The 45,375-nt window shown below is 56.3% G+C and carries 40 protein-coding genes and 1 rRNA gene (1 of these 41 only partly in view); 17 read left to right on the top strand and 24 right to left on the bottom strand.

The window, feature by feature from the left end; translation table 11 throughout:
* Positions 1–79, top strand: a 5S ribosomal RNA gene (gene rrf / locus FAZ14_RS20520); the annotation flags it as partial.
* A 318-nt stretch (positions 80–397) separates the two neighbouring features.
* Entirely contained in the window at positions 398–1,696 is a 1,299-nt protein-coding gene (locus FAZ14_RS05245; RefSeq protein ID WP_016941668.1) for an MFS transporter, read from the top strand.
* Positions 1,697–1,857: 161 nt separating this feature from the next.
* Here FAZ14_RS05245 and pssA read toward each other — a convergent pair whose 3' ends face one another.
* From pssA to trxC, 4 genes are all read right to left on the bottom strand, one after another.
* On the bottom strand, positions 1,858–3,165 hold the full coding sequence (gene pssA, locus FAZ14_RS05240; RefSeq protein WP_420890243.1) for a CDP-diacylglycerol--serine O-phosphatidyltransferase: 1,308 nt from the start codon (positions 3,163–3,165) through the stop codon (positions 1,858–1,860).
* A gap of 201 nt (positions 3,166–3,366) precedes the next feature.
* A complete protein-coding gene (locus tag FAZ14_RS05235; protein ID WP_153508144.1) occupies positions 3,367–6,033 on the bottom strand; it encodes a bifunctional acetate--CoA ligase family protein/GNAT family N-acetyltransferase in 2,667 nt (888 codons plus the stop codon).
* A 33-nt stretch (positions 6,034–6,066) separates the two neighbouring features.
* Positions 6,067–6,783 carry a tRNA-uridine aminocarboxypropyltransferase gene (locus FAZ14_RS05230; protein ID WP_016941671.1) on the bottom strand — a complete coding sequence of 239 codons (717 nt, stop codon included), beginning with the start codon at positions 6,781–6,783 and terminating at the stop codon, positions 6,067–6,069.
* 103 nt (positions 6,784–6,886) lie between these two features.
* Positions 6,887–7,312: a thioredoxin TrxC gene (gene trxC, locus FAZ14_RS05225; protein ID WP_016941672.1), complete on the bottom strand. Its 426-nt coding sequence runs from the start codon at positions 7,310–7,312 to the stop codon at positions 6,887–6,889.
* 242 nt (positions 7,313–7,554) lie between these two features.
* Here trxC and FAZ14_RS05220 point away from each other — a divergent pair, with 242 nt between their 5' ends.
* Entirely contained in the window at positions 7,555–8,670 is a 1,116-nt protein-coding gene (locus FAZ14_RS05220; protein WP_016941673.1) for a tRNA/rRNA methyltransferase, read from the top strand.
* 93 nt (positions 8,671–8,763) lie between these two features.
* Here FAZ14_RS05220 and emrB read toward each other — a convergent pair whose 3' ends face one another.
* The 12 genes from emrB to FAZ14_RS05160 form a co-directional block, all read right to left on the bottom strand.
* A complete protein-coding gene (gene emrB, locus FAZ14_RS05215; RefSeq protein WP_016941674.1) occupies positions 8,764–10,296 on the bottom strand; it encodes a multidrug efflux MFS transporter permease subunit EmrB in 1,533 nt (510 codons plus the stop codon).
* Between the two features lie 18 nt (positions 10,297–10,314).
* A complete protein-coding gene (gene emrA / locus FAZ14_RS05210; protein ID WP_016941675.1) occupies positions 10,315–11,490 on the bottom strand; it encodes a multidrug efflux MFS transporter periplasmic adaptor subunit EmrA in 1,176 nt (391 codons plus the stop codon).
* Between the two features lie 171 nt (positions 11,491–11,661).
* Positions 11,662–12,174: a transcriptional repressor MprA gene (gene mprA, locus FAZ14_RS05205; protein WP_016941676.1), complete on the bottom strand. Its 513-nt coding sequence runs from the start codon at positions 12,172–12,174 to the stop codon at positions 11,662–11,664.
* Positions 12,175–12,348: 174 nt separating this feature from the next.
* The gene (ygaH, locus tag FAZ14_RS05200; RefSeq protein WP_016941677.1) at positions 12,349–12,690 is read right to left on the bottom strand and encodes an L-valine transporter subunit YgaH; all 342 of its coding nucleotides are present in this window, start codon (positions 12,688–12,690) and stop codon (positions 12,349–12,351) included.
* Positions 12,687–13,451, bottom strand: coding sequence for an AzlC family ABC transporter permease (locus FAZ14_RS05195; protein ID WP_016941678.1), 765 nt, complete (start codon positions 13,449–13,451; stop codon positions 12,687–12,689). Before FAZ14_RS05195 ends, ygaH begins: the two co-directional genes overlap by 4 nt.
* Positions 13,452–13,530: 79 nt before the next feature.
* Positions 13,531–14,733, bottom strand: coding sequence for an MFS transporter (locus FAZ14_RS05190; RefSeq protein WP_016941679.1), 1,203 nt, complete (start codon positions 14,731–14,733; stop codon positions 13,531–13,533).
* A gap of 310 nt (positions 14,734–15,043) precedes the next feature.
* Entirely contained in the window at positions 15,044–16,054 is a 1,011-nt protein-coding gene (gene proX / locus FAZ14_RS05185) for a glycine betaine/L-proline ABC transporter substrate-binding protein ProX (RefSeq protein WP_016941680.1), read from the bottom strand.
* A 161-nt stretch (positions 16,055–16,215) separates the two neighbouring features.
* Positions 16,216–17,406 carry a glycine betaine/L-proline ABC transporter permease ProW gene (gene proW, locus FAZ14_RS05180; protein ID WP_153508143.1) on the bottom strand — a complete coding sequence of 397 codons (1,191 nt, stop codon included), beginning with the start codon at positions 17,404–17,406 and terminating at the stop codon, positions 16,216–16,218.
* Positions 17,399–18,601 carry a glycine betaine/L-proline ABC transporter ATP-binding protein ProV gene (proV, locus tag FAZ14_RS05175; protein WP_016941683.1) on the bottom strand — a complete coding sequence of 401 codons (1,203 nt, stop codon included), beginning with the start codon at positions 18,599–18,601 and terminating at the stop codon, positions 17,399–17,401. Before proV ends, proW begins: the two co-directional genes overlap by 8 nt.
* Positions 18,602–19,254: 653 nt before the next feature.
* Positions 19,255–19,971, bottom strand: a complete 717-nt coding sequence (locus tag FAZ14_RS05170; RefSeq protein WP_016941684.1) for a GntR family transcriptional regulator — start codon at positions 19,969–19,971, stop codon at positions 19,255–19,257.
* Between the two features lie 17 nt (positions 19,972–19,988).
* Positions 19,989–21,788, bottom strand: a complete 1,800-nt coding sequence (gene atzF / locus FAZ14_RS05165) for an allophanate hydrolase (protein WP_153508142.1) — start codon at positions 21,786–21,788, stop codon at positions 19,989–19,991.
* Between the two features lie 221 nt (positions 21,789–22,009).
* Positions 22,010–23,494 (bottom strand): NCS1 family nucleobase:cation symporter-1, encoded by a 1,485-nt coding sequence (locus FAZ14_RS05160; RefSeq protein ID WP_016941686.1) that lies wholly within the window; start codon positions 23,492–23,494, stop codon positions 22,010–22,012.
* Between the two features lie 154 nt (positions 23,495–23,648).
* On the opposite strand from FAZ14_RS05160, the gene FAZ14_RS05155 reads away from it, so the two are divergent.
* The 3 genes from FAZ14_RS05155 (at position 23,649) to puuE (ending at position 26,165) form a co-directional block, all read left to right on the top strand.
* Positions 23,649–24,392 carry a GntR family transcriptional regulator gene (locus FAZ14_RS05155; protein WP_016941687.1) on the top strand — a complete coding sequence of 248 codons (744 nt, stop codon included), beginning with the start codon at positions 23,649–23,651 and terminating at the stop codon, positions 24,390–24,392.
* Positions 24,389–25,126, top strand: a complete 738-nt coding sequence (gene hpxA, locus FAZ14_RS05150; RefSeq protein ID WP_016941688.1) for an allantoin racemase — start codon at positions 24,389–24,391, stop codon at positions 25,124–25,126. The genes FAZ14_RS05155 and hpxA overlap by 4 nt, the downstream gene beginning before the upstream one ends.
* 91 nt (positions 25,127–25,217) lie before the next feature.
* Complete coding sequence (puuE, locus tag FAZ14_RS05145; protein WP_012885911.1) at positions 25,218–26,165, top strand: allantoinase PuuE; 948 nt, start codon at positions 25,218–25,220, stop codon at positions 26,163–26,165.
* 210 nt (positions 26,166–26,375) lie between these two features.
* Here the strand turns inward: puuE and hpxZ are convergent, their stop codons facing one another.
* The 4 genes from hpxZ to FAZ14_RS05125 are packed head-to-tail and all read right to left on the bottom strand — an operon-like array spanning position 26,376 to position 29,991.
* A complete protein-coding gene (hpxZ, locus tag FAZ14_RS05140) occupies positions 26,376–26,771 on the bottom strand; it encodes an oxalurate catabolism protein HpxZ (protein ID WP_016941690.1) in 396 nt (131 codons plus the stop codon).
* A complete protein-coding gene (locus tag FAZ14_RS05135; protein ID WP_016941691.1) occupies positions 26,768–28,180 on the bottom strand; it encodes an AtzE family amidohydrolase in 1,413 nt (470 codons plus the stop codon). The genes hpxZ and FAZ14_RS05135 overlap by 4 nt, the downstream gene beginning before the upstream one ends.
* Complete coding sequence (gene hpxX / locus FAZ14_RS05130) at positions 28,177–28,374, bottom strand: oxalurate catabolism protein HpxX (RefSeq protein ID WP_016941692.1); 198 nt, start codon at positions 28,372–28,374, stop codon at positions 28,177–28,179. Before hpxX ends, FAZ14_RS05135 begins: the two co-directional genes overlap by 4 nt.
* A 27-nt stretch (positions 28,375–28,401) precedes the next feature.
* The gene (locus tag FAZ14_RS05125) at positions 28,402–29,991 is read right to left on the bottom strand and encodes a gamma-glutamyltransferase family protein (RefSeq protein ID WP_153508141.1); all 1,590 of its coding nucleotides are present in this window, start codon (positions 29,989–29,991) and stop codon (positions 28,402–28,404) included.
* A gap of 226 nt (positions 29,992–30,217) precedes the next feature.
* Here FAZ14_RS05125 and FAZ14_RS05120 point away from each other — a divergent pair, with 226 nt between their 5' ends.
* From FAZ14_RS05120 to hpxK, 7 genes are all read left to right on the top strand, one after another.
* Complete coding sequence (locus FAZ14_RS05120) at positions 30,218–31,057, top strand: MurR/RpiR family transcriptional regulator (protein WP_153508140.1); 840 nt, start codon at positions 30,218–30,220, stop codon at positions 31,055–31,057.
* A 275-nt stretch (positions 31,058–31,332) separates the two neighbouring features.
* Complete coding sequence (locus FAZ14_RS05115) at positions 31,333–32,124, top strand: transporter substrate-binding domain-containing protein (RefSeq protein ID WP_016941695.1); 792 nt, start codon at positions 31,333–31,335, stop codon at positions 32,122–32,124.
* A 9-nt stretch (positions 32,125–32,133) separates the two neighbouring features.
* Entirely contained in the window at positions 32,134–32,799 is a 666-nt protein-coding gene (locus tag FAZ14_RS05110) for an amino acid ABC transporter permease (RefSeq protein WP_016941696.1), read from the top strand.
* A gap of 2 nt (positions 32,800–32,801) precedes the next feature.
* A complete protein-coding gene (locus tag FAZ14_RS05105) occupies positions 32,802–33,455 on the top strand; it encodes an amino acid ABC transporter permease (RefSeq protein WP_306763233.1) in 654 nt (217 codons plus the stop codon).
* Entirely contained in the window at positions 33,436–34,167 is a 732-nt protein-coding gene (locus tag FAZ14_RS05100) for an amino acid ABC transporter ATP-binding protein (protein ID WP_016941697.1), read from the top strand. The genes FAZ14_RS05105 and FAZ14_RS05100 overlap by 20 nt, the downstream gene beginning before the upstream one ends.
* A gap of 62 nt (positions 34,168–34,229) precedes the next feature.
* The gene (locus FAZ14_RS05095; protein WP_038905404.1) at positions 34,230–35,474 is read left to right on the top strand and encodes a pyridoxal-phosphate-dependent aminotransferase family protein; all 1,245 of its coding nucleotides are present in this window, start codon (positions 34,230–34,232) and stop codon (positions 35,472–35,474) included.
* Positions 35,471–36,736, top strand: coding sequence for an allantoate amidohydrolase (gene hpxK, locus FAZ14_RS05090; RefSeq protein WP_153508139.1), 1,266 nt, complete (start codon positions 35,471–35,473; stop codon positions 36,734–36,736). Before FAZ14_RS05095 ends, hpxK begins: the two co-directional genes overlap by 4 nt.
* 397 nt (positions 36,737–37,133) lie before the next feature.
* Here the strand turns inward: hpxK and FAZ14_RS05085 are convergent, their stop codons facing one another.
* Together FAZ14_RS05085 and FAZ14_RS05080 are read right to left on the bottom strand one after the other, a co-directional pair.
* Positions 37,134–37,901 (bottom strand): amidohydrolase, encoded by a 768-nt coding sequence (locus FAZ14_RS05085; protein ID WP_153508138.1) that lies wholly within the window; start codon positions 37,899–37,901, stop codon positions 37,134–37,136.
* The gene (locus FAZ14_RS05080) at positions 37,889–39,046 is read right to left on the bottom strand and encodes a pyridoxal phosphate-dependent aminotransferase (RefSeq protein WP_038905401.1); all 1,158 of its coding nucleotides are present in this window, start codon (positions 39,044–39,046) and stop codon (positions 37,889–37,891) included. Before FAZ14_RS05080 ends, FAZ14_RS05085 begins: the two co-directional genes overlap by 13 nt.
* A 201-nt stretch (positions 39,047–39,247) precedes the next feature.
* Here FAZ14_RS05080 and FAZ14_RS05075 point away from each other — a divergent pair, with 201 nt between their 5' ends.
* The 3 genes from FAZ14_RS05075 to FAZ14_RS05065 are packed head-to-tail and all read left to right on the top strand — an operon-like array spanning position 39,248 to position 41,108.
* Entirely contained in the window at positions 39,248–39,862 is a 615-nt protein-coding gene (locus FAZ14_RS05075) for a methylthioribulose 1-phosphate dehydratase (RefSeq protein ID WP_016941701.1), read from the top strand.
* Complete coding sequence (mtnC, locus tag FAZ14_RS05070; RefSeq protein WP_153508137.1) at positions 39,859–40,569, top strand: acireductone synthase; 711 nt, start codon at positions 39,859–39,861, stop codon at positions 40,567–40,569. Before FAZ14_RS05075 ends, mtnC begins: the two co-directional genes overlap by 4 nt.
* Entirely contained in the window at positions 40,566–41,108 is a 543-nt protein-coding gene (locus FAZ14_RS05065; RefSeq protein ID WP_153508136.1) for a 1,2-dihydroxy-3-keto-5-methylthiopentene dioxygenase, read from the top strand. Before mtnC ends, FAZ14_RS05065 begins: the two co-directional genes overlap by 4 nt.
* A gap of 81 nt (positions 41,109–41,189) precedes the next feature.
* Here the strand turns inward: FAZ14_RS05065 and mtnA are convergent, their stop codons facing one another.
* A complete protein-coding gene (mtnA, locus tag FAZ14_RS05060; protein ID WP_153508135.1) occupies positions 41,190–42,221 on the bottom strand; it encodes an S-methyl-5-thioribose-1-phosphate isomerase in 1,032 nt (343 codons plus the stop codon).
* 185 nt (positions 42,222–42,406) lie between these two features.
* On the opposite strand from mtnA, the gene mtnK reads away from it, so the two are divergent.
* Complete coding sequence (gene mtnK, locus FAZ14_RS05055; protein ID WP_153508134.1) at positions 42,407–43,609, top strand: S-methyl-5-thioribose kinase; 1,203 nt, start codon at positions 42,407–42,409, stop codon at positions 43,607–43,609.
* A 75-nt stretch (positions 43,610–43,684) separates the two neighbouring features.
* Here mtnK and fadE read toward each other — a convergent pair whose 3' ends face one another.
* On the bottom strand, positions 43,685–45,375 hold the 3' portion of the coding sequence (fadE, locus tag FAZ14_RS05050) for an acyl-CoA dehydrogenase FadE (protein ID WP_153508133.1). The gene runs 760 nt beyond the window's last position; 1,691 of the gene's 2,451 nt are visible here — the last part of the coding sequence; the start codon falls outside the window, past its right edge — the gene reads right to left on this strand; its stop codon occupies positions 43,685–43,687.

Genomic DNA, 45,375 nt, shown 5'->3' with positions numbered 1-45,375 from the left:
TGCCGAACTCAGAAGTGAAACGCCGTAGCGCCGATGGTAGTGTGGGGTCTCCCCATGCGAGAGTAGGGAACTGCCAGACATCAAACAAAGCAAAAGGCCCGTTCGAAAGAGCGGGCCTTTTGCTTTATTCGTTATTTGTCATCGGTTGTTTGTCGACTTTCGTTCCCGAAAGCAAGATCCATGGATCGGTATTTTGTGGATCCTTTTCGTTTACTCTCTGTGTATCACGTATTTAGCCTACTTCAGCCATGTAGTTGGATATAACGATCACATCCTTTTTCCGGCTTAAATAATTACATGAGCTGATTAGTCTTTGCCTGAATCCTCAAGCCTGTTTTATTGTGTCTGCTATATATAAAAGAATAATGAAATAACAGACAGAAAGGGTGAATCATATATGGTGAATACAATAAAGCCACAGGATGGAATAATGGTCAGTAGCACGCGTCAACGCATTTGGGCAATTGTCGGCGCATCCTCGGGTAATTTGGTTGAGTGGTTTGATTTTTACGTCTATTCGTTTTGTTCTCTTTATTTTGCCCATATCTTCTTCCCAACCGGTAATACGACTACGCAGCTGTTACAAACTGCTGGTGTCTTTGCTGCCGGATTTCTGATGCGCCCCATCGGTGGTTGGTTGTTTGGCTACATCGCTGATAAATACGGTCGTAAAAAGTCGATGCTGATATCGGTGTGCATGATGTGTCTGGGATCGTTGGTGATTGCCTGCTTACCCGGTTATGCCTCGATTGGGGTGTGGGCACCATTATTACTGCTGATAGCGCGTTTATTTCAAGGGCTATCAGTGGGGGGGGAATACGGGACCAGCGCGACTTACATGAGTGAAGTGGCGCTGGAAGGGCGTAAGGGATTTTATGCATCTTTCCAGTATGTTACGCTGATTGGTGGCCAATTGCTGGCGTTACTGGTGGTGGTTATCCTGCAACATCTGCTTTCTGACGTGGAGTTGCGCACATGGGGATGGCGTATCCCCTTTGCTCTGGGAGCGGCGTTGGCGGTGGTGGCACTGTTTTTGCGTCGTTCACTCAATGAAACATCAAATAGCGAAACCCGTGCACGTAAAGATGCCGGATCGCTGCGTGGACTGTGGCACAACCGCAAGGCGTTTATCATGGTGTTGGGGTTTACTGCGGGCGGCTCGCTGAGCTTTTATACCTACACGACTTACATGCAGAAATATCTGGTGAATACCGCCGGAATGAATGCCAAGTCGGCCAGCGGATTGATGACACTGGCACTGTTTGTCTTCATGTTACTGCAACCGTTGTTCGGTGCACTGTCTGATAAAATTGGTCGCCGTAGTTCCATGCTGCTTTTTGGGTCGCTATCGGCATTATTGACGGTACCGATTCTGTCTACTTTGCAGGGGGTGACCAACCCGGTTATTGCCTTCTCTCTGGTTATGCTGGCGTTGGTGATAGTGAGCTTTTATACCTCTATCAGTGGTATTTTGAAGGCAGAAATGTTTCCTCCAGAGGTCAGGGCGCTGGGGGTCGGGTTATCTTACGCTGTAGCGAATGCCCTGTTTGGCGGTTCTGCTGAGTATGTCGCTTTATCGCTGAAGTCGCTGGGGGCGGAGGAGTCCTTCTTTTGGTATGTATCATTAATGGGAGCATTGGCGTTTCTGGTATCGCTGGGGTTACACCATAAAGGGAAAGGCGAAAAGCTCTCATGATGTGCCAGTATCTACTATAAACAGTAGCCGACTGCAGTGTCGGCTACGCACCAGCCGCAATGTTTCCTGCTTTTAGTGAGTCTCAGTCAGACGAGGGTGAATTAAACGGATACATGAAGCGCCATTCCGGAGTGGTGAACGTCCCGGAATGGCGGGAAGTGCTACAGAATTCGACTAATCAGGCGGTCAATACGGATTCGGCGCAAGCGACGGATGAGTTTGCGTGCTTTTAGCGGATATTGTGCAATGCTCTGCAACTGCTGATAGTGCGTGATGACCTGGGTATGAGCACGAATGCATTCCAGCTCCTGCTGACGCTGTGCTTGCAACACCTGTTCCGGGTCATGAATCAGGATGGCGTTTTCCAGATCCAGCCGCCAGGCACGAGGATTGAGGTTATTGCCCGTCAGTAATTGCCAATGATCATCTACCCACATGCCTTTAAGGTGGAAACTGTTGTCTCCATCCTTCCACAGGCGAACCACTAACTGGTTGCTATCGATATATTTCTGCAGGCGGCTCAGGAAGCGACGTAGGTTGATTTCATACAGGTAAGGTAGCGCACCGATAATCCGAAACGGTTGGTCTTCCGGGATGAAAAAGTCGTTTGCCGTTTTATCGCCAATAATAATCTCAATCTGTTTGCCGTCACGTAGCAGGCGAATAATGTTGCGCACCAGCAAGGCGGGTAGATTGAAATACGGCGTACACATCACCAGATGCTGATCGGTGCAGTACATCAAATGGTGGATGGTCTGATTCAGTGGGCTTTGTTTACCCAGCCCAACCAGCGGTGTGACCGTCAACCGATTGTTGTTGTCGCCGACTCCCGGTAGCAGATACGTTGCCGAACGCAGCGACTGACGGAACTGACGGATATCATTTTTAATGTCGATGGTTTTGGGACGAGAAGAGGTGTCCAGCCGTTGTACGGCAGATGACACCAGCAGGTCTTGTACATAACGCGCCATGACATCAGCCAGTACCGGGTTATGAATTAACTGATAACGGTCATATCGGTACTTTTCATGCTGATGGAGATAGACATCATTCAGACTGGCACCGCTATAGAGTACGGTGTCATCGATAATAAACCCTTTCAGGTGCAAGACACCCAATGCCTCACGGGTATTGACCGGAATGCCATAAATCGGGAAAGCGGCGTCATCGTATCGCTGCGCCATCTCGTAGTACCAGTCGGCGTTTGTGCTATCTGCCGCGACACCGATACGACCGCGTTGAGCACGATGCCAGTCGACCAGTACATTGATCTCCAGTTCCGGGCATTGACGTTTGGCTTGATAGAGTGCAGACAAAATACCTTCGCCGCCATCATCGTGTTCCAGATACAAGGCCACCAGATAGATGCGTTTCCTGGCCTGCAGAATCAGCTCTGTCAGCGTAGCACGGAAATGCGCTGGGCTGTGAAGCGTCTGGACGTCATCGGCAGACTGGGGAATTTTAGGCAATTGTGCAAGGTGTTGTTGATATTTAGTCCGCTTTAATTTTGACAACATCACAGTGCGATTCTTCTCTCATCGTGGGACAACCACATGGTCATGAAATACATGTTAAGGCATAGCCGAATCGGGCGATGATACCACTACTTGGCAGGCGTGTGAGCAAGTTTTACTGCCGGTAGCGAGATCTCAGCCACATCTACGTACGGGTTATGGCTGCACAGGCGTACCCAACGGCAGTTCCAGTGTGACAATGCCGTCTTCCAGTTGTACGTCAACGTTAAAGCCCAGTTTCTTCGCCAGAGAGACCATTCCCTGATTATTCGGCATTGTAATCCCGCTAAGGCGATTGAGTCCGTGCAGGCTGGCGTAGTGGATCAATTTCTCCAGTAGCCTTCTGCCTAACCCCAGTCCTTTCAGATCAGAACGCACCAGTACCGCGAATTCTGCGCTGATGTTGTCAGGGTCGGCAATCGCGCGTGTGACCCCGATAATTTCCGGCTCACCGGTGATATCAGCCCGGACAGCAATAAACGCCATTTCACGATCGTAGTCAATCTGGGTCATATTGGCTAAATCTTCATGGGTAAATTCATTGATTTCACTGAAATAGCGGTAGTACAGATCTTCACGCGTCACTTTGCCGATAAAATGAGCCAGCAGCGGTTCGTCTTCAGGAAGAATAGGGCGGAACAGGCAGGATGAGCCATCCTTGAGCAAAACAGTCTCTTCCAGTTCCTGTGGATACGGACGAATCGATAAGCGCGATTGTGAGTCGCCGCTGAAGGGGGCCAAATGTAAGGTCACATCCAGCAACGTAAACTCCTCGCCGGAAGCCAGCAGTGGGTGAATATCCAGACGCACAATCTCTGGGCAATCCAGAATCAGGTTGGAAACCTGCACCAGTAACCGGCTGAAGGCGGCGATATCTAATGGCTTGAGGGCATTTTGGCTACGGATCTTACCGCTTTTTAATGCCTGAACGATCAGGTAGCGCGCCAGTGCCATGTTCAGCGGCGGCAAGGCTACTGCTGCTTGTGTTTCCCGGTTCCATTCCGTACCGCCTTCTCCCAGCATAATGATCGGGCCGAAGATAGCATCCTGCTCGACGGCGATGCGTAGCTCCAGCGCACCGGTGCGGTTGGCCATGCCCTGCACCAGCAAACCGTGAACGCGTGCCTGTGGGGTGGTATGCCTGACCCGTTCCAACATCGCTTCTGCCGCCAGTTGTACCTCCTGGGCATTTTGCAGATACAGCATAACGCCCTGAATTTCCGACTTGTGGGGAATATCTGGCGAGCGCAGTTTAAGCGCCACGGGATAGCCAATTTTTTCCGCGATGTACACCGCCTCAGTGCTATCGCTGGCAATCCAGGTCGGCAGCGTATTCAGGCCGTAGGCCTGCAGAATCGGCTGCACTTCATGGGTATCGAGCCGGGTGGCACCTTCCTGCAACGCCTGACTGATCAACTGGTGTGCCTGTGCGGTATTGGCGGTGAGGTCGGAAGGCAGCGCTGGGGTTTCTTTTAGCTGCTTCTGGTTGCGGCGGTATTCAACGATATGCATGAATGCTGTGACCGAACCTTCCGGCGTTCGATAGGTTGGGATTCCTGCCTCGTTGAACAGACGACGCGCTTCTTGCGAGGAGAACTCGCCGCACCAGTTGGTCAGCAATGTAATACGCTTGCCGCGTGGGTGTTGCTGCAACAACTGAATCAGGCTTTCCGCGCTTTCCGTCCCGGGAGCGGCGGCGCTGGGGGCATGAATGATCAGCAGAGCATCATAATCGTCGCTATCGAGTAGTGCCGACAGCGTAGCCTGATAGCGTTGTGGGGTCGCGTCATCGCGCAAATCGAGCGGATTGCCGATAGTGACATCGTCAGGCAATACGGCGCGTAACGCCTGTTGCGTTGCTTCACTTAATTTTGCCAGTTTGCCCTGGCGTGCAATCAACTGGTCCAGCGCCTGGGCGGCAGGGGAAGCGCCATTGCTGACAATCAGCAAGCGCTCACCACGCAACGGGCGCAAGTGACTGAGGGTTTCCACTGCCGAAAACAGTTCGTGGGTGTCTTGCACCCGTAGCAGCCCGGCACGCTGGATAGCGGCGTCATAGGCGGCATCCAGCCCATGCTGGCCGTCATACAGCAGTTGCTGCGCCTGTTGGCTGCGACCACTTTTGATAACCAGAATCGGTTTATTACGAGAAGCACTGCGTGCGGCAGAAAGAAAACGTCTGGCGTCGCTGATGTGCTCCAGATGCAGCAAAATGGCGCTGGTTTTACCGTCTCGCGCCAGAAAATCCAGCAGGTCATCAACGTCAATATCCAGGCTGTCACCCAGTGCGATAAAGTAAGAGAAGCCAATGCCGCGTTGTTGCGCCCAGTCCAGTATGGTATTGGAGACCGCCGCCGACTGGGAAATAAACGCCAGTTTGCCTTTTAAAATCGGTACTGGTGAAAAGCTGGCGTTAAGCCCCTGCCAGGGGGCTAACAGCCCGAGGCTATTCGGGCCTAACAGGCGCATCGCGTAGCGGGCGGCACAGCTTTTCAACTCGGTGAATTGCGATGGCGGAGCGGAAAGCACGATGACGGTTTTACAGCCTCGTTGTCCCAACGCCTCCAGCAGCGATAGATTACGATCAGCACGTGTGCAGATAACCGCAAGGTCAGGCGTCATTGGCAGGCTTGCGACGTCGCGGTACGCCAGAACACCGCACACTGCCTTGTATTTAGGCGTTACCGGCAGCACCGGCCCGTTGAATCCGCCATCAAGCAGATTGCGCATCATCAGAAAACCCGCCCGTCCCGGTTTTTCCGATGCCCCGAGCACCGCGATTGAACGCGGTCGCAGCAGTGCTTCTAATCCACGTTGGCTCATCAGTTACTCCTGTTGGAATACACCTGATTGATCTTAAACGTCAGTTGCTGATTTTGCTGTGACAGTAGATGAAATTTTCTTTTTCGCATGATGGGCTTTGCCTGCCAGATAGTGGCGGCGAAAACGATCAAAATGCGCGCCCAGCGCGTTGGCGGCATCGTGGTCACCGGCCTGACGCAACAAGGCGATGGCGATTTCCGCTGTGCAGTGTTGTCCGTCGCTACTGGCTTCCCGCAGTTGATAACAGGATAACGCGTCCACGCTGAGCGACAGGATCGGTAATGAATCGAGGTACGGGCTTTTGCGGAACATCTTGCGCGCTTCTGGCCAGGTGCCGTCGAGCATCACAAACAATGGTGGTTTGCCACTGTCGGGTAACTGATGACAAACCTGACGCCCTTCTTCGTCGGCGTCAGCCAGAAATACCAGCCAGGGTTGATAGTCTGGGGTTTGCAATGCATCAAGCAAGGCCGGGTCAGGTTCGGTGCGAGACCACAAGAAGGCATCTGTTTGCGGCAGAATGTCGGCAATCAGACGACCGGTATTACTGGGTTTTAGCGGTTCAGTATCGAACATGACCAGACAGAAACGACTGCGAGCGGTGCTGGGTGAGAGGGTATCGCACAGACAGTGAATTTCCGGCAGCAGACAACGCTGGCAGCGCGTCACGCGACAACCGCGGGCGCGAAATGGGCGTGTGGAGAGAGCAAGGCGTTGCTGGCGCAGACGCAGAACAGCGTTACCGGTCATGATTTTCCGTTAAAAGCGTCATTCTAAACGACCGGGCTGCTGACCAAAAGCCCCGTGTGGTAAACGGGGCGATTGTTGGTGATGATGCGGGGTCAGGGCGTACTTAGAGCGATTCGTTAAGCCAGCTCTCAAAAGGGGCTTTAGGCATCGCGCCGCTAAGCATATCGACCATTTTCCCTTGCTTGAAGAGCATGATAGTCGGGATACTGCGGATACGAAAACGGGCGCTCAGAGCCGGTTCTGCCTCAGTGTTCACTTTCACAAAGCGGATCTTGTCGGCATTTTCGTCGGCGACGCTTTCAAATACGGGTGCAAAGTTGACGCACGGGCCGCACCAGGGGGCCCAGAAGTCCACCACCACCGGCAGATCGTCCTGTAGTAATTTATCCAGTGTCTTTTCCGTGGCGTTGATCACCTCCCCATTAAACAAGGGATGACCGCAACGACCGCATTTGGCGCTCTGGTTTTCATTAATACGTTCTTCTGGCAGTCGATTTGTGGCGTTGCAGAATGCACATACCGTATTCATAAACGGGCCTCTGATAGAAAAAGGGCTGTAATCAAGTGTATTGTTGATGAAGATGCGTCCATCTGGCGCAAAAGGCTCAACAACTGTGGTGCGAAAACAGGATAAGTATGGATAGCCTGTGGAACACCAACAAGGCGTTTTACCCAATAGTTACAATAGTTAGTGACTTTTATGATCGGGCTGGTGGCTAACCTGGTGTACATAGGGTAATCTTCGCGCCCAGCGCGTAGGTGGAGAAGATCATGAGCGATACATTGAGTGGAAAGGGCGGCAAAGTCCGTGTCATGTACGTCCGTAGCGAGGATGGCGACGAGAAAAGCAAGCCAAAACGGACATCGGATAAGCGTCGTGGTGACGGAGATAGCCATCGTAGCGACAGCAACCGTGGTGCTCGTAAAGGGCGTGATGGTGCGCCGCGTGGTGGACGCGATCGGGATAATAAAGACAGCGCCGGGCGTGGCGGAAAATGGCGTGGTGAGTCAGCAGGGCGTGAGCGTCCGGTTCGAAGTGAATCGCCTGACTATGCTGATTCTCCATGGAAAACGGTATCGCGTGCGCCAGGAGAAACGCCGGATCACGGCGGAATTAGCGGTAAGAGCCAGGTCGACCCAGAGCAGATCCGCCGTCAGCGTGCGGAAGAAACCCGGGTTTACGGCGAAAATGCTTGTCAGGCTCTGTTCTTAAGCCGCCCGGAAGCCATTGTGCGTGGCTGGTTTTTACAAGAAGTTACACCGCGTTTTCGTGATGCATTGCGCTGGATGGCGGCTAACCGCAAGGCTTATCACGTGGTGGAAGACGAAGAACTTGTTCGTGCATCCGGTACGGAACATCACGGTGGCGTGTGTTTTCTGATCAAGAAACGCCGTGGTCTGGATGTTGCGGCTTACCTGCGTGAGGCGGGGGACACTGACTGTGTGCTGGCGCTGGAAGATGTGGGTAATCCACATAATCTGGGCGGGATCATGCGTAGTTGCGCGCACTTTGGTGTGAAAGGCGTGCTGGTCAATGATGCATCGCAGTTGGAGTCTGGTGCTGCGGTGCGTACTGCAGAAGGCGGTGCTGAGCACGTGAAAGCAATCAGTGCCGAGGGTCTGGTTGATGCGCTGGCGCAGTTCCGTGCTGCGGGTTACACCATCGTGACGACGTCCAGCCATAAGGGCACAACTTTATCGAAAGTCTCGCTGCCCGCGAAGACGGTGATCGTGCTGGGTCAGGAAGGCGATGGCTTGTCAGACAGTGCCTGGCAGCAGGGCGATGTCAAAGTGTCGATTAATGGCACCGGCAATGTGGAAAGCCTGAATATCTCGGTGGCTACCGGGATCCTGCTGGCAGAATGGTGGCGGCAGCATCACGGCTAAGTGATGTTTGGTTCGCCGATTGAGTGAATAAAAGAAGGTGGCTAAGCCACCTTCTTTTATTCCATTTTTGATTCAGTGTCGTGCGGCATCCGATCAGTGCGCACCACCTGCTGAGTGGCTGCCAAATGGGGGTTTAGCGAACCATACCAGTATAATCAGCACGACAAATACTCCCGCCGACAGCCAGAAGATTTCGTTGGCACCAATAATCAGCCCTTGTGCGGTAACTTGCTGTGCCAGATAGCTGGATACCTGCTGTTGGCTCATTCCCATGGCTTCCAGTTGTTGGTAGGTTTGCTGTGCCAGCGGATTGTAAGGATTGATCGCTTCAGCCAACTGTGCGTGATGCAACGCTTCCCGACGTCCCCACAGTGTTGTAGTGATTGACGTGCCGATAGAACCCGCCAGTGTACGGGTGAAGTTAAACAAGCTGGATGCGGCCGCCATTCGTTCCGGTGGTAGACCAGAGAGCGTGATAGTGGTTAACGGCATAAAAAAGCAAGCAACGGCAAATCCTTGTACGAACTGCGGCCAGGCGGAAGCACCGAAATCCATGGCAGGTTCGAAGGTGTAAGCCCGCCAGTAGAAACAGATCGCATACATGATGAAACTGAATGTCACCAGACGACGCATATCCAGCTTATGCATGAATTTGCCGATGATCGGCGAAAGGATGACTGGCATCAGCCCCACGGGGGCGGATGCCAGCCCAGCCCAGGTAGCGGTATAGCCAAATACCACCTGTAATAACTGCGGTAACAGTACAATAGCACCAAAATAGAGCATGAATGCCAGACTGGTACACAGGCACCCGATAGTGAAGTTCCGCATTTTAAACAACGACAGGTCAACCACTGGATGCTCGTCAGTGAGTTCCCACACCACCAGTATCGTTAGTGATACGACGGCAACGACCGTCAACGTCACGATCTCCGTCGAGTTAAACCAGTCCAGCTCTTTCCCGCGGTCCAGCATCATCTGCAGACTGCCGATACCGGCTGCCAGTAAAACCAACCCGACTGTATCAATTGGGCGGATCTCGGTTTTGGTCTCTCGCCCACGTAAGGTTTGCAGGGTAATCAACACGACGATAATACCCAGCGGTACGTTGATAAAGAAGATCCATCCCCAGTGGTAGTTATCACTGATCCAGCCGCCAAGGATCGGGCCAAAGATCGGGGCGACAACCACCGTCATTGACCACAGAGCTAGGGCGATACCGCGTTTGGCTGGCGGGTAGTTGTTCAGCAACAGGCTTTGGGACAATGGAATAATCGGGCCTGCGACCAGCCCTTGCAACATACGAGAAACGATCAACATTTCGAGGCTGGTGGATACGCCGCACAGCCACGACGTGAGGGTAAACAGGATCGTGGCCCAGATAAACAGGCGCACCTCACCGACACGTTTTGCCAGCCAGCCGGTGATGGGGATGGAGATGGCGTTCGCCACCCCGAAAGATGTGATGACCCAGGTACCCTGTGAGTTCGACGCCCCCAAATTCCCGGCGATAGTCGGGATAGCGACGTTGGCAATGGTTGAATCCAGCACCTGCATGAACGTTGCCAGCGATAGGGCTAACGTCATCAGAGCCAGCGGCATGCCCTCAAGCGGTTTTTTTGTCACGCTGCTCTCCTTCTGAGATTAGCCCGCGTTAGCGCTGATGATCTGATCGATCATCTGGTTGACTGGTGCCAGGTCGAGATCCAGTGCGTCACTCTGGTAGGCCGGTGTTGTGCGGCTTGCGTCGGAAAGCACTCTACCATCGGTATTCGCGGTATCCACACTCACCAACATCGACAAACCAATGCGCAACGGGTTATCAGCCAGCTGTTTCGGGTCTAACTCGATCCTGACTGGTAAACGCTGTACGACTTTGATCCAGTTACCGGTGGCATTCTGGGCAGGCAGCAGTGAGAACGCACTACCGGTTCCCATATCCAGACCGACCACTTTGCCTTTGTACACCACGTTATCGCCGTAAAGATCACTGGTGACGGTTGCAGGCTGGCCAATGCGCATATTGGCTAACTGGGTTTCCTTAAAGTTCGCGTCAACCCACAGCGGCGCTGCCGGTACGACTGCCATCAGGGACGATGACGGGGTAATGCGAGCACCCAACTGTACGCTGCGGCGAGACACGTAACCATCAACAGGGCTGACGATATGCGTGCGTTTCAGCGCCAGCCAGGCGTTACGCAGGTCAGTTGCGGCTTGTGCGATAGCTGGTTGCTGCTCCAACGGCGTGTTGAGTACCAGCGCCTGGGCGGCGGCATATTGCTGTTTAGTGGCTTCCAGCGAGGCTTTGGCGCTGGAGACCTGATCACGGGCATGTTGCAAATCTTCCCGTCCGATAGCATTCGCCCGCCCCAGCGCTTCACGGCGGTTCAAGTCACTGATGGCTTGAGCCAGCGTAATCTGTTGCAACTCGATATTAGCTTTATACTGACGGACGTTGATCATCTGCTGATGAACCTGACGCACGCTGTTCGCCAGCGTGGTCTGCGCCCGCTCAAAGGCCTGCTCGGAATCGGTTGGGTCAAGCTCAATCAGAACATCACCTTTTTTAACGAAGTCAGTGTTATCGACATTGACTCGTGTGACGCTACCGTTGACCTGCGACATAATTTGAACCTGGTTGCCGGCGACATAGGCGTCATCGGTTTCCTGATGGTGCCGTAATACCAGATACCAATAAGCGAACCACACACAGCCAATAAAGAAAAACAGGATCATCAGTAGGGTGAGAATTCCTTTACGCGTTTTTCTGGGTTTTGATGGCACGGTAGGTGGACTCTGCTTTTCCACGTTGGCACTCATAATGCTCTCCTGATTAAATTTCTTTTTTTCGGCCTTTCATGGCCTTTGATTGCCGTTCATGGCGGTATTATTGCGATGGTGATTTTTTTTGAAACGCACGACACCATCTGCAAACCCTGGGGTTTGCATAGCAACGATGATGATGGTCTCTGTCAGGAATAGAGACGGGGGTTAGAAACCGTCCTGCTCCATGTCGTCAAGACGCAGTAACAATTTACGCATCAGCACTTCCAACTGATCTCTCTCACTGTCTTCAAGGGCAGAGCAGAGCGTATGCAGGCTGCGGTGCTGAGGCGGCAGCAATTCGTCCAGAAAGGCTTTGCCTTTCTCGGTCATGTACAGGTACAGACACCGGCGATCACTGTCGCTTTCGCGGCGCTCGATCCAGCCACGTTTTTCCAGTTCATCCGCGATGCGGGTGGCATTGGTACGCGAAGAGCCTAGCGCAGCACTCAACTCAGAAGGCTGGATACAGTAGTTTTCCTGTGATTCCAGCGTAATCAGCGCCATGAACAGGGTCTCGTTGATGTCCTGCTCTTTCAGCATGTGATTGCGGTGTTCCAGTATTTTAGTTTGCATATGCATGAACAAACGCAGCAGCAAGACCTCCCGGTAAGGGAAATCCGGGCGGCGTGATGCCCGCATACGCAGCATGTCTTCGATTGGAGCGAACGAACTTTCCATAGATGTCAACCTCATTAATCACAACCTGCATAGTAACGAATGTTACTAATTAGGTAAATGCGAGAGACTTGTCGATTAGTGCTTATTTTATCACTGCTCGAACGGTGTGCAGGTGAGGCGGTCTGTCGCCGCCTGATTTTTGCTGATAAAGGGCACGATATGAGCCGGTGATACTCAGGCTATTGTCTGAACCCATTTAAATACGATGCCATAGCATAGCGCACCCAGCAGTGTCGACAGCACGATACTGCGGGTTTTGTAAAAACAAAGTGTTAGCAGGGCAAAACCGACCAGTGTCGGTAACTGTCTTTCCGGGTACTGCATGACGTCCGGCAGGGTAGAAACTACCAGCAGGGCGCAAATGGAGGCAATACCGATACTGTCGAGTAACAGGGCGGTTTTGCCTCGCCGCAAATGACCTGAAGCCCGGCCAGCTCCCAGTCGTAACGGCAGGTACCGGAATAGGAAATTAACGGTTCCCACCAGCAGACCAATCAATAATACTGATGTATTCATGGTGTCTCTTCTTTTAATTGTGCTGGTTGGTACAGTGATGCCAGGCATCCGCCGACAATACCGACCAGAATGGCGGCAGGAATAGACGATACCAGTAACCCCAGGCTGGCACCGCCTAGCGCGGTGGCGACCACCAGACTCTGACGACGCTTGAACGACGCAAGCAGGAAGCTCAAAAACAGGGCCGGTAGCATGAAGGATAACGCTGCCTCAACCGCAGGGTATTCGTTTAGCGGGCCGTTGCCGAAGAGGGCACCGAGTATTGTGCCTGCGACCCACGACAGCCAGGCGCTTATCGCCACGCCCAGCATCCATGATTCACTCCAGCGCCGGTTATCCCGTGACAATCGCACTGTGGCGGCCGCAAACACTTCGTCGGTGAGTCCAAATGCCCACCAGACGGTCTTGCCAGTGGGGAGGCGTTGCCGGATGCGGTGACGTAATGACGGGCCGTACAAGACATGGCGCACGTCCATCGCCATGACAGTCAGTGCTGCTACCCATATAGACGCCCCTGCACTCAGTAGCGCTGTGATGACAAACTGGCTTGCGCCAGCGTAGATGACGCAGGAAAGAAAAATGGCTTCCAGCGGCGTGAAACCCAGTTTGACCGCGTTCAGACCAAACGCAAACGCGACCGGCACGTAGCCGATGACAATCGGCAGGCTGTCAAACAGGCCTCTGACAAACGAGGCCTCGGTGGCGGTGTGTTCAGGCGAGTGTTCATCAGTCACAGTATTCACAGTATTGAGATTATCCACGGGTTGAAAGCATAGACTCATTGAAAAATAACATCATTGACGTAAAGCAGTGCCAGCAATGGTTCTGGCTGAGCTGTATCTAGCCTGCTTCGGGTAACGATGATTCGTGATGATGGCTGCGCCACCACACCAGTAATCCTAGTAAGCTCAGCACCCCTCCGGCGCCCGATACCCCCAACCAGCCGAAATGCTGGTAGGCGTAGGCAGAGATCAGCGAACCGAGTGCGCCACCGATAAAATAGCTGGTCATGTACCCGGCGGTGAGACGATTACGTGCCTCTGGGTGCATACGGTAAATCACACTCTGATTGGTGACGTGGGTTCCCTGAGCCGCCATATCCAGTACCACGATGCCGATGAGCAATGGCACTACGGCAGTGACGCCTGCGGCAATCGGCAACCATGACAGCACCAGCATCAACCAGCCGACAGTGGTGGTGAGCTTGGCTTTGCCTTTATCAGCCAGTCGGCCTGCCCGACTGGCGGACAGTGCGCCTGCGGCACCTGCCAGACCAAAAAGGCCGATAATACCTTCGCTATAGTGATAAGGACTAGCCGCCAGCAGAAATGCCATAGACGTCCACATGATGCTGAAGTTGGAAAATGAAATCGCACCCAGTATCGCGCGGGTACGCAGTACACGGGAACGACCGAACAGCTGGAAGATGGATGCCAGCAGTTGCAGGTAATTCAGAGCGGTGGCGGAGTGATACTGTGGCAGTAACCGCCACATCAGTAGCGCCATCCCGGTCATTAACGCGCTGGCGACCCAATACACTGTACGCCAGTCCCCCAGCGAAGCCAGTGCGCCAGCCAGTGTTCTTGCCAGCAGGATCCCCAGCAACAGGCCGCTCATGATAGTCCCAACGACCTTACCCCGGTTTTCCGGTGAGGCCAGTGTCGCGGCCAGCGGCACCAGAATTTGTGCGACCACCGAAAACAGCCCGGTAATCGCGGTACCTGCCACCATCAGCCATAGCGAGGGTGCAGACGCTGTGATCAGCATTCCACCTGCGGCCAGCAGTGTCATGATGACAATTAAGCTGCGGCGTTCGAATCGGTCGCCCAACGGCACCAGAAACATCAGGCCGCAGGCATAGCCCAACTGGGCGGCGGTCACGATAAAACCGGCCTGATTGACCGATAAACGAAAGGCATGGGCGATAGCATCCAGCAAAGGTTGGGCATAATAGTTGCTGGCGACCGCCAGGCCGGTGGCGGCGGACATTAATAACGTCATTGCCGGACTCAGGCCGACGGGCTTGGTAGAAGATACAGACATGGGGAGTGTTAACTTGATGTTGCATGAAGTAATGGTTCAGTATTGAACAGTCACACCTGAGAATCCAGCAATTTGTCTTATAAATTTCCCTGAGAATAATAAGGTGTTTTATCAGCCTTTCTTGGAAGGTCCGATGATATTTGGCTACCTGGGATGTGAAAGGTAGCAGGATGGCGAGTGGGGAAAGTGGCGCGCATTGGGGGGGCGGTGAAAGAGCAGAGGATACCGGGGCGGGTATCCTCTGGGTGCCAGGTTCTCTGAGCACTAAGTTCTCTGAGCAATAAGTTCTCTGGGCGCTAAACGGGGTGACTTACTGCGCGGCAGCGCGGGCCGAATTAATCCAACCGTCAAACTGTGCCTGATGTGCGTTAATCCAGCCGTTGACGTGGCGCTCGATATCTTCCTGAGAGGCTTCACCCTGATGCATCCGCAGGTTTTGGGCGTTAATGTCGGCCAGTGGTAACGTCATGATGGCGAACAGTTTTGCCGCTGCCGGGTTTTTCTGCGCCCACGACTTATTGGCGACAATGCGCATATTATTGACGGGGAAGCCATAATTCGCGCCGTTAGGCAGTTTGGTATCGGTATCTTTTTGTTTGCCCGGCAACGATGAGAACGGTACCTGCAACCAGACAACGTCGCGCCCCGGCACCAGTACGTCACTCACCCAATACGGCGTCCAGGTGAAATACAGAATCGGTTTCCCCTGTTTGTAGCGGGCGATGGTGTCGGCGATCAGCGCTGCGTAGTTGCCCTGATTGTGATTGACGGTTCCACTCAGTCCATAGGCCTGAATCTGGTGATTAATCACGCGTTCGCAGCCCCAGCCGGGGTTACAGCCGGTCAGGTCCGCTTTGCCGTCGCCATTGGTGTCGAACAGTGTGGCCAGTTTCGGATCTTTTAGCTGATCAAGACGGGTAATGTGGTACTGGTCGGCAGTTTTTTTATCGATCAGATACCCTTGCGCCGCACCTGCAACGTAGGTTCCCTGACGGTAGAAGGCGGTGTCGCCTCCGGCGGCTTGATACATGCCGTCGTGCAGCGGTTGCCAGTTGACGGCGGTAAAGGTGGCGTCGCCGTTGGCGATCGAGGTGTAACCGACGTTGTAATCGACTTCACTGGGTTTATCGACGGTATAGCCCAGTTTTTCCAGTGCTTTACTGACCAACAGTGTCTGGAAGGTCTCTTCAGAGAGTGTGCTTTGCACCGGTTTAACGGTGATGCCTTTGCCGGGAAGGTTATCGGCGGCAAACAGGCTGGTACTGAGTACCGTCGTCACGGCAAGCGTTGCCATACCGGTGACGAAGCGACGTGTACGCATACGGATGGTCCTCATGTGGATATTCTTCATGTGGATAGTTTTCATGTGGATAGTCCTCATGTTGTCATTCAATACAGGGTCTGGTGCGCGCGGGCGCTGATAGCCGTGTGTGCGGCGGGCCGATGCCAGCCGCAATGTCAGACGTTATCGTCCGAATGGGGTCAGGCCCGAGGGGCGATGAAGGGGCGAAGCAATAGCCCTAGCGGCCCACGGTGGGACCAGTGGCGGTTGCCACGACTGCGGGCATCCTGCCCCAGTGATTGGGTCAGCCGGTCGAGTATGATGGCCAGTATTACGATGCCGACCCCGCCGATGGATGCTAACCCCATGTCGAGACGGCCAATGCCGCGCAGTACCATTTGCCCCAGCCCACCGACGGCGATCATCGATGCGATCACCACCATGGAGAGCGCCAGCATCAGTGTCTGGTTGATACCCGCCATAATGGTGGGCATCGCCAGCGGCAACTGGACTTTAAACAGCATTTGGCGCGGGCTGGCACCGAAGGATTGCGCTGCCTCGACCAAATCAGCCGGTACCTGACGGATACCAAGCAGGGTCAGACGGACAATCGGCGGCAGGGCGAAAATAATGGTGACCACAACGCCCGGCACATTACCAATGCCAAACAGCATCACTATCGGTACCAGATAAACGAACGCGGGTGTGGTCTGCATTGCATCCAGCAGGGGCCGAACAACACGAGCCGCCCTGTCGCTGTGCGCCAGCCAGATGCCCAGTGGTAACCCGATGATGATGCAGAAGAACAAGGCGGTCAGTACCAGTGCCAGCGTCACCATCGCCTGCGACCAGGCTCCAATAGCGCCTATGGCGATGAGCGACAGCAGTGTCGCTACCCCCATGCCGAAGCTGGCGATCTGCCAGGCCAGCAGTGAGAACACCAGAATGGCGATGGGCGCGGGCACACTGATCAGTAGTTGCTGGAAACCGGTCAGGATCACATCCACCGGTACCCGAATCCCCTGAAACAGCGGTCGAAAATGCAGTACCAGCCAGTTGATACCTTCTGTCACCCAGCGATCGAGCGGGATCCAGGTATGTTGGAACGGGTCCATCAGGTTAATGTGTTCCTGCGCCGGTGCTGGGGTGTTCAGCCAGTCGCTGGCATTCTGATGTACATCGCTGGCAGCAGGTGGCGGAGCCGTATTCCAGGGATCGGCGCTGGTATCCGGTGCGGTGGAATTACCCGCTGATGAAGCGTCTGCTGGCTGGGATGCCGCCACCCAAGGGTCGGTCGAGGCCGGGTGGCTCGGTGTATGTGGCGTGGCCGTATTGGCCACTGCATCGGGTGTTTGGGTTTCTTCCAGTGAATCGTGCGTGGTATCAGCCATTGAGCGTGTTCTCCTTATCCAGTGCCTGCAGCAACATCCCTTTCGAGATAATGCCAAGGTATTCATGGTGTTCACCGACAACCGGTACCGCGCAGGGGGCTTGTGCCACCTGAGATATCAGCTCGTTAAGCGGCATATCCGCCGGAACCGGTACTGGCGCCGACAGCAAGGCCTGCTCCAGTGACAACTGCTCACGCAGTGCCTGCTTGAGTGAATCAATGGAGACTACACCGATAAATTGGCGGCCCCGCTCCAGCACATAGCCATACTCACGATCCTCCTCTTGCAGAATCTTCAACGCTGATCGCGGGCCGACGCCCGGCGTTTTACGGATGATCGTCACCGGACGACGACGGGCGATATCTTTGGCGCTGAATACCTGACTGATATCCACGCCTCGAAAGAAGGTGCGTACATAGTCGTTCGCTGGGTTATTGAGAATTTCATCCGGTGTGCCAACCTGAATCACTTCGCCGCTGTGCATGATGGCGATGCGATCGCCGATGCGCATTGCCTCATCCAAATCGTGTGAGATGAACACGATCGTGCGTTGCTGACGAGCCTGTAACTTAATCAGCTCATCTTGCATCTCGGTACGGATCAACGGGTCGAGGGCAGAAAACGCTTCGTCCATCAGCAGGATATCGGGGTCATTCGCTAACGCTCGGGCCAGGCCGACACGCTGACGCATCCCGCCGGAGAGTTCGTCCGGATAGGCATTGGCGTAAGCCTCCAGACCGACCTGTTGCAGGGCGTTATGCGCTTTTTGCTCGCGCTCTTCACGCGGAACCCCGGCGAGATCCAGGCCGAATGCGGTGTTGTCGAGAATATTCAGATGTGGCATCAGTGCGAAAGACTGAAACACCATGCTGAGTTTCTTGCGACGTACTGCACGCAATGCGCTATCCGGCAGGCGGGAAATATCCTCGCCATCGATCAGCACCTGGCCACGAGTGGGTTCAATCAGGCGATTGAGAAGGCGTACCAGAGTGGATTTACCGGAACCGGATAATCCCATGATCACAAAAATCTCGCCTTCTTCAATGGCCAGACTGGCGTCTTTTACGCCAACCGTCAGACCGGTTTTCTCAAATATCTGGTCTTTGTTCATCCCTTGTTCCAGCAGTTTGAATGCCCGATTGGGATGCTCGCCAAATATTTTATACAGATGTTTTATTTCAATTTTAATTGCCATGTAATTAAGGGGTTCCTGTATGGTTTGATTTTCTTATTTCTGCCTCATGGTGAGCGACACTTTTTATACCCTAACCAGAAATGAATGGTATGACAACCCTTTGGTTATACGTTGTGTGATGCCATGGTTCACGATGTCGCTATTTTATCGTTAATGTCTTACTGATTTTTTAGGCTTTATTGCTTCACATGGATGTCTTTTTGTTAATTCAATTATCTTTTAAATTCAATTGATTGATTATATTTGTTGTTTTTTTATGCGGGTGTTTTTTTAAGGTGAGATTTTATGTTTATAACAATGATTTCTGTGAGGTTTTTAAGGCGATGAAATGTGTTGATTTAATCGCGATTTCATATTTTTGTGAGTGGTGTTAATTACGGTGAGTAGATTGTGGTTGTAGCCGATTACCCGCTGATAAGTAGAAGGTTGCAGGCGGGGGATCATCAGAAGTTTGATTGCCATTAATGCAGGGATAATAGTGTTCGGCATGACGGAATAGATGAGGGGGGTAATCAGATGATTCTGATTATTTATTTCATAAATAAGTCATTGGTGGTGGGAGAATTATCAACACAATCGTACTCATCAAATAGCGTCTACTGCCGGGTATTACCCGGCAGTAGACGCTCTCTATATAGATATCAAAAGAGATATCAAATCACCGTCTGATCCCTGGCCTGTTGTAGCAGATGCAACGTAATGTTGCGCACCTCCGCTTTGCTATCAGCAATATGCTGCGTAAGGCGCTGACAGGCCTGCTCTGTATTCTGAATGAAGATAGCTTGCAGGATGGCGCTATGCTCCTGATACGTTGCCTGAATTCGGTCCTGTCGGGAGAAATCCAGCCGACGGATAAGGCGGATTTTCTCCGTAACATCGCGATGGACGCGCGCCATTTCACGGTTGCCGATGGCAGCGACCAATGCCAGGTGAAAGGCTTCATCCTGCTGTGAAACCTGCTTGCCGTCTTCCTGTTGCGGTTCGTCTATCCAGTACTGACGCAGAGGCTGAAGCAGCGTGGTACACGCCTCTGACGGCAGTGCGCACAACCGTTGTACTGCTTCGCGCTCCAGTACGATGCGCAGGTCATATAGCTCTTCGAAGTACGCGAAGTCGAACGGCTTAACCTGCCAGCCACTGCGGTAGTAAACACGCACAAACCCTTCGGTTTCCAGCCGAAACAACGCCTGACGGATCGGTGTACGGCTGACTGACAGGCGTTCAACCAATTCGTGTTCCGTAAAGCGATCTCCCGGCAGTAACCGGAAATCGAAGATATCCTGTTTCAGCTGTAAATAAACCTGCTCTGCCAATACCAGTGGCTTACTTTGGCGACGCGTTGTCGGTGTGTCAGGCGCGGCGAATTGCATGGGGTTTCCTCCCAGAGTCAGGTCGATGAACGCTGAGCGACAAAGGCACGCCAGCCACCGAATGCGGTAATGTCCTCGGCACCGTCCAGCGCTGCGGGTTCACAGATGAACCCCTTGACCTGGCGTCCGTCTGCCAGTGTCAGCGTACCGATACCGAGCGGCGGCGGGATCTCGGCAACGAATTCACCGAAACGCGCCAGCGGAATATCCCACAGTTCTACCGCAATGGGTTGCCCTTGCCCGGTGTTGACCAGCCCCGGTTTGGGGGGATGGGTATTTGCCAGTGCGTACAGACGGTAGTCGGCGCTGGTGACGGTCTCTTCCACTTTGACGGCATCGCGGGTAGTCAATTGAAAGTTGAGCGGCATCCCTGTTAAGTGAGCGCCCACTACAGCCAGCCGTACATGGTGGGGCGACGGCACCTGTGGTGCAGGCATTGGCGGCAGAGAGTGACCGGTGGCACCCAACGGTAGTGCCGTGGCAGATTGCCAGCGTTGACCAAACGCCGCCAGAGCCGCGTCATGCCAGGCCGGTGCAATCAGCGTAATACCGGCGGGCAGGCCGTCTTCACGAAACGGTGCTGGTAATGCCAGCCCACACAAATCCGCCAGATTGGTGAAGTTGGTGTAGAAACCGAATTGTGAGTTGTAGAGCACGGGTTGCTGTTTCATCTCTTCTTGCGTGCGAATGGTGGGCGTGGTGGGGACCACCAGTGCATCAAACCCGTTCAGCGTGGCCGCAATGTGTCGGGCCAGTTCCGCACGCAGGTACTCTGCGGCAAACACCTCACCAGCACTGTAGTCGGAACCTTTAGCGATAATACCGCGTACCACTGGATCCATGGCTTCTGGCTGCTCATGCAGTAACGCGCCAACGGCCACGGTACGTTCTGCCACCCATGGCCCTTCATAGAGCTGGCGCGCCAGTTGTGTGAACGGGGTGAAGTCCACCGGCTCCAGCGTCGCGCCCATCGCCTGCAAACCGGATAGCGCTTGTTGAAACGCGTGCTCCGCGTGCTGGTCGCCAAAAAATTCCAGTGGATGCGGTACCGCCAGTCGCAACCGGGCGGAGACATTCGCTGGCGTGGTGCGTGGGTGGGGGCGCGAATACGCGTCATCCTCGTCATAACCGCCTGCCAGTGTGGTGACCTGCCAGGCATCCTGCACGGATAATGCAAACACTGACACACAATCGTTCAGGCGGCAGGCAGGGATGACCCCACGCGTTGACAGCCAGCCTTTGGTGGGTTTCAGCCCGACGATATTATTGAAACCGGCGGGAACGCGGCCGGAACCTGCGGTGTCGGTACCCAGCGCGAACGGTACCAGCCCGCGAGCGACCACCGAGGCGGAACCGGAACTGGAGCCACCGCTGACATACTCTGGCTTGATGCTGTTAGGCACCGCGCCAAACGGTGAGCGGGTGCCCACCAACCCGGTAGCGAACTGGTCAAGGTTGGTTTTGCCAACCACGATAGCACCGGCGGCCTTCAGGCGTGCCACCACGGTGGCGTCTTGTGTCGCGGTGTAGGTAAACGCCGGGCAGGCCGCGCTGGTGGGCCAGCCTGCAACATCGATATTGTCCTTGACCGCAAACGGAACGCCATACAGCGGCAGGTGTTTCGCGTCGGGTCGGCTGAGTAGGTCGGTGATTTGCTCGCGGACGCCAGCTTCGTCTGGCAGATAAATCCACGCCGGGTCTTCGGCGCGCAGTGAGCGCCAGACAGCCAGCAGCGTGTCAGTCACGTCAGAACCGTGCTGGTAGTGATGTTGCCACTGAGGGAGCGTCAGGCCGATATAAGGGGTGTGTGATGTCATCAATGCATTCCAGTTTGTATACAAGATGGCGTACAACATTCAAACCTTATGCCAGTTTTTTAACTGTCTGTTTCTTTGAGGTTTATTGCTAAAGGGCGAGAGGCTGTCTGTATGACACGCACCGTCGTGGCACAACCGAATGCAAAACGAGGGCGAAAGTAGGGCAAGCGGCAGGATAAAACGCCGGATCGCGATGATGCGTTGCGATCCGGCGCGGTGACTTATTCTTTACCCAGCACTAAGCCTGACAGGCTGGCCGCGGCTGGCGTACGGGCTTTCTCCCGACGAGCCAGATAACGGTAGCTGCCCGCGCCTAAGCCAACGCCGATAAACCAACTGAAATTGGCAACCTCATGCCAGGCGGGCACAAAACTGATCACCAGCCCGATCGCGACCGATGGCAGCAGTGCCAGCACCGCATTGGGGTTAATGCCGTTACGGTACCAGTAGCGACCGTTCGGGGTATCGTTGAACAGCGCGTCAACATCGATCTTACCGCCTTTGATCAGATAAAAGTCAGCCAGCAGAATGCCGAACAACGGGCCGATAAATGCCCCCAGTACGTCGAGCGTGTAGTGGATCAGTTCCGGTGAATTGAACAGGTTCCACGGCGTTAGCAGCACTGAGCCGACGGCGGCAATCATCCCACCGGTGCGGAAACTGATGCGTTGCGGCGAACAGTTGGAGAAGTCGAACGCCGGGGAAACGAAGTTGGCGACAATATTGATGCCGATGGTCGCGACAATCATGGTCAGCAGGCCCAACGCGACTGCCACGCTGTTGCCGACGCGGCTGACGGTTTCAATCGGGTCGGTAATCATTTGACCGAACAGGGACTGGGTGCCGGAGACAATCACCACGGTGACGATGGAGAACAGCAGGAAGTTGAACGGCAGCCCCCAGCGGTTACCGCGGTGGATCTCCTGCATGCTTTTACCGTAGCGGGAAAAGTCACCAAAGTTCAGTAACGGACCGGAGAAGTAGGACACCACCAACGCGGTCGCGGTGATCATCTGCCAGATCTGCTCGCCGCCGCTGAGCGATTTGCTGCTCAGGGTGAAAGAGATATTCTCCAGTCCGGTTTTGTATACAATCCACCCGGCCAGTGCCAGCATGACCACGTAAACCGCCGGGCCGGCGACATCGATAAAGCGCTTGATGGCGCTCATGCCGTGCCAGAACACCATGGCCTGCAACAGCCACATCACGCCAAAGCACAGCCAGCCCAGCGTCGACAAGCCCAGCCAGTGACTTGTGGTGAGCGAGGTAAGAGAAGGCGCGAATTTCAGCAACACCAGCATCAACGCATTGGCTGCCAGATAGGTCTGGATACCGTACCAGGCGAAGGCGATCAATCCACGGATGACCGCTGGAATGTTGGCACCGAACACCCCGAAGGACTGACGACAAATCACCGCATAGGGCACGCCACTGAGCTGACTGGGTTTAGCCACTAAATTGGCACACAACTGCACGATGCAAATACCGGCCAGCAAACACAGCAGCACCTGCCAACTGGCAAGGCCCAATGTAAAGAAGCTGGCTGCTACCACGTAGCCGCCCATACTGTGAACATCCGACATCCAGAAGGAAAATATGTTGTACCAGGACCAGTTCTGCTCGCGTGTCGGCGCCAGGTCTTCGTTGCACAGTCTCGGGCTGTAGTGTGCCGGAGCACTTCCGGCGGGCGTCATATTTTCTGGCATGGAATCTGCTCCTTTTTTGATGACGATGAAAAATAAAGGTGAATAACCTGTCCTGTGAGGTGTTGCAGGATTTGGGCCAGATCGGTGAATTTTGTATACAATAATTTTATTTTTTGTGTACGATCTGGTGGTGACGTGATGACGGAAGAAGCCAATGAACGATATTTATGGTCTCGGACAAGAGACATTTTTCGAGCAAAAAGATGACGTTATCTATCAGGCGCTGTTAAACGCGATTGTTGAGCATCAGTTATTGCCAGGGGCTCGTCTGCCGGAAGAAGCGTTGGCAGACGCGTTTGGGGTGAGCCGTACTGGGATCCGAAAGGTGTTACAGCGTCTGGCAACGGTGCAAATGATCACGCTGTTGCCCAAACGTGGTGCACAGGTAGCGACACCGACGGTAGAAGAAGCGCGTGAGATCTTTCAAACCCGTAGCCTGATGGAGTGCGCTAACCTGCCTGCTGTGCTGGCTCATTGCCAGCCGCCGCACCTGGCGGCGCTGGAGAAACTGATGGAGGCAGAAGAAAAAGCCCATCAGGATCGTAATGGGCCGGAGGCGATCCGCCTGTCGGCCGCTTTTCATATACAGCTGCAGGCGATTTCCGGTAACACTGTGCTGACCGGCATGGTGTCGCAATTAACGCTCCGATCGTCGCTGGTGATCGCCGCATATGGTGCGCCCTGGCAGCAAGGCTGCCGTTGTCATGATCATCAGGATTTACTGGCTCTGCTGCGTAAGGGGGATCTGCAGGCGCTGACTGCTGCCATGCAACAGCATTTCGACGACATCGTCGCCAGCCTGCGCTTTGGCGGCGACAGTGTGACCACACCGGATTTTTCACGGCTGTTTAGCCATTTCAACGCGTCCGAACACCCTAACAAGGAGCAGGCCGAATGAGCCGATGCGTGATTCAGGTAATCAACCCTAATACCAGCCTGGCGATGACGGAAACCATCGGTGAGGCGGCACGGCGAGTTGCCTCGGCCGGTACTGAGATTCTGGCGGTGTGCCCGTCGCAGGGCGTGCCGTCGATTGAAGGGCATTTTGATGAAGCCGTGGCGACGCTGGGTGTGCTCGAGCAGGTTCGGCTGGGGCGTGAGCACGGGGTCAGCGGTCATGTCATCGCCTGTTTCGGCGATCCCGGTCTGCTGGCGGCACGGGAGCTGGCAAGCGCACCGGTGGTGGGAATAGCGGAGGCGGCGATGCATCTGGCGACGCTGGTGGCGACGCGTTTTTCCATTGTCACCACGCTGCCGCGCACGCTCATCATCGCCCGTCATCTGTTGCAGCGTTACGGTTTCGAGCACCACTGCGCCGCACTGCACGCGATCGATTTGCCGGTGCTGGCACTGGAGGACGGGCAAGGTCTGGCACAACATAAAGTGCGGGAAATGTGTATACAAGCGAAACGGCAGGATGGATCCGGTGCGATTGTGCTGGGTTGTGGCGGCATGGCCGATCTGGCACAGGCACTGACGCAGGAGTTGGGGATCCCGGTGATCGATGGCGTCGGTGCGGCGGTGAAAATGGTGGAATCGCTGGTTGGGCTGGGACTGACCACCAGTAAACACGGCGATCTCGACTACCCACTCGACAAGCCGTTAACCGGCGCATGTGCGCCGTTGCGCTAAGTATTGATCATGATAAGTAATGATCATGATAAGCAATGATCGCGCTAAGTAATGAGCGCGCCGTTGCCGTCATCATTATAAGGAAGAGACCATGACACTTTCTCAGCTCTGGGGTACAGACCCGGACTACCCGCGCGATCTGATTGGTTATGCCGGAAAACCGCCGCATGCCCGCTGGCCTGGACAGGCACGTATCGCGGTGCAATTTGTTCTGAATTATGAAGAAGGGTCTGAAAATCACGTGCTGCACGGTGATGCCGGTTCCGAGCAATTTCTGTCTGATATTATCGGGGCAGCCAGTTACCCGGCGCGGCATATGTCGATGGATTCGCTCTATGAATATGGTTCTCGTGCCGGTTTCTGGCGTATTCATCAGGAGTTTCAACGCCGTGGTTTGCCGATGACGGTGTTTGGCGTGGCAATGGCGCTGGCGCGAAACCCGGCGGTGGTCGAGGCTATCAAGGCGGCGGACTACGACGTGGTCAGCCACGGCTGGCGCTGGATCCACTACCAGAATATGGATATCGATACCGAACGGGCGCATTTACAACAGGCCATCGCCGTGCACACCGATTTATTCGGTCAGCCGCCGTTGGGCTGGTATACCGGCCGCGACAGCCCCCACACCCGACAGCTGGTGCTGGAGCAGGGCGGCTTCCTGTACGACAGCGACTATTATGGTGATGACCTGCCGTTTTGGTTGCCGGTGCGGCGTGCCGACGGCGAGGTGAAACCGCATCTGATCGTTCCCTACACGCTGGATGCCAACGACATGCGCTTTGCCTCACCACAGGGTTTTAACAGTGGCGAGCAGTTTTTCAATTACCTGAAGGACAGTTTTGACGTGCTGTATGCCGAAGGGGATGACGCGCCGAAAATGCTGTCGATTGGTATGCACTGTCGTTTGCTGGGGCGACCGGGACGCTTTCGGGCGTTACAACGCTTCCTCGATTATATCCAACAGCATGAGCGGGTATGGGTCTGTCGCCGTCAGGATATCGCCGAGCATTGGTATCGGGTCCACCCTTATCAGGGCTGATGCGATAAGGCATTCATTGTACCGACGGGGTTACCGGTATGAGCCAGGCAATGTTACCTATGGGTTTCATTGCCTGGCTTTTTTGTCGGTGATAGCGCCTGGCTGTGTCACGACCGGGCTTGCTGGGGGCTGTGTTTCGGCTCCCACCTCTGAGGGAAGTCGGATAGCTGGTAACCGCTACCGTCGCTATCCGACACGGATGCGCAGGGGTTACACCATCAGGCTCACATGAGCCGCCACGATGCGCCAGCCTTGCACGGTACGCCGCCAGGTTTGCATTTGACGGCCGATTTTCTCGCTGCCTTCACGACGAAATTCGGTACTGGCGACCGCCGTATCACGGCCGTAGGTGGTGATCACGGTGTTTTGCAACTGCCTGTCCAACCCGGCGGAAGGGCGCGCGGCACGAAATTCGCGGATCTGCTCGATGCCGTACAGATTTTCAGACGCGCCGTAACGCACGGTGAGCTCATCGTGCCAGAACAGCTGGTCCAGCACCTCAACATCGTTACCGGTCAGCGCCTTTTCGTAACGGTAAAAGGCGTCGGTGACCTCAGCCAGTACCTCGGGAATATTAATGTCAGACGGTGTGTTCTCGGATGTCATGCGGAAAGTCCTTGTGGGTAAAACGTCATCGGTGGCAGCGCCTGTGCGATGCCCTGTTGTTCAAGATGCCAGGCGGCGCGTAGCGCCACGTCTTCCCGCCAGGGGGCGGCGATCAACTGCACACCGATCGGCAGCCCGCTGGCGGTTGCTAGCGGCACGGTGACGACCGGCAAGCCGACGAACGAAATGGGCTGGGTTAACATGCCCATGCTGGCGCGGATCGGTAAATCGGTGTGATTGATGCGCATGGTTTCCTGACCGATCGGGGTGGCCGGGCACGGGGTCGCTGGCGCAATCAGCAGATCGGTATCGTTGAATAACGCCAGCACTTCACGGCGGAAATGATCGCGAAAGCGCTGAGCCTGTACATACCAGGCCGCCGGGATCATCGCGCCAGCCAACAGCCGTTCGCGGGAAAGTGGCTCAAATTGCTCCGGTGTGGCCTGCAGCGCTGGCAGGTATTGATTACCCCCTTCGCTGGCGGAAAGAATAAATGCCGCAGTACGCGCCAGCGTGGCGTTATCCAGTGTCACATCGCTGTCGGCGTTTAAGGCGTCTGCGACTTGTCGCACAGCCGCGGCGGCTTGCTCATCGCACCATTGCGCGAAGTAGCCCCCCAATACCCGGCTGCGTAGCGGGGTGGTGTCAGACAATGACGGCACCGTGGATCGCAGCGGTTGATCTGCCTGAAAACGATCAGCCGGATCGCGGCCTTGCAGCACGTCATAGACCAGCGCCAGATCGTCTACGCTGCGTGCCAGCGGGCCGATGTGATCGAGGCTACCGACAAACGGCTGCGTTCCCTGACGTGATAACCGCCCGAACGTCGGCTTCAGCCCGAAAATACCGCACAACGAGGCCGGAACCCGGATCGAACCGTTGGTATCACTACCCAGAGAAAAATTCACCAGACCAGCGGCGACCGCGGCGGCGGAACCACCGGACGACCCCCCCGCGATACGGGTCAGGTCGTGCGGGTTGCCGGTCGCGCCATAGTGCGTGTTTTCGGTGGTAAAGCCGTAAGCGTAGGCATCCATATTCAGCAGGCCGGACAGCAGCGCGCCTTGTGCCTGTAGCTGGCGCACCGCGAATGCATCCTGAGTGGCAGGAGCACGCTGGCTAAATAACCTGGCCCCGGCCAGGGTGGTTTCACCGGCGACATCAAACAGATTCTTCACCGCATAGGGCACCCCGGCCAGTGCAGGCAGCGGCTCGCCTAAGCGGCGTTTCAGGTCCACGCCGTTGGCTTCTGTCAGCATACGCTGTGCTGTGACGGCGGTGTATGCGTTTACAGTCGGGTTATGTTGCTCGATGCGCGCCAGGGTATCGCGGGCAATGTCGGTGGCGGACAGGTGGCCTGCCACCAGTTCAGCCTGCAATGTGCGAATAGACAGTTGAGCAGGATTCATGGCTGATAGACCCCCGCCACTTCCTGACGCTCATCCAACGTAAACGCCATCAGCGGTTGCGCCATGGCGGCGATGCGGCTGAACTGGACGTGCAATTCCTGACGGCGGCTCTCATCCAGGTCCAGCCCCATCAGGGTTTCCATTTGTTGCAGGTACACGGCCAGCATGTCCTGATCGATATCCTTGTTTTTCATAATCAGCACCTTCATCGGGTTGAAAGATTAATAACCGGCTGCGCTGCCGTTGCTGCGCGGGTCGCTGGCACCTTCCAGCATGCCGTTGACGTGGCGGACAATCGCACCGGCGTGACCGACGGTTTCGCTAAATCCGGCAAGCAGTTCCACATCGTGACCGAGGGTACGCAGCGCATCAATGGTAGCGGGCATGAACCGATCCTCCAGCTTGAGCGTATCGGTCGACTGCCCCCAGGTGCGCCCCAGCAACCAGCGCGGTGCCGTAATCGCCTGTTGCAACGGCACTCCTTGCATCACATGACGAATAAACAACGCGGCTTGTGTCTGCGGCTGGCCGTCACCGCCCATCGAACCATAGACCATCGTGCGCCCGTCGGACAGGCGCGCCGCCGCCGGGTTCAGTGTGTGAAAGGGTTGTTTACCCGGTACCAGCGCCAGCAAGTGGTTCGGGTCCAGGCTGAAAGACGCCCCACGGTTTTGCCACAACACGCCAGTACCCGGCAGCACCATGCCGCTGCCGAATTCGTGATAAATACTCTGAATGAACGAGACCGACACCCCATGGCGATCGCACACGCCCATCCAGACGGTATCGCCCGGCCCTTTGCCCTCGCCCCAGGGCGCGGCGGCGCGGGTGTTGACGGTTTCCGCAAGCGTTTTCAGGTGGCTATCGGACAGCAGGGCCTGAATATCCTGGGTGATCAGTGTCGGATCGGTGATGTAGGTATCGCGTAGCCCAAACGCCAGTTTGGTGGCTTCCACTACCCGGTGAATGGTCTGGCTGTCGCTGAGATCGGCCATCCCCAGCCTGTCGGTAATGCCGAGAATCGCCAGTGAGACCAACCCTTGTGTGGGCGGTGCGAGGTTGAAGACCTCGCCGTGGCTGTGTTTCAACACCAATGGCACGGTACGGCGGGCGCGGTAATTCGCCAAATCTTCCTGCGTGACCGGCATGTCCAGCGCCGCCATCTGTTTTGTCATGCGTGCGGCCAGCGCGCCGCGATAAAAGCTGTCCAGCCCATCTTGTGCCAGTTGTTGCAGCGTATCGGCCAGATCCGGCTGGGTGAAACGGCTGCCGGTACGGGGGATCGCACCCTGAGGCATAAAGACCCGGCAGAATTCGGAGAAATCGCGCAGTTCGTGCTGGCGACTGGTGAGCGCATCTTCCTGAGACTGGGTAACCGGGATGCCGTGGCGCGCATAGTGGATGGCATCGTCCAGTAACTGTGTCAGTGGCAGGGGAGCACCCAGATCCAGTTCTGCTGCGTAATTTAGCGCTTCCTGCCAGCCGCCTACCGTCCCGGCGACGGTCAGCGCGGCGTTGGGGCCACGGTGCGGAATACGGCTTTCACCGGCGTAGCGTGCGCGGGTCGCCAGCGAACCGGCGGCACCACTGGCGTCAATGGCAACAGGCTGGCCTTGCGGCGGCACTATCAGCCAGAAACCATCGCCGCCTAAGCTGTTCATGTGGGGATACACCACGGCAATGGCCGCCGCCGCGGCGACCATCGCTTCGATGGCATTACCTCCGGCGCGTAACACACGCTGTGCGCTGGCGCTGGCAAGATGATGCGGTGTGACCGCCATGCCCGACGGGGCGATATTACTTTGCATCATGAGGGTAAGACTCTTGGTGGACAGTAGGGTGGTCGATGCTAAGCAAAAGCCGTTCCATCTTTTCTGCTTGCTGCCGACCGACGGTTGTATGCTATGTTCATCATAGCGTCGAAAAGATGAAACAAAAGTTACAGCGCTCAAACTTACCGCGCTCAAACTTAATGCGCTCAAACCCGACGCGATCAAACTTATAGCGTTTAGATGTTAGATAATGACAAGGGCAGGCATGAAGCAGATTGATGAACGGTTGCGCAGCCAGTACAGCGAACTGTCGCCGCAGGAGCAGCGTGTGGCGGAGTTTATCTTTGACCACCTGGATGACCTCATCAGCTATAACAGCGCTGAACTGGCGCGGCTGAGTGGCGTTTCCAAAGCGACGGTCAGCCGCCTGTTCCGCCGCCTCGGCTACCCCAGTTACCGCGAGATGCGCGATGAACTGCGCACCTTGCGCCAGAGCGGCATGCCGTTGACCGATAATCGGGACGCGGTGCAGGGCAATACGCTGCTGGCGCGCCATTACAAGCAGGAGATGGCTAACCTGACGCAATGGGTCAACCAGATAGACCCACAGCAGTTCGGTGCAGTAATCGGCGCGTTGCAGCAGGCCCGGCGCGTCTGCATTCTTGGGCTGCGCAACAGCTACCCGGTGGCATTACACCTGCGTCAGCAACTGCTGCAAATCCGTCCGCAGGTGCCGTTACTGGCGCAGCCCGGCCAGACGCTGGCGGAGGAACTGGCGGACCTCGACGAGCAGGACGTGGTGATTGTGGTGGCGTTCCGTCGCCGTCCACGCCTGATTCAGCCTTTGCTGCAGCACTTGCATACCCGACAGATTCCGGTGTTGCTGCTGTGTGAGCCGCAAGTCCACGCGTTGCCGCCGTTGGCTTGCTGGGTGTTGAGCGCACCGCTGGATAGCGTGTCGGCGTTTGACAGCTATGCTGGGGCCATGAGCCTGGTCAACCTCATCAGCAACGCGTTACTGCACCAGATGCTGGCGCAAGGGCGTCAACGTATCCACGATATTGCCGATCTTTACCTGCAACTCGACGAGCTGGAACAGCGGTAGTTGCGCGCTCCGCTGGTGCAAATGTTCTATTTTGGTGCAATCAATTCCCGTTTTAATGCCCTGTCATTGTGCGCTGCAGGTTGAAAGCCGGGCGCGCTTCCTGACGATGAAACTTGCCGTTATTCCCTGAATCTGCCTGTGCTGCTCTCTTCATATCGCCGTGTCATGCCGGTTGATTATCTGGCATGCATTTTGCTTTTTAATCTGCAACAAAGGTTTCAATATTTTTATTGAAGAATCTTTGGTTTCAAATTAACTTAACCGGGGGCACAGCAATGAAGATCGGAAAACGTGTTTTGGCAGTAGTCGGTGCAGCGCTGTTGATGGTTCAGGCTGGACAAGCGATGGCGGATCAACTGCAGGATATCCAGAAGCGCGGCGTATTGCGTGTCGCGGTGCCGCAGGATTTCCCGCCGTTTGGCTCGGTCGGTACTGATTTGCAGCCGCAGGGTTACGACATCGACATGGCCCGTTATCTGGCCAGCGAGATGAAACTAAAGTTGCAGCTGGTGCCGGTGAGCAGCGCCAACCGCGTGCCGTATTTGCAAACCGACAAGGTGGATCTGGTGATTTCCAGCCTGGGTAAAAATGCGGAACGTGAAAAAGTGATCGACTTCAGCAGCGCTTACGCACCGTTCTTCCTGGGCGTGTTCGGTCCGAAAGACACGACAGTCACGGCGCCTGACGCCTTGCAAGGCAAAACCGTCGGGGTAACCCGTGGTGCGGTGGAAGACATGGTGCTGACCGATATCGCGCCAAAAACTGCTGATATCAAGCGCTACGAAGACAACAACACCACGCTGTCGGCTTATATGTCCGGTCAGGTGCAGTATATCGCTACCGGTAACCTGGTAGTGGCGGCGATTGCCGAGAAGAACCCGGAGAAAGCGCCTGTCGCCAAATTCATGTTGAAAGACTCGCCCTGCTTTATCGGTCTGAAAAAGGACGAGCCTGCGCTGAAGGCGAAAGTCAACGAACTGATTGAAAAAGCGCTCAAGGACAACACGCTTAACGGCCTGTCCGAGAAATGGCTGAAAGCGCCGCTGCCAGCCAATCTGGGTGCCTAAGGATACGCCATGACTTATCAGCTTCATTTCGCGGCGCTGTGGCCATACTGGCCGGAGTTACTGGCCGGTTTATGGGTCACCGTGCAATTGACGGCGATGGCAACACTGGGCGGGATTGCCATCGGCATTTGCGGTGCGGCATTACGCAGCGGTAAGCCAACCTTCGTCAGCCGCCTGTGGGGCCTGTACGTCGAAGCGATCCGTAACACGCCGTTTGTGGTGCAACTGTTTTTCATCGTGTTTGGTCTGCCGGGGTTGGGGCTCAAACTCACCGCCGGTCAGGCCGCCCTACTGGCGATGCTGGTGAACCTGGGCGCTTACAGCACGGAGATTATTCGTGCGGGTATCCAGGTGACACCGAAGGGCCAGTGGGAAGCCGCGAGGGTGCTGGGATTATCACGCACCCAGACCTTTACGCGGGTGATTTTGCCGCCCGCGCTGCAACGGATTTATCCGGCGCTGGTCAGTCAGTGCATCATCGTGATGCTCGGTTCCTCCGTGGTATCGCAGGTGTCGTATGAAGAGCTGACCTTTGCCGCTAACTTAATTCAGTCACGGACGTTCCTCAGTTTTGAGGTGTATCTGGTGACCACGCTCTGCTATCTGGTGCTGTCGATGCTGATGCGTCAACTGCTGTTGCTGGTCGGGCGACGTTTTCTGGGGACAGCGCGCTGATGATGACATTTACTGACTGGGATATTGTGCGCAACCTGCTGCTGGCCGGGCGCTGGACGGTGTTGCTGTCGCTGGTGGCATTTTTTGGCGGCGCGGTGGTGACGTTACCACTGTTGTTGCTGCGCCTGACGAAACGCCGCTGGCCGATGCGTCTGACGCGGCTGTACGCCGATGTGTTTCAGGGCACCCCACTGCTGATGCAACTGTTTCTGGCGTTTTTCGGGCTGGGGTTGTTCGGTATCGATGTCAGCCCGTGGACGGCGGCTTCACTGGCACTGACGCTGTTTACCAGCGCGTTCTTGCTGGATATCTGGCACGGCAGCGTACAGGCGTTGCCGAAAGGACAGTGGGAAGCCTGTCGTTGTCTGGGGCTGACCTTCACACAGACGTTGACCCGGGTGATAGCGCCTCAGGCGATGCGTATCGCCATTGCACCGACGGTGGGGTTTTCGGTGCAGGTGATTAAAGGCACCGCACTGGCGTCAATTATTGGTTTTGTTGACCTGACGAAAGCCGGCACCATGCTCAACAACGTCACGTATCAGCCGTTTAAGGTGTTCGGGCTGGTGGCGCTGGGTTATTTCCTGCTGTGTTATCCGTTGTCGTACTACAGCCGTTATCTGGAGAAGAAATTCAATGCCGCTCATCACCATTAATCAGGTTCATAAATATTACGGCCAGAACCACGTGCTGAAAGGGGTGGATCTGGATATTGATGCGGGCGAGGTTATCTCCATCATCGGCCGTAGCGGTTCCGGCAAAAGCACCCTGCTGCGTTGTATCAACGGGCTGGAAGGCTATCAGGACGGCAGTATCAAGCTGGGCGGAATGACCGTCACCGACCGCGACTCGCAAGCGCGGGAGATCAGCCGTTCTATCGGCATGATTTTCCAGAACTTCAACCTGTTCCCGCATATGACCGCGTTGGAAAACGTGATGCTGGCACCCAAGCTGGTGCTGGGGAAAAGCGCCGCCGAGTGCCGGGAACTGGGGGTGAAGATGCTGGAGAAGGTCGGGCTGGGTGAGCGTATCGATTACTACCCGTCGAATTTGTCCGGCGGCCAACAGCAGCGTGTGGCGATCGCCCGTGCGCTGGCGATGAACCCGAAAGTGCTGCTGTGCGATGAAATTACGTCCGCGCTGGACCCGGAACTGGTGGGTGAAGTGCTGAAGGTGCTGGAGCAACTGGCGGCTGAAGGCATGACGCTGATTCTGGTCACCCACGAGATGAATTTTGCCCGCGAAGTGGGCGATCGGGTGGTGTTTATGCATCAGGGTACCGTGTGGGAACAAGGGAGCGGCGATGCGCTGTTTGCCAACCCACAGACCGCCGAACTGAAACAGTTTATCGCCTCGGTACGGCTATAGCGCCGTGAGCGGTATCGGCTATTACGATTTTCATGTTACCAAGGACATCAGGAGTTCATCACATGCCTAACGACCTGTTTGCGCAGATCAATCCGCCCCATCGTTTGCTCATGGGACCTGGCCCGATCAATGCCGACCCGCGCGTATTGCGCGCGATGGCCAGCCAACTGGTCGGGCAGTATGACCCGGCGATGACCGGGTACATGAACCAGGTGATGGCGCTGTACCGCCAACTGTTCCGTACCGACAACCGCTGGACCATGCTGGTAGACGGCACCTCCCGTGCCGGCATTGAGGCGATTCTGGTCTCGGCGATCCGCCCTGGTGACCGGGTGCTGGTGCCGGTGTTTGGCCGTTTCGGCCACTTGCTGTGCGAGATTGCCCGCCGCTGCCGCGCCGATGTTCACACCATCGAGGTGCCGTGGGGTGAAGTATTCACGCCCGATCAGATAGAAGATGCCATCAAGCGGGTAAAACCCCGCCTGCTGCTTACCGTACAAGGCGATACCTCCACGACGATGCTGCAACCGCTGGCGGAACTCGGGGAGATCTGCCGTCGTCATGACGTCCTGTTTTACTCCGATGCCACTGCCTCGTTCGGCGGTAACCCGTTGGAAACCGATGCCTGGGGGCTCGATGCAGTCTCTGCCGGGTTGCAGAAATGCCTGGGTGGCCCGTCCGGCAGCTCGCCGGTGACGCTCAGTTCACGTATGGAAGCGGTGATTCGCCAGCGTAAGTGCGTAGAGCAGGGGATCCGCACCACCGACCATCAGGACGGTGACGACGAGATGATTTATTCCAACTATTTCGACCTCGGCATGATCATGGATTACTGGGGGCCGGAGCGGTTGAACCACCACACCGAAGCCACCAGCATGCTGTTCGCCGCCCGTGAATGTGCGCGCATTATTCTGGAAGAGGGGTTGGATGCCTGTATCGCCCGTCACCAGTTGCACGGTAAGGCGCTGCTGGCTGGTATTGAAGGCATGGGGTTACAGCCCTACGGCGACATCGCCAACAAGATGAGTAACGTACTGGGCGTGGTTATTCCGTCGGGTATTCACGGTGAGCAGGTGCGTAAGCTGTTGCTGGAAGATTTCGCTATCGAAATCGGCACCTCGTTCGGGCCGTTGCAGGGCAAAATCTGGCGTATTGGCACCATGGGCTACAACGCGCGCAAAGATTGTGTGATGCAAACGCTGACCGCGCTGGAAGCGGTACTGAACCGTCTTGGCTTCCGTTCTGTGCAAGGGGCGGCGTTGCAGGCGGCCTGGAATGTGTACGACGCCACGCAGGCGTCGACATGAGCGAGGTGCTGATGGAAGGCATGATGACGGATTTTGATGCGCAGGCCGCCGCCCGACGGGTGATGACGCGCTGCGATCAACTGGCGGCCATCAGTGAAACCCCTGATCAGCTCACCCGCGTTTATCTGTCGGCACAGCATATGCAGGCCAACCAGCAAACCGGCGAGTGGATGCGTGACGCCGGGATGCAGGTGTGGCAGGACAGTGTGGGTAACATCTGCGGTCGTTATGAAGGCAGTACGCCGGGCGCACCGGCGCTGCTGATGGGTTCACACCTGGACACCGTGCGTAACGCCGGGCGTTACGACGGTATGCTCGGGGTGCTGGCAGCGATTGAAACGGTGTCATTCCTGCATCAGCACGGTATTCGACTGCCGGTGGCGCTGGAGGTGGTCGGTTTTGGCGACGAAGAAGGCACCCGTTTTGATGTCACGCTGCTGGGCAGTCGTGGGCTGACCGGCACCTGGCCTGAGGGCTGGCTGTCGCGCCCGGATGCCAACGGCGTTACCGTGGCGCAGGCGCTGACACAGGTTGGGCTGGACCCGGACGCTATCGCTCAGGCGGCACGACCGGCAACGGATATTCTGGCCTATCTGGAATTGCATATCGAACAAGGTCCGTGTCTGGAACAGGCTGGACTGGCGCTGGGCGTGGTCACGGCTATTAACGGTGCCCGGCGGCTGAACTGCACGTTTACCGGTCACGCCGGTCATGCCGGAACCGTGCCGATGTCACAACGTCAGGATGCCCTGGCGGCGGCGGCGAGCTGGATGACGCAGGCAGAGCAGATGACACGCGAGAGCGACCCTTATCTGGTGGCAACCTTTGGTACATTGCAGTGCCTGCCCGGTGCCGCCAATGTGATTCCCGGTGAGGTACGCCTGACGCTGGACATTCGCGGGCCGGACGATACGCCGCTCGATGCCCTGCTACAACGGCTGCTGACACTGGCGCAGGATATCGCCATGCAGCGCGGGTGTACCTTCGATGCACAAGAGTACTACCGTATTGCGGCCACCCGCTGCGATGAGACGCTGCAACAGCGGTTGTCGGCGGCGGTGATGCAGGTACAAGGTGAGAACCTGTTGCTGCCAAGCGGTGCCGGGCATGATGCCATCGCTATCGCCGAACGTTGGCCGGTGGGTATGCTGTTTATGCGTTGTAAGGGCGGTATCAGCCATCATCCTGACGAAGCCGTGTTGACCGAGGATGTGGCGCTGGCGTTGCAGGCGTTGCTGCTCACGGTGTGGGGATACCGATAATCAAGGGCGCCTGAGCGCTCTTCAGACTGCTGACAAACGCATTAACTACAGGATGAAGCATCTTTCCGGCGTCAAAAACTGCGCTGAGGTGGGCGGCTTCGCCGGGTGAGCGACAGGACGTCGCGAAAGCCCGTGCCGTGTTGGGAACACGTCACGGGCGGCCCGAACCGCGAAGTCGAACGCCGAAGGTAGCGCGTAGCGCCGCAGTTTAGCCATCAGCCAGTGGTCAAGGAGAGGTGGCGCTTGCACCTCTCCTTGTCGTGCGTGCAATGAAGCGGCAAAGAAATTACACCGTTTATCCCGCACGAAACCATTCACTGAATAGGCAGACTTCACCATTCACAAGACAACCCGGCTGTTTGTCAACAGCCTCAAGAGCGCCTGAGCGCTCTTGATATTACAAACTGAATTTATCGGCATCAAGCCAGGCAGGGAAGGCTTCACGGTAGCTTTGCAACGCTTCCAGCGACAGCTCGGCGTCAAGACGCGCGGGTTGGTGTTCAGGCGCTGAGGCCAGAATCGCGCCTTGTGCGTCGATAATCAGGCTATCGCCCTGATAACTGTGGCCGTTGCCGTCGGTGCCGACACGGTTGCAGCCTGCGACATATGCCTGATTCTCAATCGCCCGTGCCGCCAGCAGGGCTTTCCAGTGCAGTGCGCGCGGGGCAGGCCAGTTGGCGACGTACAGCGCCAGGTCGTAATCCTGACGATTGCGGGACCACACCGGAAAGCGCAGGTCATAACAGATCAGCGGCAGAATGCGCCAGCCGCGCCATTCCACAACTTCTCGCGTCTGACCCGACTGGTAATATTCATGCTCGCCCGCCATGCGGAACAGATGACGTTTATCGTACTGGTATAGCCGGCCCTGCGGGTCAGCCAACAGAAAACGGTTAACCGCGCCCTTGCCGGTCTGCACCGCCACGCTGCCGCCGACCAGTGCATTGCTGCGCTGTGCCCACTGTTTCAGCCAGTCTTCCACCACCGCTTGTTCCAGGCTGCTTTTAGCGGCTTCCATCGCAAAGCCGGTGGTGAACATTTCCGGCAGTACAATCAGGTCACGGTCGGTAATGTCGCCTAACAGGCTGTCAAAATGGCTGAGGTTAGCGGGGCCATCCATCCAGACCAGCGGTTGTTGTAGCAGGGTTATCTTTAAAGTTGACATAAACGCTCCGCAGCAGCATCCAGGGTTGATTCCTGTTTGGCAAAGCATAACCGAATCAGCGTGTGAGGGAAGGGGGCGGCACAGAAAACGGACAGCGGGATCGCCGCCACGCCGACATGCTCGGTGAGCCAGCGACAGAAACTGACGTCATCCTGACTGGAAATGGCACGGTAGTCCGCCAGCAGGAAATAGGTGCCTTCACAAGGCAGAATCTCCAGCCGACTGGCTGCCAGCGCGTTAACAAACCGGTCGCGTTTGGCACGGTAAAAATCGGGCAGTTCGCGCCAGTGTTGCGGTTGGTGTTGCAGCATATCGGCCAACGCCAGTTGCGCGGGCGTGTTGACGGAAAACGTCAGGTACTGATGCACTTTACGCAATTCGGCGCTGATCGGTGCCGGGGCAACGCAATAACCGACCTTCCAGCCGGTCATGTGGTAGGTTTTACCAAACGAGGACACCGCGATAGCCCGCTGCCGCAGCTCCGGATGCGCCAGCACACTAGCGTGGCCGTCAGCGGCAAAGCAGATATGCTCATACACTTCATCGCTCAGCACGTAAATAGCGCGACTGGCGATGGCCTGCCAGAGCTGGCGGAAGTCCTCCTGCTGCCAGACAGTGGCAGACGGATTATGCGGCGTGTTGACGATCACCAACCGGGTGCGGTCGTTCAATAGGTCGCCAAACGCTGCCCAGTCGACGCGAAACGCCGGTGGTTGCAACGCAATGCGCTTCAGCGTCCCGCCCGCCAACTGCACCGCTGGTGCGTAGCTGTCATAGCTGGGATCAAAGCAGATAACTTCATCGCCCGGGCGCACCAGCGCGCTGATGGCGGCAAACAACGCTTCTGTGGCACCAGCGGTGACGGTCACTTCACTGTCGGCGTCCGGCTGCCAGCCGTAGAGCGCGGCAGTTTTTTCCGCAATCGCCTGACGCAACGGTGCCACGCCGGTCATCGGCGCGTATTGGTTTGCCCCCTGACTGACATGATAAGCCAGACGCTGTTTCAGGTAGTCGGGGCCGTCAAAATCCGGGAAGCCTTGCGACAGGTTAATCGCCTGATGTTGCTGCGCCAGGGCGCTCATCTGGGTAAAAATGGTAGTACCGAGAGAGGGGAGTTTACTGTCTGGGATCAGTGCGGCGCTCATGGCTGAAAAAGGACTCCTGCAAGGCTGTTATTGCTGCCACTATATACAGGATGCTAGTATTTGGCAATCAAGACGCTTGGACGTTTAAACGGCTAAATTCCGTAATTTGATAAGCTAGAACGAAATATAATAAGCAGGCTCATTACCCGGTTTTATCCCTGGAAATCACCGGGTGGCGCCTTCACCTGTACAGGATGAGTTATGAGTGAGATTCCACAACTGGCCGCACTGGTGGCGGCCTGCCACTGGATCGGCGAGAAAGGCTGGTGCCCGGCGACGGGCGGCAATATGTCCGTGCGTCTGGATGAACGGCAATGCCTGATTACCGAATCCGGTAAAGACAAAGGCAGCCTGAGCACGGAAGACTTCCTGTTGGTCGATATCGCCACCAACCATGTCCCGAGCGGTCGCACACCGTCGGCGGAAACCGGGTTGCATACGTTGCTTTATCGCCTGTTTCCGACGGTAGGAGCAGTGCTGCATACCCATTCGGTCAACGCGACGGTGTTGTCGCGGGTGGAGAAAAGCGAAGCGCTGGTGTTGCAGGGGTACGAAATGCAGAAGTCGCTGAGCGGCCAGCGTACTCATCTGGATGCGGTCGCCATTCCAATTTTCGATAACTCTCAGGATATTCCGGCGCTGGCGGAGCAGGTCGCCGCCCACCATGCGAACTCGTCATTGCATTACGGTTTTCTGGTGCGTGGGCACGGTCTGTACTGCTGGGGACAGGATGTGAAAGACGCTCGCCGTCATCTGGAAGGGTTAGAGTTCCTGTTCCAGTGTGAATTACAACGACGTTTACTGGAGGCCAAGTGATCAAGGCGATTGTCACGGATATTGAAGGCACGACCAGCGATATTCGCTTTGTGCACAACGTGTTGTTCCCGTATGCCCGCGCGCGTCTGGCCGACGCGGTGGCACAGGCCGGGCATGACCCGGAGATCGCTGCCGCGCTGACATTGGCGCGTCAGGAACTGGGGCAACCGGAAGCCTCGCCCGCGCAACTGCTGGCCGCATTCAACCAGTTTATGGATGAAGACCGCAAATCACCGGCGCTGAAGCTGTTGCAGGGCATTATCTGGCGCAGTGGTTACCACAACGGTGATTTTCGCGGCCATGTTTATGAGGATGTCGCCCCGCAATTACAGGCCTGGCGTGAGCAGGGCATCGCGCTGTACGTCTATTCATCCGGGTCGGTGGAAGCGCAGCGTCTGCTGTTTGGTCACAGTGACGCGGGGGATTTGACCACACTGTTTTCCGGCTATTTCGATACCGGCGTCGGTGCCAAGAGAGAGGTCGCGTCCTACCAGACTATTGCCGCTGCAATCGGCCTGACTGCGGACAAGGTGCTGTTTCTGTCCGATATTCGTCAGGAACTGGATGCGGCTGCACAAGCGGGCTGGCACACCTGCCAGTTGATCCGCAATGACGCCGATGTTGAAAGTCAGCATCGGCAGGTAAACCGTTTTGATCAGGTAGACCTGGATGCCTGTCAGAGCAACCCAACAGGAGAACCGTCATGAGTGCCTTAACTATCTTCAGTGATACGGATGCCCATCAGCCCGTCTGGCAAAGTCGCGACGCCGAGGCTATCGCCCAGCAACTGAGCGCTATTAATGTGCGGTTTGAACGCTGGCAGGCGGACAGGGATTTAGGGGCCACCCCTTCCTCTGAAGACGTGCTGGCGGCGTATCAGCATGAGATTGATAAACTGGTAGCGGAGAAGGGCTACCAGAGCTGGGATGTGGTCAGCATCCGCGCTGACAACCCACAGAAAGAGGCGATGCGCAGCAAATTCCTGTCGGAGCATACCCACGGTGAAGATGAAGTGCGTTTCTTTGTGGAAGGCGCCGGGTTGTTCTGCCTGCACGTAAACGGCCAGATTTTCCAGATACTGTGCGAAAAGAACGATTTACTGTCGGTGCCTGCCGGGGTGCCGCATTGGTTTGATATGGGCTCTGAGCCGCATTTCACCGCCATTCGCCTGTTCAATAACCCGGATGGCTGGATTGCGCAGTTCACTGGCGATGCCATCGCCGACGCCTACCCGAAACTGGCGTAATGCTGTTACAGGCCGTGGCGGAATATACCCGCGCACGGCCTGTTCTCGGTGCTGCTTTTATTACCCGCGTCCTGTCTCGCTTTATCCCGCCAGCGGTTGCTGAAAAATACCGGCGTTAACCTGCTCAGGGGTGACCACACCACTATCCAGTACCCAACCGCTAATAAGCGCAGCCGGGGTGACATCGAACGCCGGGTTGTACACCGGGGCGTTGTGCGGTGCCCACTGGCACTGGCCGAAGCTACCGGCTACCCCGGTGACTTCGCTGGAGGCACGCTGCTCGATGGGAATCGCGCTGCCATCCGGGCAGTGAGGGTCGTGGGTGGTGTGTGGGGCGGCGACGTAAAACGGAATACCGTGATAGTGTGCCAGCACCGCCAGGCTGTAGGTGCCGATTTTATTGGCGACATCGCCGTTAGCGGCGATGCGATCCGCACCGACCCAGATAGCATCGACCTGGCCTTGTGCCATCAGCGACGCAGCCATCGAGTCGCAAATCAGGTGATAGGGGATACCCAGCTCACCCAGTTCCCAGGCGGTCAAACGCCCGCCCTGCAACAGTGGACGGGTTTCATCCACCCAGACGTTCTCCACCTTGCCTTGCTGGTGAGCGCGCAGGATGACGCCGATCGCCGTCCCCACGCCCGCCGTCGCCAGCCCGCCGGTATTGCAGTGGGTCAGCAGACGGCTGCCCGGTTTTACCAGCCCGGCTCCGTTATCCGCGATGCGTTCGCACAGCGCTTTATCTTCTTCTATCAGTCGCAACGCTTCCTGCGCCATGGCGTTGACGAAATCGTCACTCGCCAGTGCCTGCTTCATACGGTCCAGATTGTTCATCAGGTTAACGGCGGTCGGGCGGGATGCGCGTAACGTTTCCAGCGCCTGTGCCAATTGCAGCCGCGACAAACCTTGCTCTGCCAGTAACGCCAGCAACAGGCTGGCGGACAGCCCGATTAACGGTGCGCCACGTACCCGCAGAGCGCGAATGTGCTCGACCAGTGCGTCGACATCCGGGCAGGGGCACCAGATTTTTTCCTGCGGCAGTGCCTGCTGGTCAAGGATCCACAACTGATTATCAACGAGGTTGAGGCTGGTGGTGTTAACAGTCTGCATGGGTGGTTAAATCCGTGTTGCGTTATTGCATCAGAATTCTTATTCTGCCAATATGCTTTACAGAAGTATAGACGTCCAAACGCTTTTATGTCTATACCCGCCATACTTCAAAAGATATGGCGCTGATAACACAACAAGAAATAGCAAACACATTCATCACACTAGGTAGATAAACGAGGTTGGCCATGTCACTTTACCGTACTTTTAACGCGGACGATGCCGTGCAGTACGCCCGTCAGTATGGCGGGGTTGCGGATCCGCAGTCGTTGATAACAGCCGATGAGATAGGCGACGGTAACCTGAATCTGGTGTTCAAGATCCGTGATACACAAGGCGTCAGCCGGGTGATCGTCAAGCAGGCGTTGCCCTACGTTCGCTGTGTCGGTGAGTCCTGGCCGTTAACGCTGGATCGCGCCCGTATTGAAGCGGAAACGCTGCTGGCACACGCGCAGCATTGTCCGCAGCACACGGTAGCGGTGTTGCATCATGACCCGGTACTGGCGGTGATGGTGCAAGAAGACTTGTCTGATCACGAGATCTGGCGGCGTGAACTGGTGAAAGGGCAGGATTATCCGCAGGCGGCGGCACAACTGGGTGAATATCTGGCACAGGCGTTGTTCCACCATAGCGATTTCTACCAGTCTCCCCACGAGAAAAAGGCGGCGGTTAGTCGCTTCACCAACCCGGAGTTGTGCCAGATAACCGAAGATCTGTTCTTCACCGACCCGTACAGGGAACATGAGCGTAATCAGTTTGACCCGGCGTTGCTGGCCGATGTGCTGGCATTACGGGATGATCGCCCGCTGCTGTGCGCCGTCGCGGCGCTTAAGCATGCTTTCCTCAGCAAGGCGGAAGCCTTGTTGCACGGCGATATTCACAGCGGCTCTATTTTCGTGGCGGAAAACCGCCTGAAGGTGATCGACGCGGAATTCGGCTTTTACGGCCCGATAGGGTTTGATGTTGGTACGGTGCTGGGTAACCTGCTGCTGAATTACTGTGGGCTGCCAGGGTTGTTACCGCCACGCGAAGCTGTCGATGCACGGGAACGCCGTCTGGCGGATATCGTGACGGTATGGCAGACCTTCGTTACGCGTTTTACGGCGTTGGCTCATGAAAAGAGCCGTGACCCGGCGCTGGCGGTGGATGGCTACGTTGAACAGTTTTTGCGGCAGGTGTGGCAGGACACGGTCGGTTACTGCGGCACCGAGTTGATTCGCCGTACCATCGGGCTGGCGCATGTTGCTGACCTCGATACCATTGCCGATGAGGCCGCCCGTCAGGCCTGCCAGCGCCATGCGATTCAGCTTGGCAAGACGCTGGTGTTGGCCGCCGCGCATATCGATGGCCCTGAAGCCTTGCTGGCGCGCGTGCGTCAGAGTGGTGCCTGAGTAGCGCACATCAATCCAGCGCCTTTTCGCGATATTCCAGTCAGAATATTTCAGTCAGAAAAGGCGCCAGACCTGTCAGGCGACGGTATCAGCATCAACCGGTAATCGTTGCCTGCTCTCCACCTTGTGCGCGCTTAGCGCGTCCGGGGCAAAGTCATCGACGTTGATAGAACGCAGCCGACTGGCTTCCGCCTGCATCAAAATGTTGGCTTCTTCCGGCGTAATCACCCCTTCCGCCAGCCCGTGTTCCGCCAGTTTATCCAATTGCATAAACGGCAGGGGCGACGGTGCGGACTGCGAGAGCCGTTGATGAATCGGCTCGGCCGCCAGAATATCGCGCAGTGCGTGTTCCAGTTGTGCTGCCGGGTGATGGGCTCCGGTGTGCAGATATAGGCCACGGCCTAACCGGCTGCGGGTCGCTGACGGCACCTGCAACAGTCGCGCCAGTTGATGGTCTAACTGGTCGCTCGGGGCCTTACTGACCGCTCCTAGCGGGAAAATCATCACACGCAGTAACCGTGCCACCAGTCGGCTGGGGAAATTGCGCAGCAGGTCGACGATGGCGTGTTCAGCCTGATGCAGACAATCCTGCACGCCCCAATGCACCAGCGGTAAGTCAGCTTGTTGGCGACCTTCCTCGTCATAACGCTTGAGCGTGGCAGACGCCAGATAGAGCTGGCTTAACACATCGCCCAGCCGGGCAGAAAGGCGTTCGCGTCGTTTCAGACTGCCCCCCAGAACTCCCATCGACACATCGGCCAGTAGTGCCAGATTCGCGCTCAGTCGGTTCAGGCGCTGGTAATAGCGACGGGTGACGTCGCTAACCGGGGCGCGACTGGTGCGCCCGTTGGTCAGGCCCAGCCACAGGCTACGCATGGCGTTGCTGGCGATGTGGCCCAGATGGCCGAACAGCGCCTGATCAAAGGCTTTCAGGTCATTGTTCTGCGCGGCGTTCATCTCTTTGAGGATGTAAGGATGGCAGCGGATCGCGCCCTGCCCAAAGATGATCATGCTGCGGGTGAGAATATTGGCACCTTCGACGGTAATGGCGATCGGCGCCCCCTGATAGTGACGGGCGACAAAATTAGACGGCCCCAGGCAAATGCCCTTACCGCCGGTGATGTCCATCGCATCGATGATGCCGCGCTGGCCGCGATGGGTACAGTGGTACTTGACGATTGCTGACAGCACCGATGGCCGCGCGCCTTGCATGATGCCGCTGGTAATGAGGGTCGCGGCGGCATCCATCACGTAGGCATTACCCGCTATGCGGGCCAGCGGTTCTTCAATCCCTTCCATTTTGCCGATCGGCAATTTGAACTGGCGGCGGATACGGGCGTAAGCACCGGTCGCCAGCGCCACGCTTTTCATGCTGCCGGTCGAGTTGGATGGCAGGGTGATGCCTCGGCCAACGGACAGGCACTCCATCAGCATCCGCCAGCCCTGGCCTGCCATGTCCGGCCCGCCAATGATGTAATCCAGCGGAACAAAAATGTTTTCGCCCTGTGTCGGCCCATTCTGGAACGGGATGTTAATGGGGAAGTGACGACGGCCGATTTTAACGCCGTCGGTCTGTGTGGGGATCAGCGCGCAGGTAATGCCGACATCGTCCAGGGAGCCCAGCAGGTGATCCGGGTCGTACAGCCGGAACGCCAGCCCCAGCACGGTAGCGACCGGTGCCAGCGTGATATAACGTTTGTTCCAGGTCAGCCGCATCCCCAGCACCTGTTGCCCCTGCCAGTGGCCGTAGCACACCACGCCCAGAT

It is taken from the genome of Dickeya oryzae (assembly GCF_009372235.1).
GTDB classification, from domain to species: domain Bacteria; phylum Pseudomonadota; class Gammaproteobacteria; order Enterobacterales; family Enterobacteriaceae; genus Dickeya; species Dickeya oryzae.
This window is presented reverse-complemented; position numbering and strand designations above follow the sequence as displayed.

Coding starts and splice junctions, on each gene's coding strand:
- FAZ14_RS05155 (WP_016941687.1), top strand. CDS start 23,649: ATGAACGATATTTATGGTCTCGGACAAGAGACATTTTTCGAGCAAAAA.
- trxC (WP_016941672.1), bottom strand. CDS start 7,312: ATGAATACGGTATGTGCATTCTGCAACGCCACAAATCGACTGCCAGAA.
- FAZ14_RS05120 (WP_153508140.1), top strand. CDS start 30,218: ATGAAGCAGATTGATGAACGGTTGCGCAGCCAGTACAGCGAACTGTCG.
- hpxK (WP_153508139.1), top strand. CDS start 35,471: ATGAGCGAGGTGCTGATGGAAGGCATGATGACGGATTTTGATGCGCAG.
- FAZ14_RS05105 (WP_306763233.1), top strand. CDS start 32,802: ATGACATTTACTGACTGGGATATTGTGCGCAACCTGCTGCTGGCCGGG.
- atzF (WP_153508142.1), bottom strand. CDS start 21,788: ATGACATCACACACCCCTTATATCGGCCTGACGCTCCCTCAGTGGCAA.
- FAZ14_RS05245 (WP_016941668.1), top strand. CDS start 398: ATGGTGAATACAATAAAGCCACAGGATGGAATAATGGTCAGTAGCACG.
- ygaH (WP_016941677.1), bottom strand. CDS start 12,690: ATGAATACATCAGTATTATTGATTGGTCTGCTGGTGGGAACCGTTAAT.
- FAZ14_RS05115 (WP_016941695.1), top strand. CDS start 31,333: ATGAAGATCGGAAAACGTGTTTTGGCAGTAGTCGGTGCAGCGCTGTTG.
- FAZ14_RS05075 (WP_016941701.1), top strand. CDS start 39,248: ATGAGTGAGATTCCACAACTGGCCGCACTGGTGGCGGCCTGCCACTGG.
- FAZ14_RS05190 (WP_016941679.1), bottom strand. CDS start 14,733: ATGTCTGTATCTTCTACCAAGCCCGTCGGCCTGAGTCCGGCAATGACG.
- hpxX (WP_016941692.1), bottom strand. CDS start 28,374: ATGAAAAACAAGGATATCGATCAGGACATGCTGGCCGTGTACCTGCAA.
- mtnK (WP_153508134.1), top strand. CDS start 42,407: ATGTCACTTTACCGTACTTTTAACGCGGACGATGCCGTGCAGTACGCC.
- FAZ14_RS05085 (WP_153508138.1), bottom strand. CDS start 37,901: ATGTCAACTTTAAAGATAACCCTGCTACAACAACCGCTGGTCTGGATG.
- mtnA (WP_153508135.1), bottom strand. CDS start 42,221: ATGCAGACTGTTAACACCACCAGCCTCAACCTCGTTGATAATCAGTTG.
- FAZ14_RS05065 (WP_153508136.1), top strand. CDS start 40,566: ATGAGTGCCTTAACTATCTTCAGTGATACGGATGCCCATCAGCCCGTC.
- emrA (WP_016941675.1), bottom strand. CDS start 11,490: ATGAGTGCCAACGTGGAAAAGCAGAGTCCACCTACCGTGCCATCAAAA.
- proW (WP_153508143.1), bottom strand. CDS start 17,406: ATGGCTGATACCACGCACGATTCACTGGAAGAAACCCAAACACCCGAT.
- proV (WP_016941683.1), bottom strand. CDS start 18,601: ATGGCAATTAAAATTGAAATAAAACATCTGTATAAAATATTTGGCGAG.
- hpxZ (WP_016941690.1), bottom strand. CDS start 26,771: ATGACATCCGAGAACACACCGTCTGACATTAATATTCCCGAGGTACTG.
- hpxA (WP_016941688.1), top strand. CDS start 24,389: ATGAGCCGATGCGTGATTCAGGTAATCAACCCTAATACCAGCCTGGCG.
- FAZ14_RS05230 (WP_016941671.1), bottom strand. CDS start 6,783: ATGACCGGTAACGCTGTTCTGCGTCTGCGCCAGCAACGCCTTGCTCTC.
- FAZ14_RS05095 (WP_038905404.1), top strand. CDS start 34,230: ATGCCTAACGACCTGTTTGCGCAGATCAATCCGCCCCATCGTTTGCTC.
- FAZ14_RS05135 (WP_016941691.1), bottom strand. CDS start 28,180: ATGAATCCTGCTCAACTGTCTATTCGCACATTGCAGGCTGAACTGGTG.
- FAZ14_RS05080 (WP_038905401.1), bottom strand. CDS start 39,046: ATGAGCGCCGCACTGATCCCAGACAGTAAACTCCCCTCTCTCGGTACT.
- FAZ14_RS05125 (WP_153508141.1), bottom strand. CDS start 29,991: ATGATGCAAAGTAATATCGCCCCGTCGGGCATGGCGGTCACACCGCAT.
- FAZ14_RS05220 (WP_016941673.1), top strand. CDS start 7,555: ATGAGCGATACATTGAGTGGAAAGGGCGGCAAAGTCCGTGTCATGTAC.
- puuE (WP_012885911.1), top strand. CDS start 25,218: ATGACACTTTCTCAGCTCTGGGGTACAGACCCGGACTACCCGCGCGAT.
- FAZ14_RS05170 (WP_016941684.1), bottom strand. CDS start 19,971: ATGCAATTCGCCGCGCCTGACACACCGACAACGCGTCGCCAAAGTAAG.
- FAZ14_RS05235 (WP_153508144.1), bottom strand. CDS start 6,033: ATGAGCCAACGTGGATTAGAAGCACTGCTGCGACCGCGTTCAATCGCG.
- proX (WP_016941680.1), bottom strand. CDS start 16,054: ATGCGTACACGTCGCTTCGTCACCGGTATGGCAACGCTTGCCGTGACG.
- FAZ14_RS05100 (WP_016941697.1), top strand. CDS start 33,436: ATGCCGCTCATCACCATTAATCAGGTTCATAAATATTACGGCCAGAAC.
- mprA (WP_016941676.1), bottom strand. CDS start 12,174: ATGGAAAGTTCGTTCGCTCCAATCGAAGACATGCTGCGTATGCGGGCA.
- FAZ14_RS05110 (WP_016941696.1), top strand. CDS start 32,134: ATGACTTATCAGCTTCATTTCGCGGCGCTGTGGCCATACTGGCCGGAG.
- FAZ14_RS05160 (WP_016941686.1), bottom strand. CDS start 23,494: ATGCCAGAAAATATGACGCCCGCCGGAAGTGCTCCGGCACACTACAGC.